This window comes from Nocardiopsis baichengensis YIM 90130 (genome assembly GCF_000341205.1).
GTDB classification, from domain to species: Bacteria; Actinomycetota; Actinomycetes; order Streptosporangiales; family Streptosporangiaceae; genus Nocardiopsis_A; species Nocardiopsis_A halophila.
In genome coordinates, this window is the sequence record NZ_ANAS01000038.1 from 57430 (window position 1) to 114506 (window position 57077).

46 protein-coding genes, 1 pseudogene and 1 CRISPR repeat array (1 of these 48 running past the window's edge) are annotated in these 57077 nt (G+C 74.2%); of the genes and pseudogenes, 25 read left to right on the plus strand and 22 right to left on the minus strand.

Annotation, left to right across the window (positions count from 1 at the left end):
• Nucleotides 1–410 carry the beginning of a LysR family transcriptional regulator gene (locus tag C892_RS0125555; protein WP_017559536.1) on the minus strand. The gene continues 505 nt to the left of window position 1, outside the view, so the window shows 410 of its 915 coding nt (coding positions 1–410); the start codon lies at nt 408–410; its stop codon lies beyond the left edge, outside the window.
• Between the two features lie 110 nt (nt 411–520).
• On the opposite strand from C892_RS0125555, the gene C892_RS0125560 reads away from it, so the two are divergent.
• Both C892_RS0125560 and C892_RS0125565 read left to right on the plus strand, forming a co-directional pair.
• Nucleotides 521–1591, plus strand: a complete 1071-nt coding sequence (locus C892_RS0125560; protein ID WP_017559537.1) for a tartrate dehydrogenase — start codon at nt 521–523, stop codon at nt 1589–1591.
• Nucleotides 1588–2517, plus strand: coding sequence for an alpha/beta fold hydrolase (locus C892_RS0125565; RefSeq protein ID WP_017559538.1), 930 nt, complete (start codon nt 1588–1590; stop codon nt 2515–2517). The genes C892_RS0125560 and C892_RS0125565 overlap by 4 nt, the downstream gene beginning before the upstream one ends.
• Here C892_RS0125565 and C892_RS0125570 read toward each other — a convergent pair.
• Complete coding sequence (locus C892_RS0125570; protein ID WP_017559539.1) at nt 2508–3641, minus strand: DUF418 domain-containing protein; 1134 nt, start codon at nt 3639–3641, stop codon at nt 2508–2510. The genes C892_RS0125565 and C892_RS0125570 overlap by 10 nt on opposite strands.
• A gap of 142 nt (nt 3642–3783) precedes the next feature.
• Here C892_RS0125570 and C892_RS0125575 point away from each other — a divergent pair, with 142 nt between their 5' ends.
• The 3 genes from C892_RS0125575 to C892_RS0125585 all read left to right on the plus strand — a co-directional run bounded on the left by C892_RS0125575 (nt 3784) and on the right by C892_RS0125585 (nt 6957).
• Nucleotides 3784–4068 carry an AbrB/MazE/SpoVT family DNA-binding domain-containing protein gene (locus C892_RS0125575; RefSeq protein WP_017559540.1) on the plus strand — a complete coding sequence of 95 codons (285 nt, stop codon included), beginning with the start codon at nt 3784–3786 and terminating at the stop codon, nt 4066–4068.
• Between the two features lie 43 nt (nt 4069–4111).
• The gene (locus C892_RS29590; RefSeq protein WP_193374810.1) at nt 4112–4621 is read left to right on the plus strand and encodes a suppressor of fused domain protein; all 510 of its coding nucleotides are present in this window, start codon (nt 4112–4114) and stop codon (nt 4619–4621) included.
• A 578-nt stretch (nt 4622–5199) separates the two neighbouring features.
• Nucleotides 5200–6957 carry a glycoside hydrolase family 6 protein gene (locus tag C892_RS0125585; protein WP_017559541.1) on the plus strand — a complete coding sequence of 586 codons (1758 nt, stop codon included), beginning with the start codon at nt 5200–5202 and terminating at the stop codon, nt 6955–6957.
• An 86-nt stretch (nt 6958–7043) separates the two neighbouring features.
• Here C892_RS0125585 and C892_RS0125590 read toward each other — a convergent pair whose 3' ends face one another.
• The 5 genes from C892_RS0125590 to C892_RS0125610 form a co-directional block, all read right to left on the minus strand.
• Entirely contained in the window at nt 7044–7964 is a 921-nt protein-coding gene (locus C892_RS0125590) for an aldose 1-epimerase family protein (protein ID WP_040685604.1), read from the minus strand.
• Between the two features lie 14 nt (nt 7965–7978).
• A complete protein-coding gene (locus C892_RS0125595) occupies nt 7979–10321 on the minus strand; it encodes a glycoside hydrolase family 3 protein (protein ID WP_017559543.1) in 2343 nt (780 codons plus the stop codon).
• A 65-nt stretch (nt 10322–10386) separates the two neighbouring features.
• Nucleotides 10387–11211, minus strand: coding sequence for a carbohydrate ABC transporter permease (locus C892_RS0125600; RefSeq protein WP_017559544.1), 825 nt, complete (start codon nt 11209–11211; stop codon nt 10387–10389).
• Nucleotides 11211–12122: a carbohydrate ABC transporter permease gene (locus C892_RS0125605; protein WP_017559545.1), complete on the minus strand. Its 912-nt coding sequence runs from the start codon at nt 12120–12122 to the stop codon at nt 11211–11213. The genes C892_RS0125600 and C892_RS0125605 overlap by 1 nt, the downstream gene beginning before the upstream one ends.
• Nucleotides 12119–13420, minus strand: coding sequence for an extracellular solute-binding protein (locus C892_RS0125610; RefSeq protein WP_017559546.1), 1302 nt, complete (start codon nt 13418–13420; stop codon nt 12119–12121). The genes C892_RS0125605 and C892_RS0125610 overlap by 4 nt, the downstream gene beginning before the upstream one ends.
• 215 nt (nt 13421–13635) lie before the next feature.
• Here C892_RS0125610 and C892_RS0125615 point away from each other — a divergent pair, with 215 nt between their 5' ends.
• From C892_RS0125615 to C892_RS0125625, 3 genes are read left to right on the plus strand one after another with little or no spacing between them, the layout of a single operon-like run.
• Nucleotides 13636–14673: a LacI family DNA-binding transcriptional regulator gene (locus C892_RS0125615; protein ID WP_017559547.1), complete on the plus strand. Its 1038-nt coding sequence runs from the start codon at nt 13636–13638 to the stop codon at nt 14671–14673.
• Between the two features lie 53 nt (nt 14674–14726).
• The gene (locus C892_RS0125620) at nt 14727–15050 is read left to right on the plus strand and encodes an ArsR/SmtB family transcription factor (protein WP_017559548.1); all 324 of its coding nucleotides are present in this window, start codon (nt 14727–14729) and stop codon (nt 15048–15050) included.
• Nucleotides 15047–15937 carry an SRPBCC family protein gene (locus tag C892_RS0125625; protein ID WP_017559549.1) on the plus strand — a complete coding sequence of 297 codons (891 nt, stop codon included), beginning with the start codon at nt 15047–15049 and terminating at the stop codon, nt 15935–15937. The genes C892_RS0125620 and C892_RS0125625 overlap by 4 nt, the downstream gene beginning before the upstream one ends.
• 40 nt (nt 15938–15977) lie before the next feature.
• Here the strand turns inward: C892_RS0125625 and C892_RS0125630 are convergent, their stop codons facing one another.
• Nucleotides 15978–17498 (minus strand): MFS transporter, encoded by a 1521-nt coding sequence (locus C892_RS0125630; protein ID WP_017559550.1) that lies wholly within the window; start codon nt 17496–17498, stop codon nt 15978–15980.
• A 451-nt stretch (nt 17499–17949) separates the two neighbouring features.
• Between C892_RS0125630 and C892_RS29595 the strand changes: the two genes are divergently transcribed.
• The 3 genes from C892_RS29595 to katG all read left to right on the plus strand — a co-directional run bounded on the left by C892_RS29595 (nt 17950) and on the right by katG (nt 23490).
• On the plus strand, nt 17950–20658 hold the full coding sequence (locus C892_RS29595) for an AfsR/SARP family transcriptional regulator (RefSeq protein WP_017559551.1): 2709 nt from the start codon (nt 17950–17952) through the stop codon (nt 20656–20658).
• A gap of 110 nt (nt 20659–20768) precedes the next feature.
• A complete protein-coding gene (locus tag C892_RS0125640; RefSeq protein ID WP_017538232.1) occupies nt 20769–21200 on the plus strand; it encodes a Fur family transcriptional regulator in 432 nt (143 codons plus the stop codon).
• An 82-nt stretch (nt 21201–21282) separates the two neighbouring features.
• Nucleotides 21283–23490, plus strand: coding sequence for a catalase/peroxidase HPI (katG, locus tag C892_RS0125645; RefSeq protein ID WP_017559552.1), 2208 nt, complete (start codon nt 21283–21285; stop codon nt 23488–23490).
• 74 nt (nt 23491–23564) lie between these two features.
• Here katG and C892_RS0125650 read toward each other — a convergent pair whose 3' ends face one another.
• Nucleotides 23565–24251 carry a molybdopterin-dependent oxidoreductase gene (locus tag C892_RS0125650; protein WP_017559553.1) on the minus strand — a complete coding sequence of 229 codons (687 nt, stop codon included), beginning with the start codon at nt 24249–24251 and terminating at the stop codon, nt 23565–23567.
• Between the two features lie 55 nt (nt 24252–24306).
• On the opposite strand from C892_RS0125650, the gene C892_RS0125655 reads away from it, so the two are divergent.
• Nucleotides 24307–24978 carry a TetR/AcrR family transcriptional regulator gene (locus C892_RS0125655; RefSeq protein WP_017559554.1) on the plus strand — a complete coding sequence of 224 codons (672 nt, stop codon included), beginning with the start codon at nt 24307–24309 and terminating at the stop codon, nt 24976–24978.
• Here C892_RS0125655 and arsB read toward each other — a convergent pair.
• Entirely contained in the window at nt 24906–26012 is a 1107-nt protein-coding gene (gene arsB, locus C892_RS0125660) for an ACR3 family arsenite efflux transporter (protein WP_017559555.1), read from the minus strand. The two genes, C892_RS0125655 and arsB, sit on opposite strands and share 73 nt — an antisense overlap.
• 178 nt (nt 26013–26190) lie before the next feature.
• On the opposite strand from arsB, the gene C892_RS0125665 reads away from it, so the two are divergent.
• Nucleotides 26191–26604, plus strand: a complete 414-nt coding sequence (locus tag C892_RS0125665; RefSeq protein WP_017538223.1) for an arsenate reductase ArsC — start codon at nt 26191–26193, stop codon at nt 26602–26604.
• 36 nt (nt 26605–26640) lie between these two features.
• On the opposite strand, the gene C892_RS0125670 is transcribed toward C892_RS0125665, so the two are convergent.
• Both C892_RS0125670 and C892_RS31930 read right to left on the minus strand, forming a co-directional pair.
• A complete protein-coding gene (locus C892_RS0125670) occupies nt 26641–26949 on the minus strand; it encodes an ArsR/SmtB family transcription factor (protein WP_017538222.1) in 309 nt (102 codons plus the stop codon).
• Nucleotides 26950–27019: 70 nt separating this feature from the next.
• Entirely contained in the window at nt 27020–27160 is a 141-nt protein-coding gene (locus C892_RS31930) for a hypothetical protein (protein ID WP_017559556.1), read from the minus strand.
• Nucleotides 27161–27349: 189 nt separating this feature from the next.
• Between C892_RS31930 and C892_RS0125680 the strand changes: the two genes are divergently transcribed.
• Nucleotides 27350–28543 (plus strand): hypothetical protein, encoded by a 1194-nt coding sequence (locus tag C892_RS0125680; RefSeq protein WP_239647532.1) that lies wholly within the window; start codon nt 27350–27352, stop codon nt 28541–28543.
• Nucleotides 28540–29484 (plus strand): carbohydrate kinase family protein, encoded by a 945-nt coding sequence (locus C892_RS0125685; protein ID WP_017559558.1) that lies wholly within the window; start codon nt 28540–28542, stop codon nt 29482–29484. The genes C892_RS0125680 and C892_RS0125685 overlap by 4 nt, the downstream gene beginning before the upstream one ends.
• A 42-nt stretch (nt 29485–29526) precedes the next feature.
• On the opposite strand, the gene C892_RS0125690 is transcribed toward C892_RS0125685, so the two are convergent.
• The 4 genes from C892_RS0125690 to C892_RS29600 form a co-directional block, all read right to left on the minus strand.
• Nucleotides 29527–31695, minus strand: coding sequence for a tetratricopeptide repeat protein (locus C892_RS0125690; RefSeq protein ID WP_017559559.1), 2169 nt, complete (start codon nt 31693–31695; stop codon nt 29527–29529).
• Nucleotides 31696–32207: 512 nt separating this feature from the next.
• Nucleotides 32208–35306: an AfsR/SARP family transcriptional regulator gene (locus C892_RS0125700; RefSeq protein WP_017559561.1), complete on the minus strand. Its 3099-nt coding sequence runs from the start codon at nt 35304–35306 to the stop codon at nt 32208–32210.
• Between the two features lie 257 nt (nt 35307–35563).
• On the minus strand, nt 35564–35827 hold the full coding sequence (locus tag C892_RS32435) for a helix-turn-helix domain-containing protein (protein WP_239647533.1): 264 nt from the start codon (nt 35825–35827) through the stop codon (nt 35564–35566).
• Nucleotides 35828–35846: 19 nt separating this feature from the next.
• Entirely contained in the window at nt 35847–38261 is a 2415-nt protein-coding gene (locus tag C892_RS29600; RefSeq protein WP_239647534.1) for an AAA family ATPase, read from the minus strand.
• Between the two features lie 184 nt (nt 38262–38445).
• On the opposite strand from C892_RS29600, the gene C892_RS0125710 reads away from it, so the two are divergent.
• The 3 genes from C892_RS0125710 to C892_RS0125720 all read left to right on the plus strand — a co-directional run bounded on the left by C892_RS0125710 (nt 38446) and on the right by C892_RS0125720 (nt 41480).
• Nucleotides 38446–39864, plus strand: coding sequence for an MFS transporter (locus C892_RS0125710; protein WP_026124642.1), 1419 nt, complete (start codon nt 38446–38448; stop codon nt 39862–39864).
• A gap of 88 nt (nt 39865–39952) precedes the next feature.
• Nucleotides 39953–40807: an NmrA family NAD(P)-binding protein gene (locus tag C892_RS0125715; RefSeq protein ID WP_017559563.1), complete on the plus strand. Its 855-nt coding sequence runs from the start codon at nt 39953–39955 to the stop codon at nt 40805–40807.
• Between the two features lie 349 nt (nt 40808–41156).
• Nucleotides 41157–41480 (plus strand): MerR family transcriptional regulator, encoded by a 324-nt coding sequence (locus C892_RS0125720; RefSeq protein WP_017538214.1) that lies wholly within the window; start codon nt 41157–41159, stop codon nt 41478–41480.
• Here the strand turns inward: C892_RS0125720 and C892_RS0125725 are convergent.
• The 3 genes and pseudogenes from C892_RS0125725 to C892_RS29605 form a co-directional block, all read right to left on the minus strand.
• Nucleotides 41446–42864 carry a DEAD/DEAH box helicase gene (locus tag C892_RS0125725; RefSeq protein ID WP_017559564.1) on the minus strand — a complete coding sequence of 473 codons (1419 nt, stop codon included), beginning with the start codon at nt 42862–42864 and terminating at the stop codon, nt 41446–41448. The two genes, C892_RS0125720 and C892_RS0125725, sit on opposite strands and share 35 nt — an antisense overlap.
• Nucleotides 42865–43067: 203 nt before the next feature.
• The gene (locus C892_RS0125730; RefSeq protein ID WP_017559565.1) at nt 43068–43271 is read right to left on the minus strand and encodes a cold-shock protein; all 204 of its coding nucleotides are present in this window, start codon (nt 43269–43271) and stop codon (nt 43068–43070) included.
• A gap of 391 nt (nt 43272–43662) precedes the next feature.
• Nucleotides 43663–44867: pseudogene (locus tag C892_RS29605) on the minus strand (DUF5685 family protein).
• Between the two features lie 211 nt (nt 44868–45078).
• On the opposite strand from C892_RS29605, the gene C892_RS0125740 reads away from it, so the two are divergent.
• The 4 genes from C892_RS0125740 (at nt 45079) to C892_RS32440 (ending at nt 49450) form a co-directional block, all read left to right on the plus strand.
• On the plus strand, nt 45079–45444 hold the full coding sequence (locus C892_RS0125740) for an ArsR/SmtB family transcription factor (protein ID WP_017559567.1): 366 nt from the start codon (nt 45079–45081) through the stop codon (nt 45442–45444).
• Between the two features lie 2 nt (nt 45445–45446).
• Nucleotides 45447–47630 (plus strand): heavy metal translocating P-type ATPase, encoded by a 2184-nt coding sequence (locus C892_RS0125745; protein WP_017559568.1) that lies wholly within the window; start codon nt 45447–45449, stop codon nt 47628–47630.
• A gap of 232 nt (nt 47631–47862) precedes the next feature.
• Nucleotides 47863–48954, plus strand: coding sequence for a hypothetical protein (locus tag C892_RS0125750; protein WP_017559569.1), 1092 nt, complete (start codon nt 47863–47865; stop codon nt 48952–48954).
• A 142-nt stretch (nt 48955–49096) separates the two neighbouring features.
• The gene (locus tag C892_RS32440; protein WP_239647535.1) at nt 49097–49450 is read left to right on the plus strand and encodes a DUF6342 family protein; all 354 of its coding nucleotides are present in this window, start codon (nt 49097–49099) and stop codon (nt 49448–49450) included.
• Nucleotides 49451–49551: 101 nt separating this feature from the next.
• Here the strand turns inward: C892_RS32440 and C892_RS0125760 are convergent, their stop codons facing one another.
• Nucleotides 49552–50367: an NAD(P)H-binding protein gene (locus C892_RS0125760; RefSeq protein WP_017559571.1), complete on the minus strand. Its 816-nt coding sequence runs from the start codon at nt 50365–50367 to the stop codon at nt 49552–49554.
• A 136-nt stretch (nt 50368–50503) separates the two neighbouring features.
• Here C892_RS0125760 and C892_RS0125765 point away from each other — a divergent pair, with 136 nt between their 5' ends.
• A complete protein-coding gene (locus C892_RS0125765) occupies nt 50504–50845 on the plus strand; it encodes a winged helix-turn-helix transcriptional regulator (RefSeq protein WP_239647536.1) in 342 nt (113 codons plus the stop codon).
• A 477-nt stretch (nt 50846–51322) separates the two neighbouring features.
• Nucleotides 51323–52438, plus strand: coding sequence for a serine hydrolase domain-containing protein (locus C892_RS0125770; protein WP_239647537.1), 1116 nt, complete (start codon nt 51323–51325; stop codon nt 52436–52438).
• Nucleotides 52439–52597: 159 nt separating this feature from the next.
• On the opposite strand, the gene C892_RS31490 is transcribed toward C892_RS0125770, so the two are convergent.
• Nucleotides 52598–52900, minus strand: coding sequence for a hypothetical protein (locus C892_RS31490; RefSeq protein ID WP_152513473.1), 303 nt, complete (start codon nt 52898–52900; stop codon nt 52598–52600).
• A 556-nt stretch (nt 52901–53456) separates the two neighbouring features.
• Here C892_RS31490 and C892_RS0125785 point away from each other — a divergent pair.
• On the plus strand, nt 53457–54200 hold the full coding sequence (locus tag C892_RS0125785) for a DUF2637 domain-containing protein (RefSeq protein ID WP_026124643.1): 744 nt from the start codon (nt 53457–53459) through the stop codon (nt 54198–54200).
• A 78-nt stretch (nt 54201–54278) separates the two neighbouring features.
• A CRISPR array of direct repeats spans nt 54279–54968; the repeat unit is 37 nt; unit sequence CCTGCAACGTGGACGGCCCGCTCGGGGCCGTGGACAC.
• Nucleotides 54969–55226: 258 nt separating this feature from the next.
• On the opposite strand, the gene C892_RS0125790 is transcribed toward C892_RS0125785, so the two are convergent.
• Entirely contained in the window at nt 55227–56408 is a 1182-nt protein-coding gene (locus C892_RS0125790) for a hypothetical protein (RefSeq protein WP_017559575.1), read from the minus strand.
• Between the last annotated feature and the right edge of the window lie 669 nt (nt 56409–57077).

A 57077-nucleotide genomic window follows, 5' to 3' on the forward strand; every position in this document is an offset into this window, starting at 1 on the left:
ATGTTGAAGGCGTGCTCGGAGAGCGTCAGCTCCACGGCGATGTCGGGGTGTGCGTCGGTGAACTCCCGCAGGAGCGGGGCGATGTGGTGCCGCCCCAGCCCCATGGTGGAGTGCAGGGCGATCGACCCGCGCAGGCGCCCCGAGGAGCGGCTGACGCGCTCTTCCAGGTCGGAGCGGTCCTGGAGCAGCCCGCGCGCGCCGGCGGCGTAGAGCTCGCCCGCCTCGGTGAGGGAGAGCCTGCGGGTGCTGCGCCGGACGAGCTGGGCGGCCAGGCGCTCCTCCAGGCGGGTCAGGCGCTTGCTGACCGCCGAGAGGGTGACGCCCCACTCGCGCGCGGCGGCGGTCAGGCTCGGCGAGCGCGCGACGGCGGCGAAGAACTCCAGGTCGTCGAGGTCGGAGAGGGCCGTCATCGCCTTCTTTCCGCACAGGCAAGGGAGCGTTGATCCGCGCGGCATTCTCTCACGGCTTGTTGCCCGATAGCTTCGATCCGCCAGGCACCGGAAACCGGAGAGGAGCCCGCATGAGCCGCAGGTACCGGATCGCCGTGATCCCCGGAGACGGCATCGGCACGGAGGTCGTCCCCGAGGGCGTGCGGGTGCTGCGCGCCGCCGCCGAGGCCTACGGCTTCGAGCTCGACCCGGTCGAGTACGGCTTCGCCTCGGCGCCCTACTACGAGCGGCACGGCGCCATGCTCCCCGAGGGCTGGTTCGAGGAGCTGGTGCGCCACGACGCGCTCTTCCTCGGCGCCGTGGGCTGGCCGGCGACCGTGCCCGACCACGTCTCGCTGTGGGGGAGCCTGCTGCAGTTCCGGCGGCGCTTCGACCTGTACGCCAACGTCCGACCGGTCCGCCTGATGCCGGGGGTGCGCAGCCCGCTGGCCGGGCTCGGCCCCGGCGACATCGACTTCCTGGTGGTCCGCGAGAACACCGAGGGCGAGTACAGCTCCATCGGCGGGCGGATGTTCGAGGGCACCGAGCGCGAGACGGTCGTCCAGGAGACGGTGATGACCCGCACCGGCGTCGACCGGATCCTGCGCTACGCCTTCGAGCTGGCGCGCGGCCGGGAGCGGCGGCTGACCTCGGCCACCAAGAGCAACGGCATCTCCCAGACCATGCCCTACTGGGACGAGCGGGTGGCCGCCGTGGCCGCCGCCTTCCCCGACGTGGCCGTGGAGAGCTACCACATCGACATCCTCACCGCGCACTTCGTGCGCGACCCGGGCCGGTTCGACGTGGTCGTGGCCAGCAACCTGTTCGGCGACATCCTCTCCGACCTGGGCCCGGCCTGCGCCGGCACCATCGGGATCGCGCCCAGCGCCAACATCGACCCCGAGCGCCGCTACCCGAGCCTGTTCGAGCCGGTGCACGGGTCGGCGCCGGACATCGCAGGAAAGGGGATCGCCGACCCGGTCGGCCAGATCTGGAGCGGCGCGATGATGCTCGAGCACCTGGGGGAGGCCGCGGCGGCCGCGGCGGTGCTGCGCGCGATCGAGGAGGTGCTCGCCGGGGACCCGGCCGTGCTCACCCCGGATCTGGGCGGAACCGGGACCACGGCCTCACTGGGCAAGGCGGTGGCCGAGGCGGTCGCATGAGCGCGCCCGCCACGATGCTGCCCGGGTTCGCCGCCGCCGACGTGGAGGTCGCCACCGACGCCGGCCCTCCGCTGCGGATCCGGGCGGCGACCGCCGGGAGCGGTCCGCCGCTCCTGCTGCTGCACGGCCACCCCCAGACCCACGCCACCTGGCGGGCGGCGGCCCCCCGGCTGGCCGAGCGCTTCACGGTGGTCGCCCCCGACCTGCGCGGGTACGGGGATTCGGGAAAGCCGCCCAGTGACGACGCGCACCTGGCCTACAGCAAGCGTGCGATGGCCCGGGACCAGGTGCGCCTGATGCGCGCGCTCGGGCACACCTCCTTCGCCGTGGCCGGGCACGACCGGGGCGGGCGCGTCGCCCACCGGATGGCCCTGGACCACCCGGCGGCGGTCGAGCGGCTCGCGGTCCTGGACATCGCGCCCACCGCCACCATGTACGCCCGCACCGACCGGGAGTTCGCCTCCCGCTACTACTGGTGGTTCTTCCTCATCCGCCCGGCGCCGCTGCCCGAGGAGATGATCGCCGGGGCGACCGAGACCTTCCTGCGCACCCACCTGCGCGAGCAGAGCGGCACCCCGGGGGTGCCCGAGGAGGACCTGGCCCGCGAGTACCTGCGGTGCTACCGCGACCCGGACACGGTGCGGGCCGTCTGCGAGGACTACCGCGCCGCCGCCACCGTCGACCTGGAGCACGACGACGCCGACGCCCGGGAGGGGCGCCTGCTCACGCGGCCCCTGCTGGCGCTGTGGGGGGCGCGCGGCACCGTGGGGCGGCTGTACGACGTCCCGGCCGCGTGGAGGGAGGTCTCCGGGGCGCCGGTGGACGGGGAGGCCCTGGACTGCGGGCACCTGGTCCAGGAGGAGCGCCCCGGGGAGACCGCCGCGCGCCTGGAGGCGTTCCTCGCCCTGGAGCCGGATCACCGGTAGGAGAGCCGCCGCAGCAGGACCTCGGCCGGGCCGCGGCGCCCCGCGCGGCGCATCGCCTCGGCCGCGGCGAGCGAGACCGCCCACACGGCGGCGGCGACGCCGAAGGCGCCGGCCAGGCCGAGGCGGTCCTGCAGCCCCAGGCCGTAGGAGCGGAAGACCAGGAGGAACGCGGCGCTCTGGAAGAGGTAGAAGGTCATCGACCGCTGCCCCAGCGCCTGGACCGCGGCGGTCGTGCGCCCGCCGGAGCGGGCGGCGGCGATCGCGGCCAGAGCGATGGCGGCGGCGAGCCCCATCCCGCCGAAGAAGCCGGTCAGCGGCTGGAGGAGGGCGGCGGTCCACAGCGCGCCCGCCGACGCGGGGGTCCACACGTCCAGGTGCACCAGGATCGCCGGGACCGCGCCGGCCACGGACAGGGCCTGGGTGGCGACGACGGCGCGGATCAGCAGGGTGCGGTGCCGTGCGGGCTCGTCCAGCACGCCCAGGCGTGCCGCCCACATCCCGAAGACGATGGGCGGTGCGACGGCCACACCGCCGAAGAGCAGGGAGAAGGCCCAGGCCGGGAGGCGCTCGGCGTACACCTGCGCCAGGTCTCCGGTGACGGGGGGAACCGCTCCGATCTCGAAGGTCCACACGCCCTGCGACATCGCCGTCCACGTCCCCATGCCCACCGAGGGGGTCGCGGGCACCAGGAGCGCGAAGCCGGTCCACAGCAGCGTCCGCCGCCGGACCCGCAGCAGGGCGATGAGCGGCACCGAAACGGCCCCGTAGACCGCCAGGATGTCGATCGGCACGACCAGCGTGTGCACGGCGCCGAAGACCACCAGCCACCCGCCGCGGCGGCGCAGCATGCGCCGGACGCCGGCGGCGTCGTCCCCGCCGCGGGTGCGCCGGTCGAGCATCTGCACCAGGGCGTAGCCGAACAGGAAGGCGAACATCGGCCGCGCGTGGTTGCCCACGGCGACCTCGTACAGGGCCAGGGCGGCGGCGTCGGCCGCGGCAGGACCGCGGTCGACGGCGGCGACGAACAGCGGGGCGTGGGCGCAGGCGATGGCCAGCAGCATGGCGCCGCGGGCCAGGTCGGGGGCGAGGGCGCGGGCGGGCGCCCGGGTCGCGGTGGTGGCCATGGCGCTCCTTGCGCGCAGGGGATCCGTACCTGCCTACATGTTATGACGTGTAAATCATGCATCCAGGGTTTCCGTCGGCCGGACCAGGACAGGGCCCGCTTGATACGCTTTGCGGACCGTTCACGGGAGAGGCGGTGGCGATATGGCGGCCGACGGCACGGCCTCCTACGGCCCGGGGGGCCGGGGCTTCTACGGCGCGGTGACGGTGAGCGAGCGCGGACAGATCGCCATCCCCGCGCAGGCCCGCCGCGACCTGGGCATCACGCCCGGCACCAAGCTGCTGGTCCTCGGCGACCCCGAGCAGGGGTTGGCGCTGATGACCCTGGACCGCCTCATGGCCAACCTCCAGGGCTCGAACGCCCTGATGTCCATGGTCGAGCGGCACATGGCCGGGGAGGACGGCCCGGACGAGGGCGCCCCGTCCTGACCCCGGCCGGAACCGGCCCGGTCCGGGCCGCGTGGGTTGCTGCATGGACGATCGCAACGCGCCCGGACGGGGCGCGATCGGCGGTGCTCTTCAGTGGATCCACGACCGGCCCGCCCCGCGGCACCTGGGGACGGAGCGGCCGTGGACGCTCGGCGGGCCCGACCCGCTGGACGGGACCGGTTTCGACCCGCGCACCGGCCCCGTGCCGCACTGGCACGTCGTCGGCTACGGGATGAGCGAGCTCTACGACAAGGAGTCCGACGACCCGGAGGTCTTCGGGTGGGGCTTCGGGCTCCTCCCCTTCCGCCCGGCGCGCACGCCCGGGCACACGATGGGCGTCGGCGGCGCGCTGGGCGCCGAGGACGGCGGTTCGCGGATCACGGCCGTCACCTTCACCGGGGCCCCGGAGCTGGGGGCGGTCGCGCCCCCGAACGGGCCGGGTGTCCTTCCTCCGAGCGGTGGGCCTGACCCGGGACGAGTACGAGGCCGCGAAGGGCGGCCGGGCGCAGGCGCTGCTGCATGCGCTGGGGCCCTGGATGCCGCTGGGGGGTGACCGACGTCGCCCGGGGGTCCTTCCTCGACCACCCGGAGGGCGCGCAGGCCCTCCAGGAGGCCTTCCGGCGCCTGTGACCTGCTGCTTCGATCGCGGATAGCGCACGGCGACGGGTCCGGCCACCCCGGTTCGGGTGGCCGGATCCGGACAGGGGCGGGGTGTGCTCCCGGGATCGGCGCGTGAACTCGGGCGGAGGGGGCCGCGGCGCGGCGCGTTCGGGATGCGCTTTCCCGGGGTCGGGGTTGCGGGGGTTCCGTCGTCGGGGCGGTGCGCTTACGGTGGCCGCGAGTCCTCCCGACCGCAGTGTGGGAGCGCTCCCACCGGCAGTGCCGCCGTCCCTGTCCCGACGCCCGCCCGCCGACCGCCCTGCTCCCCGTGCGCCCGCACCGGTGCGTTCCCGCAGCGCCTGGCGCAGGGACGGAACCGCCCCCTCCGCACCCGATGACTTCCCGACCGGAGGCGCCGCCCCGGTCCGGAAGGGCCGGCCCCGGCTCGCTCCCGGGTACCGGCCGTTGCACCCCCATCCCCCGGCCCGCCGCACCGACACCGCGCGGCGGGCCACCCCCAGAGGAGGATCGATGAGATCACACACCCATCGCCGGGACCGGCGGTGGCCGGGACGGGCCGCGGCCGGCGTCTCGGCGCTCGCCCTGGGCGCGGCCGCGCTCGCCGTGGGCTCCCCGGCGCAGGCCGCCGAGGGCTGCACCGTGGACTACACGGTGGCCAACGACTGGGGTTCCGGCTTCACCGCGAACGTGGCGGTGACCAACCTCGGCGACCCGCTGGACTCCTGGAAGCTGGAGTGGGACTTCCCCGGGGACCAGCAGGTCACCAACGGGTGGAACGGCACCTTCGCCCAGGACGGCGCCCACGTGGAGGTGACCGGCTCCGGGCACAATGCGGCCCTGGGCACCGACGCCACCGCGCAGTTCGGGTTCAACGGGAACCACAGCGGCGACAACGCGGTTCCGGGGACCTTCACCCTGAACGGCGTGGAGTGCGACGGCACCACCGATCCCGGCCCGGACCCGGACCCGGACCCCGATCCGGACCCGGACCCCGAGCCGGGGGAGCGCGTCGACAACCCCTTCGCGGGCGCCGACACCTACGTCAACCCCGTGTGGTCCGAGAACGCCGCCTCCGAGCCCGGCGGCGAGGCCGTGGCCGACGAGTCCACCGCCGTGTGGATGGACCGGATCGGCGCCATCGAGGGCAACGACAGCCCCACCACCGGCGACATGGGCCTGCGCGACCACCTCGACGCCGCCCTGGAGCAGAGCTCCGGGGACCGGCCCATGGTGATCCAGACCGTGGTCTACAACCTGCCCGGCCGGGACTGCGCCGCGCTGGCCTCCAACGGAGAGCTCGGCCCGGAGGAGATCGGCCGCTACAAGGAGGAGTACATCGACCCCATCGCCGAGATCCTCGGCGACGAGGAGTACGCCGACCTGCGCATCGTCGCCACCATCGAGCCCGACTCGCTGCCGAACCTGGTCACCAACGTCGGCGGCAACCCCGGCGCGACCGAGGCGTGCGACACCATGCTCGCCAACGGCAACTACGAGGAAGGCGTGGCCTACGCCCTCGACACGCTGGGCGAGATCCCCAACGTCTACAACTACGTCGACGCCGGGCACCACGGTTGGATCGGCTGGGACACCAACCTCGGACCGGCGATGGAGCTGTTCTACGAGACCGCGAACTCCCACGGTGCCTCACCGGACGACGTGCACGGCTTCGTCACCAACACCGCCAACTACTCGGCGCTGACCGAGCCGCACTTCGACGTGGGCGACACGGTCGGCGGGCAGCAGATCCGCCAGTCGGACTGGATCGACTGGAACCAGTACGTCGACGAGCTGACCTTCGCCCAGGGGCTGCGCGAGGAGGCGGTCTCCGTCGGGTTCAGCGCCGACACCGGGATGCTGATCGACACCTCCCGCAACGGGTGGGGCGGCGCGGAGCGGCCGTCGGGCCCCAGCTCCTCGACCGACCCGAACACCTTCGTCGAGGACAGCCGAGTCGACCGCAGGATCCACGTCGGGAACTGGTGCAACCAGTCCGGCGCGGGGCTGGGCCACCGGCCCGCCGCCGAGCCCGAGCCGGGGATCGACGCCTACGTCTGGGTGAAGCCGCCCGGCGAGTCGGACGGCTCCAGCGAGGAGATCCCCAACGACGAGGGCAAGGGCTTCGACCGGATGTGCGCCCCCACCTATGAGGGGAACCCGCGCAACGGGAACAACCCGTCCGGCGCCCTGCCGGACGCCCCGCTGGCCGGCCACTGGTTCTCCGCGCAGTTCCAGGAGCTCCTGGCCAACGCCCACCCCTCCGTGTGACCGGATTCCGGTGACCGGCCGCGCCCCCGCCCCCTCCTTCCCCCCCCTCCGGCGGGGGCGCGGCCACGGGCGGGGCGCGGCCGGTCTCAGTCCCCGGCGGCCGCGACGGTCATCTCCATGGACAGGCTCTCGCCCGGCTCCAGGACGGCCAGGCCCTCGCCGCTGTTGAAGGCGTCGGGGGCGCAGGTCATGGGCTCCACGGCGACGGCGCGCCGGTGGTCCGGCTCGCCGGGCAGGTGCAGGGTGTACACCTGCACCCACCGGCACCGCGGTGACCAGCCGATGCGCACCCCGTCGCCGGGCCCGTCCAGCACCGCCTCGCCGGGTCCCTCGGGGGCCCCGGTGAAGGCGTGGTCGACCACCGCGCCGCCGACGGCGCGCGGTGCCGTGAAGTCGAGGCCCTGCTCGTGCGCCGGCACGCGGCCGGTGGGGATCAGGTTCCCGTCCACGGTGAGCACCTCCCGGCAGGGCAGGTGCAGGCTCCAGTCGTCGCAGGCGCCGTCCCCGGCCGTGAAGTAGGGGTGGGCGGACAGGCCCGCGGGGGCGGCCTCCCGCCCCAGGTTGGTGGCGGTCAGGGTGAGGGAGAGGCCGTCCTCGCCGAGCACGTAGTGGGCCCGCACCCCGAGGGTGAACGGGTACCCGGGGCGGGGCCAGACCACGTCGGACAGGGTCAGGGCCGCCTCGGAGGCCTCCTCGGCCTCCCAGCGGTCCCACACCGCCAGGCCGTGCAGCGCGGTGCCGCGCCCCGGCTCGTCCACGGCGAGCCGGTGCTCGCGGCCGGCGAACCGGTAGGCGGCGCCGGCGATCCGGTTCGGCCATGGGGCGAGCACCGCGCCCGAGAAGCGGGGGAAGGGGACGGCTCCGGACCGGTCGAACACCAGGTCGCGGCCGCGGTGGCGGAGCTCGCGCAGGGCGGCGCCCTGTTCGGTGACGACGGCTTCGTAGGGCCCGGCGGCCAGGCGGTGCCGGGGAACGTCGAGGGGGGCGGGGGGCGTGTCGAGGGGCATGGCGGGCAGGGTACTCACCCGGCCGGCACCACCTCCACGGGGGTCGTCAGGACGCGGCCCTCGCCGACCGTGCGCGGCGCCCCGGTGACGGTGAAGCGGGCGGACAGCGGCAGGTCCTCGCTGGAGTGGCCCGCCGCCAGGGTGAACGCGCCCGGCTCGACGATGCGCGCGCCCCCGCGCCCGGTGAAGGAGGTGCGGTCGGCGTGCAGCCGGAACCGCACCCGGCGCGCACCGCCGGCCGGGACCCCGATGCGGGCGTAGCCCACCAGCTCCCGCTCGGGGCGGGTGACCTGCGCGGTCTCGTCGGTCAGGTAGAGCTGGACGACCTCGTCGCCGTCCCGCCCGCCGGTGTTGCGCACCGTCACCTCGGCCGCGAGCTCCCCGTCGGCGGGGATCGAGGCGGTGCTCAGCCGCAGGTCGGACAGGGCGAAGGAGGTGTAGGACCGGCCGTGTCCGAAGGGGTAGAGCGGCGAGGGGTCGAGGTCGGAGATGCCCGCGCTCGCCCGCCCCAGCGGCGGCGCCAGGTAGGGGGCGGGCTGGCCGCCGGGGTGGCGGGGCACCCCGATCGGGAGCCGGCCGCCGGGGTTCACCCGGCCCGACAGCACCCCGGCGATCGCCGCCCCGCCCTCCTCGCCGGGCAGGAACGCCTGGACCAGTGCGGCGCACCCCTCGGCGTAGGCGCCCAGCGCATAGGGCCGGCCGGACACGCAGACCAGCACCACCGGGGTGCCGGTGGCCAGCACGGTCTCCACCAGCTCCCCCTGGGCGCCGGGCAGCGCGAGGTCGGGGGCGTCGCACCCCTCGCCGGAGGTGCCCCGGCCGAACAGCCCGGCCAGGTCGCCGACCGCGACCACGCACACGTCGGCGCGGGCGGCCGCCGCCGCGGCCGCGGGGATCTGCGAGCGGTCGGCCTCGCGCACCGGGACCCCGTCGGCCTGCTCCACCCGGGCGCGGGGGAACTCGGCGCGCAGCGCCTCGGCCAGGGAGTCCACCCGCACCCCGGTGCCCCGGTCGGCGGAGCGGGACAGCACGTGGTTGGGGAAGGAGTAGCAGCCCAGGAAGGTGCGCGGCTCGGCCCCGCAGGGGCCGACGAGCGCGATCCGGGCGCCGGTGCCGGGGTCCAGCGGCAGGGCGCCGCGGTTCTCCAGCAGCACCACCGAGGCCTCGGCGGCCTCCCGGGCCAGCGCGCGGTTGGCGGGGGAGTCCAGGTCCACGTCGCCGCCGCCGTCCCCGCCGCCGTCCTCGGGGACCGCCCGCCACCCGGGGTCGAGCAGCCCCAGCCCGGCCTTCTGCCGGAGCACCCGGCGGACCGCGCGGTCCACCAGGTGCAGGGGCAGGGCGCCGGAGGCGACCGCCGCGGCCAGCCGCGGGTAGGCGTCGCCCTCGGGCAGCTCGACGTCGATGCCGGCGCGCAGGGCGAGCGCGCCGGATTCGGCGCGGTCGGCGGTGACGCGGTGGGTGAGGTCGAGGAAGGGGATCGACCAGTAGTCGGAGACGACCGTGCCGGCGAAGCCCCACCGGTCCCGCAGCACGCCGGTGAGCAGCTCCTCGTCGGCGGCGGCCGGCAGGCCGTCGACGTCGCTGTAGGAGTTCATCACCGAGCGGGCGCCGCCCTCGCGCACGGCCATCTCGAACGGGGGGAGCAGGACGTCGGCGAACTCGCGCGGGCCCACGGAGACCGGCGCGTGGTTGCGGCCCGCCCGCGAGGCGGAGTACCCGGCGAAGTGCTTGAGGGTGGCGACGATCCCGTTCTCCTCCAGCCCGCGGACGTAAGCGGTGCCGGTGGTGCCCACCAGGTAGGGGTCCTCGCCCATGGTCTCCTCCACGCGCCCCCAGCGCGGGTCGCGGGCGACGTCCATGAGGGGGGCCAGGCCCTGGTGCACGCCCACCGCGCGCATGTCGCGGGCGATGGCGCCGGCCATCCGGCGGACCAGCTCCGGGGAGAAGGCGGCGGCCCAGGCCAGGGGCGCCGGGTAGACGGTCGCGCCGTAGGCGGTGAAGCCGGTCAGGCACTCCTCGTGGGCGATGGCGGGGATGCCCGTGCGGGTGCCGTCGGTGAGCCGCTTCTGCAGTTCGGCGAGGCGGGCCCGGCCCTCGCGGGGGGAGACCGGCGCGCTGCCGAACACCCGGGTCAGGTGCCCCAGCCCGTGCTCGGAGGCCTCCTCGTAGTCGCGGTGGCCCTCCTGGAAGGCGTCCTCCATGGGGGCGACGCCGCCCTCGCCCGCGTCCTGCCCGGGCTCCGGTTCCGGCCGGGGCCAGGAGGAGGACAGCTGGGCCAGCTTCTCCTCCACGGTCATGGAGGCGATCAGGGCCTCGACCCGTTCGTCGTCGGCGGGCGGCGGGGTGTGCTCGGGCATGCTTCTCCTTGTCGGGCGGTGCAGGGCGGTGCAGTGCGGTGCGGGCGGGGGTGCGGCGGGGAGCGTCAGCGGCCGAACCCGGCGGTCAGCCCGGCGACGAGCTGGCGGCGGGCGACGGCGTACACGGCGGCCACGGGCAGCACGGACAGCACGACCGCGGCCAGCAGTCCGGGCACGTCGACGCCGAAGGAGCCCTCGAAGGCCCACAGCGTCATCGGCAGCACGCGGGTGCTCTGGCTCTGCGTGAGGACCAGGGGGAACAGGAAGCCGTTCCACACCTGGAGCGCGTCGTAGACGCCCACGGTCACCAGGGCGGGCCGGGTCAGCGGCAGGACCAGGCTCCACAGGATCCGCCAGTCGCCGGCCCCGTCGACGCGCATCGAGGCGAACAGGTCCTCCGGCACGTCGCGCAGGAAGTTGACCAGGATGAGCACGGTCAGCGGGATGGCGAAGGCGATGGAGGGCAGGACGAGCGCGGCCAGGGTGTCGTAGAGGCCGAGCTGCACGATGAGGTAGTAGACGGGCACGACGGTGGCCTGGATGGGGATGGCGATCCCCAGCAGCACGGCCTGGAACACCCGCCGGGCGAACCGGGTGCGCCCGCGCACCACCACGTAGGCGGCCATCAGCGAGACGGCCAGGGTTCCGGCGACGGCGGCGGCCGTGACCACCACGCTGTTGGCGAGGTAGCCGGGGAAGCCGGCGTCCAGGACGCGGCCGTAGGCGGCCAGGGTCGGGTCCGACGGCAGGGACAGCGGGTTCTCGTCGTAGTAGTCGGCCTGGGTGCGCAGGCTGGTGACGATGATGTAGTAGACGGGCAGCACCGTGACGGCCAGCCAGAGCCAGCCGCCCAGGGCGCCGAGCGCGTTGGGTCGGGTCCGCGCGGCCATCACGCCCCCTCCTGCCGGCTCTCCATCCGGTGGGAGCCGGTGAGCCGGTTGAGTCCGAGGGCCAGGGCGAGGCCGACGGCGACCAGGACGACGCCGATCGCGCTCGCCTGGCCCATGTCGTAGGAGCGGAAACCGGTCAGGTACATGTCCAGCGGGAGGATGCGGGTGGCGCCCCCGGGGCCGCCCGCGGTCAGCACGAACACCAGGTCGAAGTAGGTCAGCGAGCCGACGAGCATCAGCGTCGAGGAGGTCACGATCGTGTACTTGAGCTGGGGAAGGGTGATGTGCAGGAACTGGGCGGGGGCGCTCGCGCCGTCGATCCGCGCCGCCTCGTACAGGGACGCGGGGATCTGCCGCACCCCGCCCTGGTAGAGCAGGGCGTGGAACGGTATGAAGGACCACCCGACGACGAACACGACCACGCCCAGCGCCAGGTCGGGGTCGCCCAGCCAGTCGCGGGCCAGCAGCGGCAGGTCCAGGGCGGCGCCCAGGCCGAAGTTCGGGTCGAGCAGGCCCTTGAACGTCAGGGCCACGGCCGCCGAGCTGAACAGCAGCGGCAGGAAGTACAGCACCGCCAGCACCTCGCGGTGGCGGGTGCGGGTGGCGGTGTAGACGCCCAGGAGCAGGCTGACCGGGGCCTGGAACAGGTAGCAGAGCACGGTGAGCTTGACGGTGAGCCAGACCGCCTCGCGGGTCACGGGGTCCCCGGCGGCGCGCGCCCAGTTGTCGGCGCCGGCCCACCGGGGGGCGCCGAGCCCGTCCCAGGAGGCGAAGGAGAGCACGGCCACCCCGGCGAGCGGGACCAGGGCGAACAGGCCGAACAGCACGAGCGCGGGCGCCGCCATCCACGGGGTGGGCCCGCCCCCGGAGGCGGGGGCGGGGCGGGCCCGGTGCGGTGGCGCGGCCCTCACAGCGTGCGGTCCATCGCCGCGGCGAACTCCTCGGGGGTCAGCTCGCCGAGGAAGAGCAGGTCGAGGTTGGACAGCAGCTCCTGGGCCTGGGCGGGCGGGAGCGCCTGGTCCCAGGAGAGCTGGAAGTGGTCGGCGTCGCGCACCATGCCGTAGGTGAACTCCAGGTGCTCGGGGTCGTCCTGGGCGGCGATCTCCTCCTCCAGGCCGGCGACCGGCGGCACGCTGCCCAGGTCCAGCAGGGACTGCACGTGCTCCTCGTTGTAGACCTGCTCGTTCAGGTAGTCGACGGCGGTCTGCCGCTCCTCCTCCGGGGCGTCGGAGGAGACCGACCAGAAGTTGGCGGGGTTGCCGACGATGTTGGAGGGGTCGCCGGCCCCGCCCTCGACCGCGGGGAAGGCGGTGTGGCCCAGGCCGTCCTCGACGAAGCCGGGCGCGTCGGAGGCCATGTTCGGGTAGACCCAGCTGCCCTGCAGCAGCATTCCGGCCTTGCCGGTGTGCAGCAGTGCGGTGTCGGCGCCGGAGTCGGCGTCCACCGAGCCGAAGCCGTCACCGAACGCGCCCGCCTCGACCAGGTCCTCGACGGCGGTGGCGGCCTCGACGACCGCCGGGTCGGACCAGGCGCCCTCCTCGCCGTCCAGGATGCGCTGGAAGACCTCCGGGCCGCCGATGCGGTCGGTGAGGTACTGGATCCACATGAGCTCGGGCCACACGCTCTGCCCGGCCAGAGCGATGGGCACCACGCCCTCGTCCTTGAGCGCCTCGACGGCCTCCATCATGTCCGCGAGGGTCTCGGGCGGCTCCACCCCGGCGTCGGCCAGGACGTCCTCGTTGTAGTAGAGGACGGCCGGCTGCGCCTGGTTGTTGGGCACGGCGTAGAGGCCGCCGTCGACCTCGCCGTTGGCGGCCACCGAGGGCAGCAGGTCCTCGGTGGCGCCGTCGACCTGCCCGGAAAGGTCCTGCACCTGGCCGCTCCGGGCGTAGTCGGCCAGCGTGCCGCCGGCCCAGGAGAAGACCAGGGTGGGGGCCTGGCCGGAGCCGACGGCGGTGCGGATCTTCTCCTTGTAGGCGTCGTTGGCGAACCATTCGACGGCGATCTCGCGGTCGGGGTTGGCCTCGTTCCAGGAGTCGAAGGAGGTCCGGAAGGCCTCCTCGGAGCCGCCGGTCAGGGCCCAGGCGGTGGCGCCGCCGCCACCGGGGGAGGAGCCGCCTCCGCCGAAGCCGCCGCATCCGGCGGCCGCGGCCAGGACGAGGACCGCGGAGGCGGCCGTCAGGGTGCGTCCCGCACTGCTCGGTGCCATGGGGTCAGTCCCTTCCGCCGGGCCCGAGGGGGCGCGGGCCGCGGCAGATAGTACGAAATTTTTTCGTTGAGTTTCCGGGCTATTTCGTGATCGGCTTCACAGTAAAAAGGGGGTATCTCCGTGTCAACGCCCCGGAGTGGTATCGATTTCGACGCGAATGAACGAAAAAGTTTCGGGATAGGGTGGGTGCGGTACGCGAACGGAGGAGGCGGACGGTGGACGGTGCACGGCCGACCCTGGAGGAGGTGGCCGCCGCGGCGGGGGTGTCCAAGGCGACGGTGTCCAAGGTGCTCAACGGGCGCCCCGGGGTGGGCGAGGGCACCCGGACGCGGGTGCGCGAGGCCGTGCGGGTGCTGGACTACGCGCCGAGCACCGGGCCGCGCGACCCCGCCCCCGCGCCCTCGGTGCACGTCGTCTTCGACAGCATGGTCAGCCTGTACGCGCTGCACGTGCTGGACGGGCTGCTGGCGGCGGGGCGGGAGCTGGACGCCGAGGTGGTGACGAGCGCGCTGGCCCCGTCGGGGGCGCCGGCGCCGGCGCCGCTGGGCACCGGCCTCATCGAGCGGCTGGCCGCGCGGCGCAGGTCCGGGCTGGTGGTGGTGACCTCCCGGCTGGCCCCGGAGGAGGTCGCCGCCTGCCGGCGCCGGGGGCTGGGGCTGGTCGTCGTCGACCCGATCAACCCGCTGGACGAGGACGTGGTCAGCGTGGGCGCCACCAACTGGGCCGGGGGCGTGCAGGCCACCGAGCACCTGCTGGCGCTGGGGCACCGGAGGATCGCGCACGCCGGCGGGCCCACCGGGTCGGTGCCCGCGCGCGAGCGTCTGCACGGGTTCCGCGAGGCGCTGGAGTCGGCGGGGGCCGCCCCGGGGCCGGTGCTCGCCGCCCCCGAGGACCCTCCGGCGTTCACCGTGGAGGCGGGCCGGGCGATGGCCGCCCGCCTCCTGGGCGCCGCCGATCCGCCCACGGCGGTCTTCGCGGCCAGTGACACGGTCGCCGTCGGCGTGCTGCAGGAGGCGCGCGCCCGGGGCCTGTCGGTCCCGGGCGACCTGAGCGTGGTGGGCTTCGACGACACCCACGGGGCGATGTGGACCGACCCGCCGCTGACCTCGGTGCGCCAGCCGCTGCACGACATGGGCCGGGTGGCCATGCGCACGGTCCTGCAGTTGTCCCGCGGCCAGAGCCCGGACTCCCACCACGTGCAGCTGGCGACCCGGCTGGTGGTCCGGGCCTCGACGGCTCCGCCGGGCCGGTGACGCGGCTCCTGTATTCCAGATGAGGCATATAACCGAGTTGGTATATTGGAGCCATGTCCCTGCCGTTCACCGCACTGGCCGACCCCACCCGGCGCCGCATCCTCGACCTGCTGCGGCGCCGGCCGCACCTGGTCGGGGAGGTCGCCGGGGAGCTGGGGCTCAGCCAGCCCGCCGCTTCCAAGCACCTGCGGGTGCTGCGCGAGGCCGGGCTGGTGCGGGTGCGGCGGGAGGCGCAGCGCCGGTGGTACGGGATCGACCCCGCGCCGCTCGTCGAACTCGACGCGTGGCTCTCCCCCTACCGGCGGATGTGGCAGGAGAGCCTGGACGCCCTGGAGCGCCACCTCGACGAGGGGCGCGGTACCGAGGAGGAGCCATGACCGCGGACGAACTCACGACCGTCGACGGCCGCCCCGCCCTGCGCATGGAGCGGCGGCTGGCCCACCCCGTGGAGCAGGTGTGGCGGGCGCTCACCGAGCCCGAGCGGCTGAACCGCTGGTACCCGTTCCCCGTCGCCTCCCTGGACTTGCGGGTGGGCGGGGCGATCCGCTTCGACGACGGGGAGGGGACCACCATGGACGGGGTGGTCGTCGAGCTCGACCCGCCGCACAGGTTCGCCTTCAGCGAGCACGCGCCCGAGGAGATGGGCCGGGAGGGCGACGACATCGCCCGCTTCGAGCTGGAGCCGGACGGGGACGGGTGCCTGCTGGTGTTCACCCACGTCTTCGACGACCGGCCGGGCGCGGCGAGCTACGCCGTGGGCTGGGACACCTGCCTGGGGGCGCTGCGGGCGGTCGCCGCCGGGCGCGAGCCCGAGTGGGCCGCGCCGCCGCCGTCGGCGCTGGAGGAGGCCGTCGACCGGTTCGGCCTGGGCGCGGGGCGGATCGAGGAGGCCTCCGGGGAGGCGGTGCTCACCGTGGAGCGCCAGCTCGCCCGGCCCGCCGACGAGGTGTGGTCGATGCTCGCGGGGGAGGGCGCGGTCGAGCCCGGTGCCCGGGTCCCCGAGGGGTTCCGCGCCGCCGGCGTGGAGGCCGGGCCCGTCACCGAGGTGAAGCACCCGGCCCTGCTGGAGTACGCGTGGACCGACGGCGGCGCCCGGGTGGGCCGTGTGCGCTGGGAGCTGTCCCCGGGAACCGGCCACGGTGCGCGGCTGGAGGTGGTCCAGACGGCGGAGGCGGCGGACCGCGGCCGGCTCGCCGAGGCGCTGCCGGCGTGGGAGGCCCGCGTCCGGGAGGTGGGCCGCCGGGCCGCCGGACTGGAGCCGTGAGCCCGGGGCCGTGCGTCGGGCCGCCTCCACCGGCGGGGACTCAGGGGCGCCCGCCGGCGTCCCCGCCCACGCCGCGGAGCGCCACCGCGGCTGTCGCGGCCAGGGCGAGGACGACGGCGGCGCCGGTCCAGCCGGCCGTGTTGAGCCCCGCCATGAACGCCTCTTCGGCCCGGTTCAGGACCCCGGCGGGGAGCTCGTCGGCGACCGAGAGCGCCCCCGGCAGGCCCTGCGCGGCCGCGTGCGCCGTCTCGGGCGGGAGCCCGGCGAGCGCGTCCGCGCCCATGCGGGAGCCGTAGACCGCGGCGGCGAGGCTGCCCACCAGGGCGATCCCCGCCGACAGGCCCAGCTCCTGGACGGTCTCCGACAGGGCCGAGGCCGACCCGGCCTTCTCCGGCGGCGCCGTGCCCACCACGAGGTCGGTGCCCAGCGCCGCCACCGCCCCCAGCCCCAGGTAGGCCAGGGAGAACGCGGCGACCACCGGAACCGGGCCGCCGTCGGCCCCGGCCGTGCCCAGCAGCACGTAGCCGCCCGAGGAGACGGCCAACGTCCCGGCGACCACGAACCCCGGGCGCACCCGGCGGGCCAGCAGCGGGGCCCCGACCGAGGAGAGCGCCATCGCCAGCGCGGGCGGGCCGAACCAGAGCCCGGCCGCCGTCGGCGACAGCTCCTCGACCAGTTGCAGGTACTGCGTGGTCAGCAGCATGGTGCCGCCGACGCCCGCCAGGCACACCAGCATCACCGCCAGGGCGACCGAGAAGGCGCGGTCGCCGAACAGCGCCACGTCCAGCAGCGGGTCGTCGAGGCGGCGCTGGCGGCGCACGAACACGGTCGCGACCACCGCGCCGGCCCCGACGGCGGCGATCACCTCCGGGACCGGCCCCGACTCGGCGGCCTTCTTGACCGCGTAGACGGCGGGCAGCAGGGCGCCCAGCGACAGGCCCACGCTGACCAGGTCGATCCGCCCGGCGTTCGGCGCGCGGTCCTCGGGCAGCAGCAGCGGTGCCAGGACGAGCATGGCGCAGATGACCGGCACGGCGAGCAGGAAGGCGGAGCCCCACCAGAAGCGCTCCAGGAGCACGCCGCCGACCAGCGGTCCGGCGGCCATGCCGCCGGCGAAGAACGTGGCCCACAGGCCGATCGCCAGCGCGCGCCGGTGCGGGTCGGGGAACAGGGTGCCGATGAGCGCGAGCGTGGAGGGCATGAGCGTGGCGCCGGCGATGCCCAGGGCGGCGCGGGCGGCGATCAGGGCCTCGGGGCTGGGCGCGTAGGCGGCGAGCAGCGAGGCCGCGACGAACGCGGTGCCGCCGACCGTCAGCAGCCGCCGGCGGCCGATCCGGTCCCCGAGCGTGCCCATCGTGACGAGGAAGCCGGCGATCAGGAAGCCGTAGGCGTCCACGATCCACAGCTGCTGGACGGCGCTGGGACGCAGGTCCTCGGCGAGGGAGGGCAGGGCCAGGTGCAGGACGGTCAGGTCCAGGCCCAGCAGCACCGTGGGCAGGGCCAGCACGGCCAGGCCCGCCCACTGCAGGGCGCCCGTCCGCGCGTCGCTCCGATGGGGCATGGGGATCCTTCGTGTCGGTGGTGTCGGCATCGTTCGCATGCGCCGGGTCCGTCCCCGGCGGGGCCCAGACTCGGCGGCCCCGCGCACGGCGCCCGCACACCCCGCGCACGCCCGCTGCCGGCCGGTCCCGCAGGATGACCGCTGCCCCGCGGCCCGGTCCGATCAGAGAGGCCCGGCCCAGGGCACAGGAGTCAGGCCGGGGGCACGTCCGCTGGAGTGGTGCCGTTTCCGCCTTCGGAATCCTGACCGTGGAGCCGGTCCCCCGGGCCGGGAGAAGGAGATTCCACCACTCCGACAGACATGACCATGAGTGGGCGGCGCTCCGGGCCGTGGTGCGACAGGAGCGGGCACCCGGTGCAAGGGCGAGCCGGTGATTCCCCGTCCCTGCCGGGCCGCCCGCCTTCCTCGCCTTGCACGCGGGGGGCGGAGGGGGCGGGGTTAGGTTGGGGGCATGCGATTCGGGGTACTCGGGCCGCTGGCCGTGTGGGGGGACGACGGCGGTCCGGTCGCCCTCCCCGACGGCAGGGTGCGGGCGCTGCTGGCCGTCCTGCTCGTGCACGGCGGGCGCCCCGTCCCTGTCGACCGACTGGTCGAGGACCTGTGGCCCCAGGACCCGCCGGGCCGGCCGCGGAACACCCTGCAGACCAAGGTCTCCTGGCTCCGGAAGGTCATCGGCGCCGACCGAGTGCCGCTCTCGCCCGCCGGGTACCGCCTCCGCGTGGAGGACGGCGAGGTGGACGCCGACCGCTTCGAGCGCGCCGCCGCCGAGGCCGGTCGGGGCGGAGCCCCCGGAGGCCGGGAACAGGACCTCGCCCAGGCCCTGGGGCTGTGGCGGGGGACGGCCTACGCCGAGTTCGCCGACGCCCCCTTCGCCCGCGCCGAGGCCGCCCGCCTTGCCGGACTGCGGCTGGCGGCGGTCGAAGCGCTGGCCGAGGCGCGGGCGGCGGCCGGCCGAGCGGCGCCCATGGCGGACGAACTGGCCGCCCTGGCACAGGAGAACCCGCTGCGGGAACGGCTGCACGGGCTGCACATGCTGGCCCTGTACCAGGCGGGCCGGCAGGCGGACGCCCAGGCGGCCTACCACGGACTGCGGCGCAGGCTCCGCGACGAGCTCGGCGTCGATCCGGGTCCCGAGGTCGCCGGGCTGCACGCGCGCCTGCTGCGCGGGGAGGCGGCCGTGCCCGAAGCCCCTGGGGCAGGGACGTCCGGGGTGTCCGGCGGCGGGAGCGGCCGTGCGCACGGCAACATCCCCGCCCCGCCCGCCTCCCTCATCGGGCGGGAGGAGGACGCCGCACGGGTGTGCGCGGCGCTGCGCGCCGGGGACGGCGGGGGCCTGGTGACGGTCACCGGACCGGGCGGTGTCGGCAAGACCCGCCTGGCGCTCGCCGCGGCGCGGGCGGCGGCCGGGGAGTTCCCGGACGGCGTATGGGTCGTCGAGCTCGCCGGGACGGACTGCGGCGCATCCGCCTCCGACATCGCCGAGCGGGTCATCAGCGTGCTGGGCCTGTGCGACGGGGCGGCCGACGCGGACGCGTTCGACCTGGTGGACTGGGTCCGCTGCGCCCTGGACGGCCGCCGCCTGCTGCTGGTGCTGGACAACTGCGAGCACGTGGTGGACCCGGTGGCCGAGGCGGCCGGTGCGCTGCTGGCCGCCGACGGGGTGAGCACGGTGGTGACCGGCCAGGAGGCGCTGGGCATCCCGGGGGAGGCGGTGGTCCCGCTGGCTCCGCTGCCCGTCTGCGACGCGGTGCGGCTGTTCACCGAACGGGCCCGGGCCGCCTCCCCCGGGTTCGCCCTGACGGACGCGAACGCGGCCGGCGTCGCCGCGATCTGCCGCCGGCTGGACGGGATCCCGCTGGCCGTCGAGCTGGTCGCGGCCCGGATGCGGGCTCTGACCGTCTCCGAGGCCCTCGCCGGCCTGGACGACCGGTTCGCGCTGCCGACGGGGCCGGGGCGCGGGCGCCCCACCCGGCAGCAGACCCTGCGGTCGATGGTCGCCTGGAGCTGGGACCTGCTGACCGGGGGCGAGCGCGCGGTGCTGCGCCGCCTGTCGGTGCACCGCGACGGTTGGACGGTGGAGGCGGCCCGCGCCGTGTGCCCCGGCGGCCCGGGTGCCGCGGGCGGTCCCGGGGCCGGGGGCGTGCTGGGCGCGCTGTCCCGGCTGGTCGACCGGTCGCTGGTGGTGCGGGAGGGGGAGCGGTACCGGCTGCTGGAGTCGGTGGCGGCCTACTGCGCGGAGCGGTTGGAGGAGGCCGGGGAGACGGGGGAGGTGCGCCGCCGGTTCGTCGCCTTCCACGTGGAGCACGCCGAGCGGGCCGACCCGGAGCTGTGCGGGCGGGGACAGGACGCGGCGCTGGCCGCGCTCGACGCCGAGACGGTGAACAAGCGCCGCGCGCTGGAGCTGGCGGTGCGCGGCCGTGATGCCGGGGCGGCGCTGCGGCTGGCCGGGGCGCTGGCGTGGTTCTGGCGGCTGCGCAACCGGACGGGCGAGGCGCGGCGCTCGCTCTCGGCGGCGCTGGTCCTGCCCGGGGGGCCGCCGCAGGCGCGGAGCCGCGCCGAGGCGTGGCGGGCGGCCTTCGAGGGGCGTGCCCCGTCGGACGGGGGCTTCGATCCGCGGACGCGGCTGCGCCTGCTCTGGTGCGCCCGGGCCGCGGGCGGACGCCTTGAGCGGGTGCCGGACCCGGCCGAGGCGGGGGACGACCGCTGGGCCGAGGCGCTGGCCCTGGTGCTCCGGGCCGGGTGGCGCCTCGGCGGCGGCGCCGGGGAGGCGTCGGCCGCGCGGGCGGACGCCGAGCGCGGTGCCGGGCTCTTCGACGCCCTCGGGGACCGGTGGGGACGGCTCCGGGCCCGCACGGCCCTGGCGCGGGCCCTGGCCGACGCCGGCCCGTCCGGCGGGGGCGTACACGGGGACCAGGACGGGGATCTGGGCGAGGACCTCAAGGCCGCCGAGCGGCTGGGCCTGTGGGGGGACGCGGTCGAGGGCCTGCTGGGCCTGGGCCGCCTGGCCGAGGCGCGCGGGGAGTGCTCCCGGTCGCGCGGGCTCTATGAGCGGGCGCTCGGGCTCGCCGTGGAGCGGTCCTACGCGAGCGGGGCGGCCGAGGCCCGGGGGCGCCTGGAGCGGTCGGCGCTGACCAGGGGCTCTTTGGACTCGCTCGGATAGACCAATTTTGGCTCGGGCGACGAAAACGCCTGCTGTGCAGGGGGTTCACCGCCTGATGAGGGTGGTTCCGTTTTTTGACTTATTCCAGAAAAGAGGTGAGACTCCGGGGCATGTCGACGCCCACGGACTTCGAGCGCCTGCTCCGCCGGTCCGCGCTCCGGGTCACGGGTCCCCGGGTCGCGGTGCTGGCCGCCGTGCACGACAACCCGCACGCCGACACCGAGACCATCATCGGTGCCGTCCGCGCGAGACTCGGTGCCGTCTCCCACCAGGCCGTCTACGACGTGCTCAAGGCGCTGACCGGGGCGGGCCTGCTCCGGCGGATCCAGCCGCGCGGCTCGGTGGCCCGCTACGAGACACGGGTCGGGGACAACCACCACCACGTCGTGTGCCGCGCCTGCGGCGCCATCGCGGACGTCGACTGCGCCGTCGGGCACGCCCCGTGCCTGGCCGCGTCGGACAACGGAGGCTTCACGATCGACGAAGCCGAGGTCGTCTACTGGGGGCTCTGCTCCGAATGCTCGAGTGAGGGCGTCTCCTGAGCGGCGCCGCCCTCGGAGCACCGTGCTCACCGAGCCCGACCCGACCGATCCACCGCTTCCTCCCCGCCTCGGAAGGATGACCATGACCGAAAGCAACGACGCCGCCGCCGGCGGCTGTCCGGTCGCGCACGGCGGCGCCCCGCACCCCACGCAGGGCGACGCCAACCGCGGCTGGTGGCCCAACCGCCTCAACCTGAAGATCTTGGCCAAGAACACGGCCGTGTCCGACCCCATGGGCGAGGACTTCGACTACGCCGAAGAGTTCAAGTCGCTCGACCTCGGCGCCGTCAAGCAGGACATCGCCGAGGTGCTGACCACCTCCCAGGACTGGTGGCCCGCCGACTTCGGCCACTACGGCCCGCTGATCATCCGCATGGCCTGGCACTCGGCCGGGACCTACCGGACCTTCGACGGCCGCGGCGGGGGCGGCACCGGCCAGCAGCGGTTCGCCCCGCTCAACAGCTGGCCGGACAACGGGAACCTGGACAAGGCCCGCCGCCTGCTCTGGCCCGTCAAGAAGAAGTACGGCCGCAAGATCTCCTGGGCCGACCTGATGATCCTGGCCGGCAACGTGGCCCTGGAGTCGATGGGCCTGAAGACCTTCGGCTTCGCCGGCGGCCGCGTGGACGCCTGGGAGCCCGACGACGACGTCTACTGGGGCCCGGAGACCGGCTGGCTCGACGACGAGCGCTACAGCGGCGACCGCGACCTGGAGCAGCCGCTGGCCGCGGTCCAGATGGGGCTGATCTACGTCAACCCCGAGGGCCCGAACGGCAACCCGGACCCGCTGGCCGCCGCCCGCGACATCCGCGACACCTTCGGGCGGATGGCGATGAACGACGAGGAGACCGTCGCCCTCATCGCCGGCGGCCACACCTTCGGCAAGACCCACGGCGCGGCCCCGGACAGCAACCTGGGCCCCGAGCCCGAGGCGGCCCCGCTGGAGGCCCAGGGCCTGGGCTGGCAGAACGCCCACGGCACCGGCAAGGGCGGCGACGCCATCACCAGCGGCCTCGAGGTCACCTGGACCAGCACGCCCACGAAGTGGAGCAACGGGTTCTGGGAGAACCTCTTCGGCTACGAGTGGGAGAAGTACAAGGGCCCGGGCGGCGCCTGGCAGTGGAAGCCGAAGGACGGCGCGGGCGAGGGCACCGTCCCCGACGCCCACGACCCGTCCAAGAAGCACGCCCCGACCATGCTCACCACCGACCTGGCGCTGCGCTTCGACCCGGTCTATGAGCCGATCTCCCGGCGGTTCATGGAGAACCCGGAGGAGTTCGCCGACGCCTTCGCCCGGGCGTGGTTCAAGCTGACCCACCGCGACATGGGCCCGGTCGTGCGCTACCTCGGACCGGAGGTCCCCTCCGAGGAGCTGATCTGGCAGGACCCGATCCCGGCCCCGGCCTTCGAGCAGATCGGCGCCGCCGAGATCGCCGACCTCAAGGAGCGGGTCCGCGCCTCCGGCCTGACCGTGGCCCAGCTCGTCTCCACCGCCTGGGCCGCGGCCTCCTCCTTCCGCGGCAGCGACAAGCGGGGCGGCGCCAACGGCGGCCGCATCCGCCTGGAGCCGCAGGCGAGCTGGGAGGTCAACGAGCCGGCGAAGCTGGCCCCGGTGCTGCGCACCCTGGAGGGGATCCAGGAGGCGTTCAACTCCGGCCGCACCGACGGCAAGGGCGTCTCCTTCGCCGACCTGGTGGTGCTGGGCGGCTGCGTCGGCGTCGAGGAGGCCGCCAAGGCGGCCGGGTTCGACACCGAGGTGCCGTTCACCCCGGGCCGCGGCGACGCCACCCAGGACAAGACGGACGTGGAGTCCTTCTCCCACCTGGAGCCCTCCGCCGACGGGTTCCGGAACTACCTGGGCAAGGGCCACCGCCTGCCGGCCGAGTACCAGCTCGTCGACCGGGCCAACCTGCTCACGCTGAGCGCCCCGGAGATGACCGTGCTCGTCGGCGGCCTGCGGGTGCTGGGGGCCAACTACCAGGACTCGGACATGGGCGTGTTCACCGACGCGCCCGGCTCCCTGACCAACGACTTCTTCGCGAACCTGCTCGACCTGGGCGTCACGTGGAAGCCGGTCGACGGGGCCCCCGAGACCTACGCGTGCTTCAGCGACGCCACCGGCGAGAAGCTGTGGACCGGCAGCCGGGTCGACCTGCTGTTCGGCTCCAACTCCGAGCTGCGGGCGATCGCCGAGGTCTACGCGGCCGACGACGCCAAGGCGAAGTTCGTCGAGGACTTCGTCGCCGCCTGGGACAAGGTCATGAACCTGGACCGGTTCGACCTGGTCTGATCCCGACGGGATGAGGGGCCGGCCCGGGCATGCGCCCGGGCCGGCCTTCGTCGTCGAGGCGTAGGGGCGCCGGCTCAGGGCCGGTGGCGGCGGTAGGCGCGGCGGGTCATGGGGACGAGGGAGCGCCACACGGGACGCCAGAACGGGCCGGGCAGGTACCGGCTGCGCTCCTCCAGGCGGGTCCGGCCGCGGGGGTGCACGGCCCATCCGGCCGGGCCGGCGGCGTAGGTGCGGCGGTACTCGATCGCGCGCACGTGCTTGACGCTCATGTAGCCGTAGTGGGCCGGGGCGACCAGGCGCAGCGGGGCCCCGTGGTCGGCGCCGAGCGGGGCGCCGACCAGCCGGTCGGCGAGCAGCACGTCCCCGGCCAGGGCGTCGTCCAGGTACAGGCAGGCCCGGTAGCCGTCCAGGCCGGTGACGGTGACCCAGCGGACGCGCGGGTCGACGCCGGCCTCGGCCGCCAGGACGGCGTGGACCCTGCGGAAGGGGACGCCCTCCCAGAGCAGGTCGAGGGCGCTCCAGGTGGTCACGCAGTGCAGGTCGGCGCGCAGGGCGCGCCGTTCCGTGCCGAGGAGCCCGTCGACGGGCAGGGCGAGGGGCCGGGAGACGGCGCCGGCCACCGCGATCTCGGGGCGCTCCGGCGGGCGGGGCCGGCGCGGGGCGTACCGGGGCAGCCCGAAGCGTTCGAGGCGGGCGGGCTGCTGCCCGGGAGGCAGCCGCCGCGCTCCCGGGACGGGGCCGCCGGAGGGGGTGGGGGCCATGCGGCACTCCTTTATTAGAGCGAACATTCTAGATCGTACGCTCTATATTGGGGGCATGGCCAGACGCCGGGTGCACAGTGACGACGCGATCCTCGACGCCGCCCGCGACCTGCTGGTGCACAGCGGTCCGGAGGCGGCGACGACGGGTGCGATCAGCGCGCGGAGCGGCGCCCCGGTCGGCTCGCTCTACCACCGCTTCGGCTCGCGGGGGCGCATCTTCGCGGAGGTGTGGCTGCGCACCGTCCGCCGCTTTCAGGAGGAGCTGCACGAAGAGCTGCAGGCGGGGCCGCCCGCGGACGGCACGCACCGGGGGGTCGAGCGGGCGCTGGCGGTGGCGGACCGGGTCGTGGACTTCGCCGTCCGGCACCCCGAGGACGCGCGCCTGCTGCTGGAGGGGCGCCGCGAGGAGCTGATGGCCGGCGCCGACCTGCCCGAGGAGACCCGGCAGGCCCTCGCCGGTCTCAACCGGCCCGTCGCCCGGCTCCTGGAGGACCTGGCGGCCGAGGTGTTCGGTGCGGCGACCCCGCAGGCCCTGGAGGCGGTGACGATCGCGGTCGTGGACGTGCCCTACGCGGTCGTCCGCCGCCACCTGCGCCGGGGCACCTCGCCCGGTGGGCACCGCGCTCTGGTCGTGCAGGCGGCGCGGTCCCTGCTTCAGGCGCCGGGGGCCGCGGTCGGGGACGGGGCGGAGCCGGGGAAGAACCGGCGGGCCCACAGGGACACGTAGACCAGGCCCACGAGCACGGGCACCTCGATCAGCGGGCCGACGACCCCGGCCAGGGCCTGGCCGGAGGTCACGCCGAAGACGCCGATCGCCACCGCGATCGCCAGCTCGAAGTTGTTGCCGGCGGCGGTGAAGGCGAGGGTGGTGGAGCGCTCGTAGGGCAGCCGGACCGCCCGGCCGAACAGCATCGACAGGCCCCACATGAGGACGAAGTAGACCAGCAGCGGCAGGGCGATGCGGGCCACGTCCAGGGGGCGGGAGGTGATGGCCTCGCCCTGCAGGGCGAAGAGCATGACGATGGTGAACAGCAGGCCGTACAGCGCCAGCGGGCCGATGCGGGGCAGGAACCGGTCCTCGTACCAGGCGCGGCCCTTGGCGCGCTCGCCGAAGGTGCGGGTGAGGTATCCGGCCAGCAGCGGGACGCCGAGGAAGACGAGCACCATGGCGGCGATCTCCCAGCCGGAGACGTCGATGCCGCTGGTCGGGAGCCCGAGCCAGCCGGGCAGGACCGACAGGTAGAACCAGCCGAGCAGCCCGAAGGCCAGCACCTGGAACACCGAGTTGAGCGCCACCAGGACCGCGGCGGCCTCGCGGTCGCCGCAGGCCAGGTCGTTCCAGATGATCACCATGGCGATGCAGCGGGCCAGGCCCACGATGATCAGGCCGGTGCGGAACTCGGGCAGGTCGGGCAGCAGGAGCCAGGCCAGGGCGAACATGAGCGCCGGGCCGATCACCCAGTTCAGCACGATCGAGGAGACGAGCAGGCGCCTGTCGCGAGTCACCGAGTCCAGCCGGTCGTAGCGGACCTTGGCCAGGACCGGGTACATCATGACGAGCAGGCCCAGGGCGATGGGCACCGAGATGCCCTGGACCTTGACCGCCTCCAGGGCGCCCTGGAGGCCGGGTACCCAGCGGCCGAGGAGGAGGCCTGCGGCCATGGCCAGGCCGATCCACAGCGGGAGGAGGCGGTCGAGCGTGGACAGCCGTCCGGCCTGCGGCGGTGCCGCCGCCGGTACGCCGGCGCCGGGTCGGGCCATGGTGCGTCCTCCTGGGGTGCGTCCTGGGGTTGCGTCGGGGGCTGCGCCCAGGCCACCATACATCGACGTAGGCTGATATCAACATGGGTCGATGCGGGAGTGGAGGCCGGACCCCGGGGGCCGCCCCCGCCGTGCGCACGGCACCGAACAGAGCAGACCGCACAGAGAGGGCACCACCGTGTCGGAGATCCCCAGCGTCCTTTTCGTCTGCGTGCACAACGCCGGGCGCTCCCAGATGGCGGCCGGGCTGCTGGCCCGCCTCGCGGGCGGCCGCATCGAGGTGCGGTCCGCGGGCTCGGAACCCGCCGAATCGGTCAATCCCGCCGCGGTGGAGGCCATGGCCGAACTCGGCATCGACATCACCGCCGAGCGCCCCAAGGTCCTCACCCCCGACGCGGTCGAGGCCAGCGACGTGGTCGTCACCATGGGGTGCGGCGACGCCTGCCCCGTCTTCCCCGGCAAGCGCTACCTCGACTGGAGGCTCGACGACCCGGCCGGGCAGCCGCTGGAGAAGGTGCGCGAGGTGCGCGAGGACATCCGGGCCCGCGTCGAGGTCCTGATGGGCGAGCTCGGGGTGCCCGTCCAGGGGTGAGGACCCGCCCCCGCGGCCCGGCTCACGGCGCCGGGCTCAGCAGGGGCGGTAGCTCTCGCGCGCCCGCTCGGCCCGGGCGGCCAGGTCGCTCAGCGCCCCGGCGAGGCCGGCGACGGCCTCGGGGCGCAGCCGGTAGTAGGTGTAGCGCCCGCGCGGCTCGGTCTCCACGAGTCCGGCCTCGCGCAGGATCTTCAGGTGGTGGCTGACGGTGGGCTGTCGGGCGCCGGTCTCCTCGATCAGGTGGCAGGTGCACATCTGCTCGTCGGCCAGCAGGCCCACGATCCGCGCCCGCAGGGGGTCCCCGAAGAGCGCCACGGCCGCCTGGTCGGCGGGAGAGATCAGCATGCCCTGATGCCACCACGCGGCCGGGGGAGCGTCAACCGGGGCGGCCCTCTCCGGCCCGGGTCGTTCCGCGTCAGTACGCGTCCCGGTACTCGTAGGCGTTGCCCTCCTCGGACATGATCAGGGTGAGGGCGGCGGTCAGCGCACGCGCCGAGGCCAGGCGCGCGGCGTACTCCTCGACACGTCCCTCTAGGTCCTCGGCCTCCTCCGGCACTCCTCACATCGGGTCCTCATCGGGTTCTCAGGAACAGATCGGACGCGGCCCCGGGGGCCGGGGTTCCGCGCCGCACCCGCACGGAGTCACCGCGCGTCAAGGACCGTGCAATCGGGACGTCGATCCCCGCACCGGACCGTGGTCCCACGACGCCCCAGATCGGCGGCGCCGAACGACCGAGGAGGCGGTTTGAGCGAATGGCAGGACGTCCCTGTGGGGGCGGTGGGCGCGCCCGCGCTGGTGACGCGGGAACAGTGCCGCACGGTCATGCTCCCGGTGGACACCGTGGCCTGCGGGCAGCGACTGCTGCGGGTCGTCGCCCCCCTGGCCGCGGACTGGCGCGTGCAGACGGTGGCGACCGTCCCGCCGAGCCCCTTCAACCGGGGGGTGCGCGGGTGGCTGGAGCGGACCGGACTACCGGAACTGCCCTGGGAACAGGCGAAGCGGACGCCCACCGACCTCGTCGTCACCGCGGGGACGGCGGGAATGGCGGAGATGCCGGGCCCGGTGGTGCTCGTCCCGCACGGCGCGGGCTTCGTCAAGACCCCGGACCGCCGGCGGGGGCGGCGCGCGCGCAGGACGGCCTTCGGCCTGGGCGGGCAGTGGCTCGTCAGCGACGGGCGGGTCGTCCCCGCCGCCGTGGTCCTGGCCCACGAGGAGGAGCGGGCGCGGCTCCGGCGGGCGTGCCCCGAAGCGGCGGCCTGCGCCGTCGTCGCAGGCGACCCCTGCGCCGACGCCGTCCTGCAGGGCCGCGCCCGGCGGAATGCGGAACGGGACCGGTCGGCGGGCCCGCCGGGCCGTCCGCTCCTCGTCCTCTCCTCGACCTGGGGCGGGCACTCCCTGTTCGCGTCCCGGGCGGAGCTCCTGCCCGGGCTCGCGGGCGAGGCCGCGGCGGCCGGCTGGGACGTGGTGCTGCTCCTGCACCCGAACATCCGGGCGGCGCACGGGGACTGGCAGCTGCAGCGGTGGCTGGAGCCGTTCACCCGGGCGGGAGGCCGCGTGCCGGGGGCGGAGGAGGACTGGTGCGCCTACGTGGCGGCGGCGGACGCCGTCGTCGGCGACCACGGGTCGGTGTCCCTGTACGCCACCCTGACCGGGGCCCCCGTGCTCCGCTGGTGCGGGACGCCGCTCGTGGATCCGGCTTCGCCGATGGCCGCGCTCCTGCGCCGCGCCCCCGCCCTGCCGGACGGCGGCCCCTACGTTCCGGCGGTCGAGGCGGCCCTCGGGGCGGGGGCCGGAGCCCGGGCGGCGGACGTGGCCGCCCGCATCACCTCCCACCCCGGGCGCTTCACCGAACGCGTCCTGCCCTGCCTCTACCGCCTGCTCGCCCTCGCTCCGCCTCCGGCGGCCGGTGCCGCCGCCCGGGGAGGTGCGGCGGCATGAGCCCCAAGATCGTGGTCGCCGGTACCGCCAACCTCGGTGTGACGGTCCCCGTCGACGGCTTCCCCCTTCCGGACGGGCCGACCCGGCGGCCGCCGTGGATCCGGACCGGGGTGGCCGGTGTCGGGGCCAACGTCGCCGGAACGCTGGCCGGCCTCGGGGCGACGGTGGAGCTGTGCACCGTCATCGGCGCCGACCTCGCCGGAGACCTGGTCCGTACGGCCCTCAGGCGGCAGGGCCTGCTGGGGCGGGGCGCCGTGACCGGGCCCGCGTCGTCGGTCTCCGTCGACCTGGTGAGCGGGGACGGGCGCCGGGCCGGGCACACGCACCTGCAGGGGGTCGAGCGGGCCGCCTACCCGGCGGGGCTGTTCGCCGAGGCGCTGCAGGGCGCGGACCTGGCGGTGGTCACCACCGCGGACTTCGCCCGGCCGCTTCTGGAGACCGCCCGCCGGGAGGGCGTCCCCGTCGCCACCGACCTGCACCTGGTCTCCGACGCGGCCGAGGAGTCGCGCCGCCCCTGGTTGAACTCGGCCGACATCCTGTTCTGCTCCCACGAGCGCCTTCCGGGCGGCCCTCTGGAGTGGATCGCCGACGTCTTCGCCGCCTACCCCGGCTGCCTGATCGCCGCGGTCGGATGCGGCGCGGAAGGGGCGGCCCTCGGGCTCCGCGATGGAACGCTGGTCCGGGCGCGGACGGAGCCGCCGCGGCCCGTCCGGTCCGTGGTGGGCGCCGGGGACACCCTGTTCGCGTCGTTCCTGCACGCCTGGATGACCACTGGGCGGCCCGTGGAGGCGCTGCGCGGCGCGGTGCTGCACGCCGCCTGGACGACCGGTTCCGCATGGGCGGACACCGGACACCTGACCTCCGAGGGCCTGGAGGAGCTGTCGCGGACCCACCCGGTGCAGGTGGAGCTCGGCCGGTGGGACCGTGAGCGCACCGCCTGACGTCCAGGACGCGCCCCGGCCGCCTCACGCGCCGGGGCGTGCTCAGCCGTGGTCCTGGTCTGCGGCCGCTTGGGCGAGTGCGCTCCGGGCCTGCCCCGCGCTCTCGCGGTCGCCCATCCGCTCGAACAGCCCAAGGGCCTTCTGCAGTGGGGAACGCGCAGCATCGGCGTTCTCCGCGTGGAGCCGCAGTCGGCCCAGCGCGAGGAGCGCCTCGGCGTGGCCGGCGTCGGCGCCGTGGTCGCGCAGGACGCCGCAGGCCGCGACCAGGTGCTCCTCCGCCCGGCCGGGGTCGTCTGCGGATAAGAGGGGGGCGAGCTCCATGCGCGCCCGAGCGGCGTTCAGCGGGTCATCGACGCCGTCGGGGGACAGCTCCTGCAGTGCCGGTCCGAGTGCGGCCCGTGCGTTGTCGGACCGACCGAGCGCCTTGTGCACGCGGCCGAGGGTCAGCAGCGTGATCGCACGGTTGTGCCGGTGGCCCAGTTCCTCGTCGATGCGGAGCGATTTCCCGAGGTGTTCGGCAGCACTGTGGTGGTGCCCGGCATCGAAGGCGGCGATCCCCCGGCGTTGCAGGACCTGGGCGATCCTCTCCCGGTCGCCGAGTTCACGCCAGATGCGCTCGGCCGCGTCCAGGGCCTCCTGCGCCCCGTCGTGGTCGCCCGAGTAGCTGTGGACCAGGCCCTTCTTGGCGAGGACGCGCGCCGCGTAGCGGTCGTCGCCGACGGCGCGGGCCGATCCCAGGGCCGCGTCGGCGGCTCTGAGCCACGAGCGGACGTCTCTGAAGTTCAGGAAGATCGGCCACATCCCCTCGGCGATGCCCATCGCCTGCCGGTGGAGCCCGTTCCGCCCGGCCAGGACCGCCAGTTCGGTGAGCGCCGTCCGCTCGGTGCCGAGCCAGGCCAGGGCGTCCCGCTTGCCGTCGAACCCGACGGGGGCGGTCCCGGGGCGTTCGCCGCCGGAGGCCGCGTAGGGACGGACCGACCGGTCGGCCTCCCGGCTGCACGCGGAGTAGAGGTCGCACAGCCGAGTGATGACCGCGACCTCGGACTCGGGCTCTGCGGCGACCGCGCGTTCGCGGGCGTGGAGCCGGAGGAGGTCGTGCATCCTGTAGCGCCCCTCGGCCACCTCCTGGACCAGGCTGCCGGTCGCCAGGGCTCGCAGGGCGTCGCGGGCCTCCTCGGGGGAGGAGTCGAGGAGCGCGGCGGCGGCGAGCCGGGTGACCTCGCTCATGGGAGCCCAGCCCAGGCGCCGGTAGAGACGCGCCGCGGCCTCGGGGAGGGCGTCGTAGGAGGCGTCGAACACCGAGCGCACGGACATCTCCTGTTCCTCCTCCGGACTCAGCGCCTCGATGCGCCGGCCGTGCTGCTCCAGGTCGCGGACCACTCCGCCGATGGCCCCCGTTCCCCGGAGCCGGACGCTCACCGCGGCGGCGATCAGGGCGATCGGTAGGCCCCCGCAGAAGCGCGCGGCCCGGTCCACCAGGGACATGTCGCCGGTAGGGACGTCGGCGAGGCGGGCCAGGAGCCGCGAGGCGTCGGTGTCCTCCAGCGGCCCCACGGCCAGGGGCCGGGCGCCGTCGAGGGCCAGTCCCGCCAGCCGGTTCCGGCTGGTGACGATGGTGACGCTGCGGGGGTCCGGGCCGGGGAGGAGCGCGCGGACCTGGGCGGCGGAGGCCGCGTCGTCGAGAAGGAGGGTGACGCCCTTTCCGGTGGTCAGCGACCGGAACCAGGAGGCGCGGCCGGACAGGTCGGGGGGCATCGCGTCGGCGGACACCCCGAGGGCGGCCAGGAAGGAGGCGAGGACGTCGCCGGGGTCGGCAGGGCCTCCGCCGGCGTGGGCGCCCAGGTCGTAGTAGAGCTGGCCGTGGGGTGTGCGGTGGGCGTTCTTCCAGGCGAAACGGAGGGCGAGGGAGGACTTGCCGACCCCGCCGGAGCCGGTGAGCAGGACGAGTGCGCCGGGGCCGGGCGGGCCCGGCCCGGTCCCGGGCGGGGAGCCGGTGAGGGCGTCGAGTTCGGCGAGTTCCGGCTCTCTGTTGACGAAGACCGGGGCGGGGCGGGGCAGCTGGTGGAGGAGCCGGTCCGGTTCCGGCTGCGGGCCGGGGGCCTGGTGGACGTGGACGCCGCCGTGGAGCACCCCGGTCTGCAGCACCGTTCCCGATACGTCTCCGTGCAGCTCGGCGCCGGTCGAGGGGGGTCGGCGCTCCTCGTGTGCCACCCTGTGCACCCCTTCCGCTCGGGTTGCGGGCATGCCGTAATGGCCCGCTTAATTCCAATTCATCCCGTCGGCGATGTCCAGGGCCGGTCCGGCGCGAGGTAGGGGGGATCGGGTGTTATAGGGTGAGGATTCCCGGTTTCCGGGCATGAAAAAGTGCCGTCCCCGACAGAGGGGCGGCACCTGTGCGTTCACGCTCTTGGGGGAGCGGGGTCTCGCGATCAGCCGATCGGCGGGCCGGCGGGTCCGGCGGTCTCTGTCGCATAGATGACCAGCCATCCGAAGGCCGTCATCGCGATCACGAGAATGCGCTTCATTATTGCGCTCCATCCACAACGTTGAGGTATGGGCATGCGTCATCAGCGACCTTTGAGGGGTGCGTCAGCCGCAGTCTAGGCCCGAATCCTGATTTTTCCAAAAAGCATTGGCTGTAGGGGGCCTAGCCGCTCCGAACCATACCTTACCGGAAGGAGAGCGGGCGAGGGGGAGTTCAATCGGACGAAAAGGGTATGCGCTTATATAGCGTCGTAAAGCGCGTCGATGGTGGACTCTTCTGGTGTCCGCAACTCGGCGAATGTCTGCTTCGCCTCCGCCAGGCGGGCGCGGGCCGCCTCGCTGCGCTCGCGGTCGTCTTCGACGTTCGCGAGCCGGGCCGAAGAGTGGGCGTACCAGCGGGAGAGTCCGGACGCCTTGGCGTGTGCCCGTGCTTGTTCGAGAAGTCGGGCGGCCTCGGTGCTCTGTCCCTGGAGCTCGGCGACGTCCGCGCGCCCGACCAGGATCTCCACCTGTGTGGCGGGGGTGCCGAACATGGGCGCGAGGCGCCCGCTCGCTTCGAGGGCGGCGAGGGCTTCCCGGACGTCTCCAAGCGCGATGTGCTGGCGGGCGATGTTGGTCAGCGTGGAGCACTGGGCCCACCGCTCTCCGACCTTCTTCTGGTGAGCCAAAGCCCTGGTGAGCAGCACTAACGCCCGTCCGTGGTCGAGTCGGTGTGCCGCGATCTCACCGAGGTTCGCGAGTACATGTGCGACGTGTCGCTGATTGTCCTGTTCCTGAAGTTCGTCCAGGGCCCGGTCGCACAATTCTTGGGCTTCTCGGTGATAGCCCAACTGGAGGAGGGTGCCCGCGTAATTTGCGCGGGTGGTCGCGGCGGAACGGTAATTGAGGCGATCGAGGATTTTCAGTGCTCGCCGGTATTCCTGCGCGGAGAGGTCGAGTCTCCCCTGGATCTGTAGATCGCTCGCGAGGTTGCTCAGGGCGATCGCCATTCCACCTTGGTCCCCGACTCCGTCGTAGCGCTTTGCCGACGCCCGGTGATACTGCTCAGCCGAAACCAGGTCGCCCGCGATCGCATGGATCATGCCGCATAGATCCTCGGCACGAGCCGTCCCCCGTGCGTCGCCGAGGGACGCCCACAACTCGCGCGCCTGTCCGGCGGTCTCCAGCGCCGGATCGAGCTCGCCGACGCGCATGCGGGCGCGTGCCAGGTCGGTCAGGGCGCTCGCGTGCTCCCGGCCCGCTTCGGATCCCCCGGTCAGCCGGACGGCGGTCTCGTGCAGCTCCACGGCCCGGTCCCAGGGTCCGTGAATGTCCAGGTATTCGGCGAGGAGCCGGGCCAGGCGTACCGCGTGCCCGGGGTACCCGTTCCGCGCCGCGAAGCCCGCCAGGTCCAGGACAGGGTGCCGCCGCAGCCAGGAGACCGCCGCCTTCGGGTCCTTGGCCCCGCCCGCCGGATCGGAACCCGGGTGCGGCGCGAACTGGCGGGCCGCCCAGGCGCAGCGTTCCACGATCGCGTCGAGCAGGCGCAGCAGGGCGGCGCGCACCTCGTCGGGCGGCAGGGCGGTCCGCGTCCGATTGCGGACGAAGTCGGCGATCAGGCTGTGCTGACTGAGGGCGTCCGGACCGATCTCCGTCACCAGGTGGCTGTCGATCAGTTCGTCCAACGCGCTGTCGGCCTGGTGGTCATCGCCCCCGAGCATCTTCTTCGCGCATCGGCGGTCCAGGACCCGCGCCGGATAGGCCCCGAGGACCATCAGCGCCCTATGCGCGTCTTCCGGGAGCGAGCGGAGGGCGAGTTCGAACGCCGTCCGTACGCTCCTCTTCCCCAACCGCAGGTGTTCGGTCGGCGCGTTGGCCCGAAGCGTCGAAAGGAGGTCCTGGGCCGTCCAGGAAGGGGACCCGTGCAGGCGCGCTCCCGCGAGCCTCAGCGCCAGGGGCAGGCCCCCGCAGGCGTCGGCGATCTCGGACGCGCACTCGGCGAAGCCGGGGTCGTCCTCCTTGCCGCTCACGATGCCGAGCAGCTCGACGGCCCTGCCGTTGTCCAGCGGTTCCAGGACCAGGTGCTGCGCACCGTCGAGGTCGCTCATCCTGCGCTGCCCGGTGACGATGACCATGCACTCGGAGCCGGAGGGCAGGAGTGGGGCGACCTGGCGTGCGCTCTCCGCGTTGTCGAGGACGAGCAGGAGGCGGATGTCGGAGGTCCGGTCCCGCCACAGGGCGCTGCGCCGCTCCGCGGACGAGGGGACGCGTTCGACCGGGACGTCGAGCAGGGTGAGCAGCTCGGAGAGCGCGCGCCCGGCGGTGAGCGGCCGGTGCCTCTCGTCGCGCCCCCGCAGGTCCAGGTACAGCCGGTGGGAGTAGCCGCCCTTGAGCATGTGCGCGGCGTGGACGCCCAGCACGCTCTTGCCGGTGCCGGCGATCCCGCTGATCACGCAGAGGCCGGTCGCGCCCCGCCGTGCGGCGGTGTCGGCGGCCTCGCGGATCAGACCGGTCTCCTCCTCCCGGACGCTGAAGTCGACGATGTCCCGGGGCAGGTTGTCGCGGATCGGGCCGCGGGGCTCCGCCGACGAACGCGGCTCCGGCGACCCCGCCGCGGCCTCGTGCCGCCCCTGCAGGATCGTCGTGTGGAGCTTCTGCAGTGCGGGCGAGGGGTCGGCCCCCAGCTCGTCGGCGAGCCTCTGCCGCAGGCTCTCGTAGCACGCGAGGGCGTCGGCCGGCCGCCGCAGCGCGAGGAGGAACCGCATCTTCGCGTCGGCCAGGTCCTCATTGAGCGGGTAGCGGGTGGTCGCGTCGAGGAGCAGGGTGAGGCCGTTCTGGGGCCGGCCGAGGCGCAGGAGTGTGCGGGCCCAGTCGGCGAGGGCCGACTGGTGCATGTGGAGCATGGAGTCGCGAAGGGACGACGCCCAGGGGCCGACCGCGTCGGGGAGCGGGTCCTGCTCCCAGAGGGTGAGCGCCTCCTCCAGCGCGGTGAGTGCGGCCTCGTCGTCGCCGGCGGTGTTCAACGCCCTCGCCCGGTGCTGGAGCCCGGTGAACCGGTTCCAGTCGACGGACTCGGGGGCGATGCGCAGGCGGTACGCCCCGGCGCGGAACTCCAGGAGCGCCCGGTCGAGTCCGGCCCGCTCCAGGGCCTGGCGGGTGCGGGTGACATAGCTCGCGAGGCTCTGGCGGCTCCGCGCGGGGAGGCGGTCGCCCCACAGGCCCTCCGCGATCCTCTCCGAGGTGACGGGGTGCGGCGCGGAGAAGGCCAGCATGGCCAGCAGGGTCGACTCGGTTCCGGGACGCGGGTGGACGACCTGTTCGGCGCTGATGCGTGCCGGTCCGAAGAACCGGAACTCCATGGCTCTCCTCGGTCAGGGTGACCCCCGGATCCGTTATTCCACTTGCGCGGAATGGGAAAACGGTCGTCCGGAACAAGGGGAGGGGAGAAGGCGACGCCATTTGGCATCGGTCAAGGTCGCGCGGCCGACGGGAAACGATCATGGCCGGATCTGTCCACTCCGCCGGGAAACTGATCGCCATTCCCGTGCATGTGCACCCGTGGTCCGACATTTCTTTTGCACGTGAATGCCGGGCGCCAATCCGCGGGGCCGGGCGTTCACGCCAGATCCGGGACGTCCTTGAGCTGGCGGCGGGAGGTGATGCCCAGTTTACGGAAGATGCTGCGCAAGTGGGCGTCCACGGTTCTCGGGCTCAGATAGAGGCGGGAGGCCACCTCTTTCGACGTGGCGCCCCCGGCCACCTCGCGGGCGATGTGCGTCTCCTGGGCCGTCAGGCGGTCGTAGGCGGGCGCCGAGCGGCTGCGGGCCGTGGCGCCGGTCGCCCGCAGTTCGCGGGCCGCGCGCCGGGCGAACGCCTCCATGCCGATCTCCGAGAGCCGCTCATGGGCGGTGCGCAGCCGCTCGCGCGCCTCGCGGCGGCGGCCCGCGCGGCGGAGCCACTCGCCGTAGCGCAGCTGCGCCCGGGCCAGGTACGGCGCGGCCGTCCGCCAGCAGGGACAGGGCCTGCCGGTGGTCCTCCTCCGCGCCGTCGACCAGGGCCCGCATGGCCGCCGCCGTGCCGAGGGCGAAGCCGGTCCCGGCCGCCTCCGCGCGCTCGGCCAGGTCCTTCAGGGCCGAGCGGGCGGCGGCGTCCTCGCCGCACCGGACCGCCGCCTCCACCAGCTCGGGCAGGCTGGCCCCGGCGATGTAGAGGTCGCCGCCCCGCACGGCCCGCGCGGCCGCCTCCAGCGCGGCCGGATACTCCGCCAGGCCGTTGTGCAGCACGGCCTTGGCGCCGTCGAGGTTGCCGATCAACTGCCCGGCCCCGCGCTCGGCCACGTCGGTGAACAGGTCGAGCGCCTCGCCGCGGCGGCCGCGTACGACCGCCAGGTGCACCCGCGGGTACAGCTGTGGCACATCGCCGAGGGCGTCGGCGATCGCCTCCTCCTCGGCGATGGCGGCCACCGCCCGCCCGAAGTCGCCGCGGACCACCGCGGACAGCGCCGCCTGGGCCAGGCCGAGCCGGGCGGTGATCGGCGACCGCGTCTCGCGTCCCGTGCGCACGAGCCAGGCCACGACCCGCGTGTGCAGGTCGAGGTCCCACAGCTCGCCGGCGAGGATCGTGGCCAGAGCCGGGTTCCGGGTCCAGCCCTCGCCGCCCGCGCCGTCCCCTTCGCCGCCGGTCAGCGCCTGCCGCAGGGCCGGAAGGCCGCGGCCCGGCCCCTCGCGTTCCAGGACCAGCAGCGCGTCCAGCACGTCCGGCCGCGGAACCGGCGGCGCCGTCCGGGCCGCCTCCAGCACCCGGTCCATCACCCCGGCGGCCCGGCCGACGGCCAGCCCCATCTCCAACGCCTCGACCAGGCACGCCCGCGAGCGCTCCGGGTCGGTCCCGGCGAAGCGCCGCGCCGCCCGCACGATGAGCTCGGGCCCCCGGGTGACCCCCTCCGCCCCCGCGACGAATGCGATCTGTCCGCGCAGAAGGTCGGCGCGGGCCCGCTGCCCCTCGTCCAGCACCTCGGTGTGGATCCCGGAGACCAGCTCCGCCGCGTCCTGGGCCCGGCCCGCGTCCAGGGTGGCCCGCGCGGCGGCCAGGGTGCGCCCGTTCCGCCGGACGGGGTCGGTCGACAGCGCCGCCGCGCGTTCGAGGAACGCGGCGGCGGCCGCCACGCCGCCGCGGGCCTGGGCGCGCGAGGCCGAGGCCTCCAGCTCCCGGGCGACCTCCTCGTCGGGGCCGCCCGCGGCCTGGGCCCGGTGCCAGGCCCGCCGGTCCGGGGCGGTGGCCGGGTCGGTCGCCCCGGCCAGCGCCCGGTGCGCCGCCCGGCGCCGATCGGGGGAGGCCGCGCGGTAGACGGCCGAGCGCGCGAGCGGGTGGCAGAACCGCACCCGTGTGTCGATCTCCACCAGCCCGGACTCCCGGGCGGTGTCGCCCGCCGCGGCCGCGTCGATCCCCTGGTCCCGGGCGGCCGACCAGAGCAGCCCCGGGTCGCCGGTGGGGTCGGCGCCGGCCAGGAGCAGCAGCGCCCGCGCGTCCGGGGGCAGCCGCTCCGACCGGGCCTGGAAGCTCCCCTCGATCCGCCCGGCGACGGGCGAGGGCGCCGGCGGTGCGAAGCCGCCCGCCTTGGGGAGTTCGATCAGGGCCAACGGGTTGCCGCGCGCCTCGGCGAGGAGGCGCTCGCGCACCCGGTCGTCGAGCGGGGCCGCCTTCTCCAGCGCCAGCAGTTCGCGCGCCTGGGCGTCGCCCAGCCTGCCGAGCGCCAGACCGGGCAGCTCGTCCAGCCCCCGGGCGACGCCGTCGCCGCGGGCGGCGACCACCATCGCGACCGGCTCCGCCGCCAGGCGCCGGGCCAGGAACGTCAGCGCCTTGGCCGAGGCGGCGTCCACCCAGTGCGCGTCGTCGACCAGGCACAGCAGCGGCCGGTCGGCGGCGGCGCCGGAGAGCAGGTCCAGCGCGGCGAGCCCGACGCGGAACGGGTCCGGGGCGCCGTCGGCCAGCCCGAACGCGACCCGCAGGGCGTCCCGGTAGGGGGCGGGGAGCCCGTCGAGGTGCTCCAGCACCGGCACGCACAGCTGGTGCAGAGCGGCGAAGGGCATCTCGCCCTCGAACTCCGTCCCCGAGGCGCGGATCACCCGGACCCGCGCCGCCGCCTGCCGTTCGAGGCGGTCCAGGAGCGCGCTCTTGCCGATGCCGGGTTCGCCGCGCAGGACGAGCACCCCGCCCTCGCCCTGCTCCGCCGCGCCGACGAGGGCGGCGAGGCGCTCCATCTCGCCGTCCCGGCCGACCAGGGGGAGGGGAGGGCGAGGCGATGTCGGGGCCATGCCGGCCACCTTATAGAGCCGCCCGCCCGCCGATCACGGCCGCAGGCGTCGCCGCCGGCCCTGCCGATGCCTCCGGTCCCTCCGACGACTTAGGCGATGTTCACCGACGCGAAGGGAGGGCGGCGGGCGCGATCGTCGTACGCGGCGACACCCCCTGGACGACGACGGGACGAGGACGAGAGCGATGAGCGACGAATCGGCGCCGAGCACGGCGCCTCCCCGAACGCACGTGCCGCGCGGCGTGGCCATGGTCGGCCTGGCCGGCTCCATGTTCCTGGTGGTGCTGGACACCTCGATGGTGAACCTCGCGGGGCGGACGATCCGGGAAGGCCTGGGGCTCACCGCCGCCGAACTCACGGTCGTGGTGGACGCCTACCTGGTGGCGCTGGCCGGCCTGCTGCTGCTCGGCGGCCGGCTGGCGGACGTCCTCGGGGGCAAGAGGGTGTTCCTGGCGGGGACGGCCGTCTACGTCGCCGCGTCGGCCCTGTGCGCGTCGGCCGCCGACGGGGCGGTGCTGACCGCCGGGCGCGTCGGCCAGGGGATCGGGGCGGCGCTGCTCATGCCGGCCGCGCTCTCCCTGGTGCTGGCCCTCTACGCCTCGCCGGCCGAGCGCACCCGCGCGATGGGCGTGTGGGGCGTGCTCGCGGGCGCCGGGAGCCTGGTCGGCGTCGTCCTCGGCGGAACCCTGACGGACCTGGCGGGCTGGCCGTCGGTGTTCTGGACCCCGGTGCCCTTCGGGATCGCCGGGGCGGCCCTGGTGTGGTGGTCGGCGCCCGAGGTCCCCGGGCGGCGCGGCGTGTTCGACGCGCCCGGCGCGATCGCCATCACCCTCGGCGTCTCCGCCCTCGCCCTGGGCCTGGTCTTCGCCGGCGGGTCCGGGTGGGACCGGCCCCTCGCCCTGGGCGGCCTCGCCGTCGGCGCCGCCTGCCTGGCCGCCTTCGTGGCGATCGAGCGGCGCTCGGCGCACCCCCTGGTGCCGCTCGGCGTCTTCACCCGGACGGCGGTGGTCAAGGCGAACGCGGTGATGCTGCTGACCGGGGCCACGCTGACGAGCCTGTTCTACCTCCTGCCCCTGTACCAGCAGGAGGGGCTCGGGATGAGCCCCACGGAGGCCGGCCTGGCCCAGCTGCCCATCGCCGGAACGATCATCGCGGGCAGCGGCGCCGCCCCGCTGCTGGCCAAGGCGCTGGGCCTGGACCGCGCCCTGTCGGTCGGCCTCGCCGGGCTCCTGCTCGGCTTCGTGTGGCTGGTCCTCGACCCCACCGAGAGCGGGTTCTCCGCGAGCCTGCTGGGCGCGTTCCTGCTGATCGGCACCGGGCTGGGCCTCGGGTTCGTCAACGCCGTCTCCATGGCCGTGCGCGACAGCGCGGAGGGCGAGTCGGGCCTGCTCAGCGGGTTGGTCAACGCCGCCCAGCAGTTGGGCGGCGCGGTGGGGGTGGCGGCCATCGCCGGGATCGCCCTCGGCGCCGCCGGGGCGCACGGGGACCTCTCCTACACGGCCGCGTTCCTCGGTCAGACCGCGTTCATCGCCTTCGCCCTCGCCCTGTCCTTCATCCCCAAGGCCCGGGAGCGCTCGGGCCCCGCGGTGCCGTCCGCGCGCTGAACCCGATCTCCCGAACCCGGCCTCCCGGCCGGGCACCGACCCCGCCGGGGCAGCGCCCCCGGCGCTCCACACGAAGGGACCCCCGACGATGGACAGCCCCACCGTTCTCGTGACCGGCGCGACCGGAAGCGTCGGCTCCGCACTGGTCTCCGCCCTGAAGGCGCGCGGCGCGACCGTCCGCGCGATGATCCGCGACCCGCACCGCCCCGTCGCCGCGGCCGACGCCAACGTCGTCGCCGACCTGCGGGACCCCGATTCGGTCGCCGCCGCGCTGAAGGGCGCTGACGCGGCCTTCCTCAACAGCCCCTCGGCGCCGGACGCCGCCGCCCTGCAGACCCGCTTCGCGGACCTGGTGCGCGAAGCGGGGACGGACCGGCTCGTGGTCCTGTCGCAGTACGCGGCGCGCGCCGACTCCCCGGTGCGGTTCCTGCGCTGGCACGCCGAGGTCGAGGAGCATGTGCGGGGGCTGGGCCTCGACCACACCGTGCTCCGCCCCAACCTCTACATGCAGGGGCTGCTCGCCTTCGCCGGGTCCATCGCCCACGGGGCGTTCGCCGCGCCGATCGGCGGCGCCGCGGTCAGCGCCGTCGACGTCCGGGACATCGCCGGATCCGCGGCGGCCGTGCTGACCGGGGCCGGACACACCGGCTGCACGTACACGCTGACCGGCCCGCGCGCGGTGACCCACCCGGAGATCGCCCAGGCGATCTCCGCCGCCACCGGCCGCGCGGTCGCCTTCCACGACGCCCACGCCGACGACTTCGCCGCGGCCCTGGCCGGCGTCCTGCCCCCGTGGCAGGTGGAGGGCCTGGTCGAGGACTACGCGCACTACGCCCGGGGCGAGGCCGCCGAGGTGCACACGGCCGTGGCCGATCTCACGGGGCGGCCCCCGCGCGACATCACCGACTTCGCCCGCGACTCCGCCGCGTTCGGCCGGGGGTAGGGTCCGGGGACCGGTCACAGCGGCCCGGCCCCGGCGCGCTCCCTCGGAAGGGAGGCGCCGGGGCCGGGCCGTGTCGTGCAGGGCGGGGTCTCGCCCGGCCGGCAGGGGCGCGCCGCGGCACCCCCGCGACCGGGCGTGCGGCCCCCGGCGCGGTGTCGGCGGAGGGACGCGAGGGTGAGCAGAGGCGTCCCGCTGCCGCCGTTTAGTAGTCTGAGGAGTCGGCAGACAGGCACGGGAGGGGGCGAGTCCGGCGCGGGCGCGGGGCGGGCACCGCGTCGAAGGCGCCGTAGGTCCGCCCTGAGAATTCTCGACGCCTGAGCGTCGTGGGCTTCGGTATGCAGAGGATGCAGTGAGTCCAGAAGAACGAGACATCGACAGCAAGTTCGACGATGAGGACTACCCCGCCTACAGCATGGGGCGGGCCGCCGAGATGCTGGGCACGACCCCCGGCTTCCTCCGCAGCCTGGACAGGACCAAGGTGATCACGCCCCTGCGCTCCTCCGGCGGCCACCGCCGCTACTCCCGCTACCAGCTGCGCATCGCGGCCCGCGTGCGCGAGCTGGTCGACGAGGGGACCCCGTTGGAGGCGGCCTGCCGGATCGTCGTGCTGGAGGACCAGCTCGAAGAGGCCCAGCGGATCAACGCCGAGATGAGCGCGGAGCGCGGCGAGTAGACGAGGAGCGTCCGCGGCGCGCGCCGCCGGAGCGGGCAGGCGCCTCCTTGGGCGCGGCGACCACGACGGGGACCCCGGAGGGCTCCTGTGCCCCGGTGATGCTGCTCACGGCCTGGTGCCCGGTGCGGGCGTCGCTGATCCGCGGGGTGATCCCCGCGGTCCTCATCAGGCGGTCCATCTCCCGGCGCTGGTCGGGCAGGAGCAGGGTGACGACGCTGCCGGCCGCTCCGGCCCGGGCGGTGCGGCCGCCCCGGTGGAGGTAGTCCTTGTGGTCGGCCGGCGGGTCGACGTTGACCACCAGGTCGAGGTCGGCGATGTCGATGCCGCGCGCGGCCACGTTGGTCGCCACCAGGGCGGTGACCTCCCCGGTCTTGAACTGCCCGAGGGTGCGGGTGCGCTGTGGCTGGGACTTGCCGCCGTGCAGGCCGGCCGCGCGGACGCCGCTGGCGAGCAGGTGCTTGACCAGCCGGTCGACGGCGCGCTTGGTGTCGAGGAACATGATGACCCGGCCGTCGCGCGCGGCGATCCGGGTGGCCGTGGCGCGCTTGTCGCCCTCGTCCACGTGGAAGACGTGGTGCTCCATCCGCGTCACGGTCCCGGCCGAGGGGTCCACGGAGTGCACCACCGGGTCGTCGAGGTAGCGGCGGACCAGGCGGTCGACGTTGCGGTCCAGCGTCGCGGAGAAGAGCATCCGCTGGCCGCCCGGGCGCGTCTGGTCGATCAACCGGGTGACCTGCGGCAGGAAGCCCATGTCGGTCATCTGGTCCGCCTCGTCCAGCACGGAGATCTCCACCCCGTCCAGCCGGCAGTCGCCGCGCTCGACGAGGTCGGCGAGGCGGCCGGGGGTCGCGACGACGACCTCGGTGCCGCGGCGCATCGCGTTGGCCTGGCGGCCGATCGACATCCCGCCCACGACGGTGGAGACCCGAAGGCGCACCGAGCGGGCGTAGGGGTCCAGCGCGTCGGTCACCTGCTGGGCCAGCTCGCGCGTGGGCACCAGGACCACGGCCAGCGGCTGCCGCGCGTCGGCGCGCCGGCCGGCCAGGCGGGAGAGCATCGCCAGCCCGAAGGCGAGCGTCTTGCCCGAGCCGGTGCGGCCGCGGCCCAGGACGTCGCGGCCGGCGAGGGAGTTGGGGAGCGTCGCGGCCTGGATCGGGAACGGCGCGGTGACGCCGAGGTCGGCGAGCGTGCCCGTGAGCGGACCGACCAGGTCCATCTCGGAGAACGAGTCGACCGCGGGGAGCGCGGGGCTGGTGCCGGTGGGGACGGCGAATTCGTTGCCCCGCACGGCGGGACCGGAACCGCCGCGGCGGCGGCCCCCCGAGCGCGATCCGGGCGGCCGGGTACGGGCGCGGTGGTCGCGGTCACGGGTGGTTCGGTTCATGTACGGCCTTTCGGCGAGAACGGAGAACACCGCATCGCGCGGCCGCGCGGCCGGAAATGAGGGGTTCGGGAAAAGCGGGGCGCGCAGGGGCGGAGGGCGGGTCGCCGCGTCCGCCGCGCGCGGGGAGGTCGAGGATGGAAAGCGGCGGGCCGCGGTCCCGCACCCGGGGTGCGGGGACCGCGGCCCGCCGGCCGTCACGTAACTCAGACGAGAGAGATGTTCTCCGCCTGCAGGCCCTTCTGGCCCTGGGTGACCTCGAAGGACACCTTCTGGCCTTCAAGCAGCTCGCGGAAGCCCGTGCCGTTGATGTTCGAGTAGTGGGCGAAGACGTCGGAGCCGCCGTCCTCCTGCTCGATGAAGCCGAAGCCCTTTTCCGCGTTGAACCACTTGACGGTGCCAGTAGCCAAAATACTTCTCCTTCAGGGTGGTGTCCGGCGCCCGCACTTCGCGGGACCGGAGCTGCCGTAATGATTACCCGTCCGGAAAACCGAATCGCGCACAGCACCCCGGAGCGTGTCCAGGGGGCCGAAGTCTTTGGGAACCACAACCGCAACCGTTGGCAACAGTAACACGGTGAAGGCCCATGTCAAAGGGGGTCTCGTTTCAATTTTTCCGTGCGATAAATAATGGTCGCGGCCGGTCGGGATTTCTCATACGGCCACAAGAGGTTTTATGGGCCCGCCGGTGCGGCGACGGCCCGGCGGCGGGCGGCGGATCCGCTGTGGGGGCGGGTCCTGGCCGGTCGGCGGGGTGCAACGGTGCGGGTCGGCCGTTCCGCCGCGCTCCGGCGGGAGGGTGCTAGAGGTCACAGCACTCGCAGCACTTGCAGCACTCGCAGGCATTGCACCAGGCGTCGCGGGGCCTGCCGGTCCACGGGCCGGGGTGGGGGTCCCGGCAGCAGAACTGGCACGAGCAGCACATGAAGAGCGCGACCGCGCATCCGCCGAACACGCCCCGCTTCACGGGCGGGTGCAGGCGGGGGTGTCCCCGCAGGAGAAGCAGCCCTCACAGCAGGAGCAGCAGCTGTCGCAGCGGTGCTTCCCGTTCCCGTCGCCGTGGCCGCGGGCGCCGCCGTGCCCGTGGCGGTGCTGGGGCGGATGCCCGTGCGGGGGGTTCGCGTGGTGGTGCGGGTGGCCGTGCCCGTAGGGGCCCTGCGGGCACCCGGCTTGGGCGAAGGCGCGGTCGACCGCGCGTCCCAGCTCGTGCACCAGCAGCGTGTGGACCAGGCGGTCATTGGTGAACTCGGCCTCCTCCAAGGCCAGTCGGACCCCCAGGACGGCGTCGTCGCACAGCTCGCGGGCCCGGGCCGGCCCGGTGCCGGTCGCGGTCAGCGGGTTCCACGCGCCCCGCTCCCGGTCGTGCTCTTGGTCCTCGACCGCGTCCAGGAGGTGGGCGACCCGACCGAACAGGCGGCCGGCCTCGCGCAGCGGTTCGACGTTCCCCGGCCGGCCCGCCAGTACCGCGGTATGGGCGAACGCCTCGCCGGTCGCCTCCTCGGTCGGCCGGGTCACCGCCGGGACGTCCGCTCCCGGGCCCGCCGCCGCCTCGGCCTCCCTCTGGCCGTCGATGACGGCGAGCAGCCGTCCCCCGTCGAACCCGAGGTCCTCGCCCGACTCCCGGGCGCCGCGCCGCCACCGCTCGGCGACGGTGCGCACCCCGCGCCTGGCGTACACCCCGTCACCGTCGGCGACGTGGTCGGAGATCTTCGCCGACGCCAGCATGAGCGACACCGAGGCGGCCAGCCGCGCCCCGGCCCCGTCGGCCACCTCGGCCCCGCGCATCCCCCGCAGCGGGCACGCCCCGGCCCGCCGCGTGCCGGCGCACTCCTCCGCCTGGGCGGCGGCCAGGACCGACACGACCAGGCCGTCGTAGTTGGTCGCGATCCGCGAGGCCTGGCCGTGGCCGTCCCGCAGGGCCAGGCGCAGCCCGCACATGTGGGACATCCATTCCCGGGCCAGTCCGCCGGGGAGGGAGTGCCGGCACGGGCGCAGGATTCCGAACACGCGACCACGACCCCATCCGTCGTTCGTCGACACGGCGGCCTCGGGCCGCGCACTGGGCAACGGTGTTGGACGCCGTGCCCCCGCCGGGGGTTCCCGGGTGAGCGGGGCCGGGGCCGTCGACGGGGGCGCCGTCCGGACGCCCGGGGCGAATCGGGTGGATCCGGCCACACCCCCCTTGAATCAACGATTCAACGGTCATTAGTTTGTTGTCATGACTTCGGATGCCTGCGACCTGCTCTGCCTCGACCTCCCCCAGGCCGAGGAGGTGCGTGCGCGCGTGCCCGCCGACGACGGGGTGCGCACGGCCGCCGAGCGCGCCAAGGCCCTGGCCGACCCCACCCGGCTGCGCATTGCCCAGGCGCTCCACACCGGCGGGGAGCTCTGCGTGTGCGACCTGGCCTGGGTGTGCTCGGCCGCCAAGAACCTCGTCTCCCACCACGTCCGGCAGCTGCGCGCCGCTGGCCTGGCCGACTCCCGGCGCGACGGGAAGCTGGTGATGTACCGGCTCACCGGCGCCGGGCACGCGCTGCTGTCCGTCCTCATGCCCGTCCCCGAGCCCAGCGCCGAGAGGGGCTGACCATGTCCGACCTGTGCTGCGGCGGCGAAGGGCCGGACCCCCGGGACGGGCACCGGGACGGGCACCGGGACCCCGCCTCCGGCCCCGGAGGCCGCCCGCTCCTCGGCCTCGCCCCCGCCGCCGGGGCCGCGCCCGACGCCCTCACCTGCTCCTGCTGCGCCCCGGTCGGCGCCGGGCCGGGGAAGGCGCGCATCCGCACCCCGCAGGACGCCCCCGGGCAGGAGGCCGCCGACGGTGACGGGTGCGGCGACCCCACCTGCGGCTCCCCCGCCCCGGCGGAAGAGGGGGAGAGGCCGGGCGCGTGGTGGCGTTCGGCCCCCGTCCGCTGGGCGGCCCTGGCCGGGGTGCTCTGGGCGGCCGGCCTGGCCGTCGGCGGGCTCACCGACGCCGCGAACGCCGCGACCGCGCTGTTCGCCGGCGCCGTCGCGGCGGGCGGGTGGACCTTCGTGCCCGGGACGCTGCGCGCCCTGCTCCGGGGGCGCCTGGGCGTGGGGACCCTCATGACCGTGGCCATGGCCGGCGCCGTCGCCCTCGGGGAGGTCGGCGAGGCGGCCATGCTCGCCTTCCTGTTCTCCATGGCCGAGGCCCTGGAGGACCACGCCGTGGCGCGCACCCGCCACGGCCTCCGGGCCCTGCTGGACCTGGTGCCCGCCCGTGCCACCGTGCTGCGCGGCGGACGCGAGGCCGCCGTCGCCCCCTCCGAGCTGGAGGCCGGCGACCTGCTGCTGGTGCGGCCCGGCGAGCGCATCGCCACCGACGGCACCGTCCGCTCGGGCCGCTCGGCCCTGGACGCCTCGGCCGTCACCGGCGAGTCCCTGCCCGTCGAGGCGGTGGAGGGGACCGAGGTCTTCGCCGGGACCGTCAACGGCGGCGGGGTGCTGGAGGTCGAGGCGACCGCCCGGGTGGCCGACAACTCCCTGTCGCGGGTGGTGCACATCGTCGAGCGCGAGCAGGCGCGCAAGGGCGCCGCCCAGCGCCTCGCCGCCCGGGTCGCCCGCCCCCTGGTGCCCGGCGTGCTGGCCGCGGCGGCGCTGATCGCCCTCGCCGGGTCCCTGCTCGGCGACCCCGCCCTGTGGATCGAACGCGCCCTCGTGGTGCTGGTGGCCGCCTCCCCGTGCGCCTTCGCCATCTCCGTGCCCGTCACCGTGGTGGCGGCCATCGGCGCGGCGAGCCGCTCGGGGGTCCTGGTCAAGGGCGGCGCCGCGCTGGAGGCCTTCGGGAGCGTGCGGGTGGTCGCCCTGGACAAGACCGGCACCCTCACCCGCAACGAGCCGGCCGTGGTGGCGGTCGAGCCCGCCGGCGGGCACACCCGCGCAGAGGTCCTGGAGGCGGCCGCCGCCCTGGAGGCCCGCAGCGAGCACCCCCTGGCCGCCGCGATCCTGGCCGCCCGCCCCGGCCCGGAGCCCGCCCGCGACGTGGAGGCGGTGCCCGGCAGCGGCCTGACCGGCACCCGGGACGGCCGCCCGCTGAGGCTCGGCCGGCCGGGCTACATCGATCCGGGGCCGTTCGGCCCGGCGGTGGCCGGGCTGCAGGAGCAGGGTGCCACCGCGGTGCTGGTCGAAGTCGACGGGCGGGTGATCGGTGCGATCGCGATCCGCGACGAGCTGCGTCCCGAGGCCGGTGAGGCCGTGGCCGCGCTCCACCGCGCGGGGGTGCGCACCGTGATGCTCACCGGCGACGACGAGCGCACCGCCCGCGCGCTGGCGGCCCGGGCCGGCATCGAGGAGGTGCACGCCGACCTGCGCCCGGAGGACAAGGCCGAGCTGGTCGTCGGCCTGCGCCGCGGCGGCCCGGTGGCGATGGTCGGCGACGGGGTCAACGACGCGCCCGCCCTGGCCACCGCGGACGCGGGCGTGGCCATGGGGGCCATGGGCACCGACGTGGCGGTGGAGACCGCGGACATCGCCCTGATGGGCGAGGACCTGCGGGTGCTGCCCCGGGCCCTGGCGCACGCGCGCCGCGCCCGCCGGATCATGCTGCAGAGCCTGCTGCTGTCCGGGGGGATCCTGCTGGTCCTGGTCCCGCTCTCGGCCTTCGGGGTGCTGGGGCTGGCCGCGGTGATCCTCACCCACGAGCTGGCCGAGGTGCTGGTCATCGCCAACGGGATCCGGGCCGGCCGGCGCCGGGCCGCGCCCGTCGGGCCCGCCGCGACCGCGGCCCACGAGCGCGGAACGGCCCCGGCGTGACTCCTTTCCGCCGGTAAAGCCCCTCGCCGACCCGGCTCCGACGGCCGCCGACCACGGCCGCCGGAGCCGGGCCGGCGTTCCGGAATGGTGAGGAACCGGCCTTTTCGCTACGCTGACCGCCGACCTCCCGGACACGACCCCCTTCCGGTCGAGGAGTGTTCGTCACACTGCGTCATCGACGACTCCGCGTGAGGACCTCATCCGTGCATGGGAAGAAAGGATCGATGGCGGCATGTTCAGAACTCCGAAGGATCATCTGCGGAACATCGATAATTCGACCGCAAAGAGCGCGGAGCACCTGAAGAGCATCGACCAGTCGGCGGCGAGCACCGCGCGGTCCACCGCGCAGAACACCGAGCTGTTGAAGGGCATCGCGTTCACCAGCACCGCCAGCATGGTCTTCAACGGCATCACCGCCGCGAACACCGCGCGCATGGCGCGCACGCAGGACCAGCAGTTCGCGCTCCAGCAGGAGCAGCATGCGCTTCAGCAGGCCATAGCCGAACAGACCGCCCGGCACGAGTTCTCGATGTGGCGGCAGACGCCCGAGGGGGAGGCGTTCGTCGACTGGCAGCGGCGCGCCGCCATCCTCATCCCGTTCCTGCGCAACCGTGAGCGGGTCTGGGACGCCGCGTGGGCGGGGGCGATCGGGCGGGCACTGCAGGAGGTCCCCGCCGACGAGAGGCGGCGCTTCGCGGGCCGGCCGGCGCGGTTGAGGCAGACCGGGCTCAAGGTCGCCTCCATCGTCTGTTTCGCCCTCGCCGGGCTGTTCGCGCTCATGCTGCTCTTCCAGCTCGCCATGGGGGCGCTGGCGGGGTCGGCGTCGCAGTCCGCGGGGAGCGACCGGCTCACCTACGAGGAGTGCCTCGAAATCCTCGAGGACCCGGACAACGTCATCATGCGCGAGGCCGACTGCGAGGCCATCAAGCCCGAAGCCTCCGGACCGACCGCCGGGAGCGTCGTGCCGCCGGCGCTGTTCGCCGGACTCGGGATCGCGCTCCTCGTGGTGCGCAAGGTGCGGCAGCGGTCGGCCCTCGCCGACCCGACGGTGGAGAACGAGAGCGCGGCGAGGATCGCCACGTGGGGGTTCGACCCGCTGACGACGCGGGGCGCCTGGTACCCGTGGCACGAATCGCAGGGGTTCATCGGCTACCCCGACCGCATCGAGCATATGGTGCGCAGTGGGCCCTCCCAGCGCCCGCAGCCGGACCAGCTCGTCCCGCTCCAGGTGCCGACCCCCAGGTCGCCTTCCAGTGGTCTGCCCGCCGAGGTCAACGGCGTCCTGAGCACGTTCCAGCAGGAGAACGAGACCTTTTCCCCCTGACCGGCCCCCTCTTGACGGCAGAGACGGGGCGTGGCCCTCAGCGCCTTCCAGTAGCAGAACTCCGTGGCGCGGTCCGGCCCTCATCGTTCGTGCATGAGCGCCTTAACGGCTTCTGAGGGAAAGCCGGTGGGCCGGGGGACCCTTGGTCGTTTCCTCGGATCGGGGAAAGGCGACACCTCTGCATCGGGGGTCTTCCACCGCGAAAGGCGGACGCCTTTCCGGGGGGCATGCGCGGAACACGGCCGCAGATCTCCGGGAGGCGCCTCTGGAGCGGAACCGGGCCCCGCACTCGCTCAAGAAGGACGCCGTCATCGGCGCGCCGCTGAGCATCGAGCTGTCGGTGAACACGAACCTCTCCACCTCCCAAGAGGCGGACGAGGTCCCCTTCACGACCAAGCACGGCAGTACGAAGAGGACCAGCGGGATCCTCGGCTCCAGCGGCGCCCCGTACATCGCCGGACACCTGATCACGGAGCAGAATGACCTGTCGTACTGACCCCCGGCCCCGACCGGCCGGCCGCCGACCCCCACCGGCGGCCGGCCTGTGCGCGCTGCCGGGGCCGCCCCGGCCGCGGCCGGGAGAGCCGGGCGCGCGGTCTACCGGAAGGCGTCGGCGTTGCGGGCGGCCCAGTCGGTGAAGGAGAGCGGGGCGCGGCCCAGGGCGAGTTCGGTGTCAGGCGCCGGAGTGCGCTCCTCCCGAGTCGGTGTGCCGATCGCGTCGAGGGTCTTGTCGACGACCGCGGAGGGCCAGATCCGCGACAGCTCCTCGAAGGCCTGGTCGCGGGTCTGCTCGACGAACGCGACCTCGTCGCCGATGGCGTCCGCGATCGCGGCGGTCTGCTCGCGCGGTGTGACCGCCTGGGGGCCGTTGAGCGTGTAGTACCGGCCGAGGTGGGTGTTCTCGAGCAGGGCCGCGGCCGCCGCGGCGGCGATGTCGGCCGGGTCGATGGGCGGGAGCGCGACATCGCCGAACGGCGCCCGGACCGTCCTGGTGGAGCGGATCGACTCGGCCCACAGCAGCGCGTTGGAGGCGAAGCCGCCGGGGCGCAGGACGGTCCATTCGGGGACCGCTTCGGTCACGGTCCGCTCCATGCCGGTCAGGAAGGGGTCGCGCCTGGACTGCGCCCGCTGGGAGGACAGGAGCACGATCCGTCCGACGCCGGCGTCGCGGGCGGTCGCGACGATCTCGGAGACCGGAAGCGCCGGATCGGGGACCATGAGGAACAACCGGTCCGCCCCCTTGAACGCGGGCTCCAGGCCGCGCGGGTCGGCGAGGTCGCCGGCGAAGTGCCGGGCGCGCGCCGGCAGTCCGATGGGGGCGCGGGAGACGGCCGTGACCGACTCTCCGGCGGAGGTGAGCGCCTCCACCAGCGGGCGGCCGATATTGCCGGTGGATCCGGTGACCACGATCATGACGGTTCCTTTCTCGGGGTACGCGCCAGACCTTAGGTAGGCGGCTCACTTCTGGAAAGGACGTACCTTTGCGTAAGGTCCTTCCATGGACAACGGAATCCCGGCAGATGGATCGGCCCCTCGCGGTGGCCGTGACGTGTTTCACACGGAGTGCTCGGCGCGGCGGATGCTCGACCATGTCACCAGCCGCTGGGGCATCTGGGTCCTGCTCCGCCTGCACGAACAGCGGCCGCTGCGCTTCTACGAGCTGCGCGACCGTATCGGGGGCATCAGCGAGAAGATGCTTTCGCAGACGCTGCGGAACCTCGTCCAGGACGGCCTGGTCTGGCGCGAGGTCGAACCGGACACCCCGCCCAAGGTCGCCTACGGCCTCACCCCGCTCGGCGGCGGCCTCTGCGGGCATCTGGCCGCGATGCTCGACTGGATCGAGGCCAACGCCGAGAACACCGGGGACGGGGCGCAGCCGGCCGGTACCTGAGCAGTGATCCGTTCGCCGGTGAAGCGCGTCGCGTACAGGTCGTTGGATTCCGACCGCCGTCCCGCGAAGGCGAGGCGTGCTGGTGGATCCGGACGGGCCGGACCGGTCCGTTCATAGGGCCGGCCGTACCGCCCGGTGGGCCGTGCCGACCTCCGCGGGCGTCGCTCGCCGAGGCCGTCCGCCTCATCTCGCGGGGCGCGCTGCACATCCCGGTCGACATGCCCCACACCCTCGCAGAGGGAGCGCAGGCCCACAGCGACAGCCGTTCCGGCCACACCCGCGGGCACGGGGTCATCGTCGTCCGACCCCGATCGTCGGCATCGGCCCTGCCATGCCGTCCGGCAGTCCTGCGAACCCCGGAGGGGCAGCGGGTGGATCCCCGAGGAGCGGACCCGGGCGCTCCCGGATGGTCCTGCTTCCTCTGCTTCGTCACGCTGGCCGCGGCGGATCGTCGACGGAGATCGGAAGAAGGTCGGGATGAAGCGGGTTTCTCGGGTGCTGGTGACCGCGACGACGGCGTTGGCCGTGGCAGCGGCGCCGGCCGTCGCCTCGGCCGAGTCGGAGGAGAAGGATCCTCCGGGGCTGCAGGGGCGGCTGGACGACGTCGTGGCCGCCGGGGCGGTGGGCGCGCTGGCGGAGGTGCGCGGCGAGCACGGCGTGTGGCGCGGAACCAGCGGCGTCGCCGAGCGGGGCACCGCACGGGAGGTTCCGGTCGAAGGCCGTTTCCGGGCGGGCAGCGTGACGAAGACGTTCCTCGCCACCGCCGTCCTGCAGCTCGCCGACGAGGCTCGGCTGCGGCTGGACGACACCGTCGAGGAGTGGCTGCCCGGAGCCGTGCCGGATGGGGACGGCATCACCGTGCGCCGGCTTCTCGACCACACCAGCGGGTTGTACGACTACCGGAAGACCCTCACGCTGCCGCCGGATCCGGGGTTCCTGAACTACCGGTGGCGAACCTGGACCGCGGACGAACTGGTCGGGCGCGCCGTGGCGAATCCGCCGGCGTTCGAACCGCCGGGGTCGGAGTACGCGTACTCCAACACCGGGTACGTCCTCCTCGGCCAGATCGTCGAGGAGGCCGCCGGTCGGCCGTACGGGGAGGAGATCGAGCGGCGGATCATCCGGCCGTTGCGGTTGAGCGGGACCGAGATGCCGGGGGAGTCGCCGTGGATCGGTGGGCCCCACCCGCGCGGCTACATCCCGGCGGAGTGGGGCGGCCGGACGCACCTCGTCGACTTCACCGAGATGAACCCGTCGCTGCTGGGCGCGGGGGGCGAACTGATCTCCACGACGGAGGACCTCAACCGGTTCGTCGCCGCACTGCTCGACGGTCGCCTGCTGCCGGAGGACCGGCTCGACGAGATGACGACGCCGGGTGTCGAAGGCGAGACCTACGGCCTCGGTCTGGCCTGGAGGGACACCTCCTGCGGGGTCCGGGTGTACGGCAACGACGGCGACGCGCTGTCGTACCAGTCCTGGTCGTACTCGACAGAGGACCTGCAGCACCAGGTGACGATCGCCCTCACCCCGAACTTCAACGGCAACCCTGACGAGGCCGTCGACGCGTTCTTGAACGAGGCCGTCTGCGGCTGACCGCTCGGCCGCTCAGCCGTGCCCCAGGACGCCTCCGCCCGGGGGCACGGCCGCCCTGCGCCGTGCCCCCGGTTCAGGTGTCCGCCCTCCCCGCCGATACCCGGCGACGCCGCTACCGGTGCACTCGGCCTGAACGGCACTCCCACATGGTCGTTCGGGTCATGAGTGCGTTCCGGGGCAGCGGCGCAGTGCCAGAGCGGCGACGGTGCACGGCCAGGACAGCACCATCGGGACCACCGCGCGCTCGTAGACGGGGCCGAACAGCACCAGCGCCGCCCAGGCCCAGGCCCCGATGGCGACGATCCACAGCACCCCCTTGAGCAGGGCCTCGACGTCTCCGGCGCTGGCCTTGTGGCTGGCATACCAGGCGATCGTGTGCTCCAGCCGCTCATTGGCCCTGCGCGCCTCATCGGCGCCATCGGGCTCATCGACTGCTCCCCTATTCCTCCTCAGTGCATTCATCGGTGCGGCTCTCGCCCCTCGTCGTCCACTTGTTCGGTGTGCCATGAGCGAGATCATCGCGATGTCCATCCTGCGGAGGCGCCACCGGCGGTCCGCGGCGCCGACGGACGGCTCCGGCAACGGCCGTCGGAGGGCTTGCCGGTGGAGTTGAAGGTCAGCGGGCAGGCGAGCACCGTGTCTACGGGTGGGAGGCTCTTTCCAGCGCCGGGCCTGCGGTACTGCACGCGGCCCTGTTCGCCGGTGAGCTCGGCCGGCCGGTGTGGAGAGCACCAGTACCCGGCAGCCGTCGTTGAGCAGGAGTTCGACCAGGCCGGTTGTGCCCTCTGGGGCCGGGGCACTGAAGACCACATGTGGGAAGTGGAGAGTCGGCCCCGGCGGGCTTTGTCCCTCGACCGGGACCGGTGCGGGTGAAGGATCCGCATGCCCCAAAACGAAACAAGGTGCGAGCCGTTCGGCTCGCACCTCGTCGTGGTGAGTGTCCGAGGGGGGAGTCGAACCTCTGGCACATGCCTTCGACCTGGCCACGGTCTTCGAGCTGGACAGGCGGTGACCGGCGATGGCGAGTGCCCCGGTCTCCCGCTGGATCACGATCGCCGCGGTGTTTCTCCTGGCCGGCATCGCGGCGGTGGTGTCCTACTCCCACATGTTCGAACTCGCTCAGCGCCACGGCGAACCGGAGTGGAGGGCGGCGCTGTTTCCACTGTCTGTGGACGGCATGATCATCGCGACCTCGATGACCTTGCTGGCCGACGCCCGAAGAGGGCGCCGCGGGGGAGTGCTTCCGTGGACGCTGCTCATCCTCGGCAGCCTGGCCTCCCTGGCGGCGAACGTGGCGGTCGCCGAGCCGACGGCATGGTCGGCCGTGATCCACGCCTGGCCGTCCTTCGCCCTGGCGGGTGCGTTCGAACTGCTGATGCGAGAACTACGGCGTGAGCAGGGCGCAAGCACCGAGAACGCAGCCGCTGAGCCCGACAGCTCCGCGGCCCCGATCACTCCGGTACCGGAAACCCACAAGCCGCCGACCACCGTCGTCCAGGACGACCGCGCAGAACAGGGCAACGACGACCGCCCCCGCCTGCACGTTGTCGAAGCCGTGGACCACGCCACCGAGCAGACCTGCGCCTCTGCCGTTCCCCATCTCCAGGTGGAGGCATGGCAGTGGGCTCAGGAGAACCGAAGGGAGGACGGTTCCTTCCCGACAGGCAGGGAGATCGCGTTCCACTTCAACCGCAAGGAACGCTGGGGCCGACTGATCAAGCAGTGGGGCCAGGAGGGGCGTTTCGAAGGCGCTGCTGCATGAGCAGGTCACGCAACATAGATGGCCCGCGTGAAGCCGTGGACACGAGACGTTGTACAGCAAGGGCATTGTCTCGAGGTGCCTTCAACGTGGACGGCCCGCTCGGGGCCGTGGACACGCGGCGGCTGAGGAGATGACGGTGTGGTGCATGGACCTGCAACGTGGACGGCCCGCTCGGGGCCGTGGACACCTCCCAGTCGCGGATGTCGGCCCCGTAGGCCTCAAGCCTGCAACGTGGACGGCCCGCTCGGGGCCGTGGACACCTCCCAGTCGCGGATGTCGGCCCCGTAGGCCTCAAGCCTGCAACGTGGACGGCCCGCTCGGGGCCGTGGACACGCCGAGCGCGCCCGCCAGGAGCGTCACCGCCGCGACCTGCAACGTGGACGGCCCGCTCGGGGCCGTGGACACACGTCCCGGGCAGCGTTGACCGTCGTGGTCAGCTCCCTGCAACGTGGACGGCCCGCTCGGGGCCGTGGACACCGCGCGGTCCACACCACCTCGCAGTCCCCCACCTCCCTGCAACGTGGACGGCCCGCTCGGGGCCGTGGACACACGGGATGGGGGCGGTGTTGGCGATCTCGTCCAACTCCCTGCAACGTGGACGGCCCGCTCGGGGCCGTGGACACGAGCGCGTAGTTGGGGGCGGCCTCCAGGCTGGCCAACCTGCAACGTGGACGGCCCGCTCGGGGCCGTGGACACACCCTAGACGATCTCGCGTCCGCCCAGAATCCGCACCTGCAACGTGGACGGCCCGCTCGGGGCCGTGGACACGGCAGTTGAACAGGGAAAATGCCGGTGTAGATGCTTTCGGACTTCCTTTCGAGGGATGCTTTGTTCCTCTATGGGGGTTTTCGTGCTTGGGAACCTCCCGGGGATGCCATGAGTGCTTGAGGTTCCCAACTCGCCCCTCTCGGTCCGGTGTGTTGCTCGGGCAGTGTGACTTCGCAGGCCCCAAGATTTTGAGGGGTGCTGTACTTGAGTGGCTACGTTCAAATGGACTCGCCGAGCCGTATTCGCTCGGTGCCGGCCTCATTCCAGTAGCTCATCCACGATTCGCCCCCAACTCGGCCGAGGGGCGGTGGCCTGGTGCACGACGGTGAGCAGTCGGCCCGTGAGGAACGCATCAAGCCCTTCGCTCATCCTCAATGCCCGGCGGCTAGATCGAGCGCGCTGGTCATTCGGAACGCGTTCTGCCAGGACACCGAGCAGAACCTCGTGGCGTGCCTGGCCAACCGCATCGCCACGGATCCACCGGCCGCGGACCGGAACGCCGGAGTACCTGCCGAGTGTCTGCTCTTCGCGCTCGAAGAACCGGTTCATCGCAGTCTCGACTACCGGCTCGGAGTCGCTGATCGCCGCCCTGACGTCGGCTCCGGTGAACGGGGCAGGACCCGTGGCCTCAGACCTCGCAGTGGCAGTAAGCAGAGCGGTGGGGTCGTTCGGTTCTGGCGCCGCGCGCTGAGGGAGGGCAGGCCGAGGTACACGGAATCGCCAGGGCGCCTTGCTTCCTTGTGCCTGGATCCAATCTGTCCTCAGTTTGGCTGCGGCCAGGGAGTCTTCGGGCAGGAAAATGTCGACGTAGACGCCGCCGGTGCCCAGCCAGACCCAACTCATGAAGTAGTCGTGATCATTGTGTTCGACCGACCATTGCGCGAGCTTCACCAAGCGCTCCCTCTGTTGCGCGGTGCCCGTGCCGACCGGAAACATCTGCTTTGCCTCCCGCCGGCGGCCCCGCGCCTCCCCGGCGATCGGACCGTCGGCCAGGTCATACAGCAAATCGGGCCGCACACCCTTCCTTGCGTACCTCCCCAGCAGTTTCGCCGGTAAGACGTCGAAGCTGCTGAGGCCATCGGCGCCGGGCTTCCAGTCGAAGAGGGCCTCGCTGGCGGCGGTCATTACCCCGAGCCCGGTGCACTCGCTGACGAAGCGACGGATGTGGCCGGAACTGGAGTCCAGCGCGGGGCAGTCGACCCCGAGCGGCCCTGTGCCCGAGCTGCCGGTGATGTAGCTGAGGAGGAGGCCCACCTCGTGGTCTCGCACACGCTGATCGACCGTCGCACGCAGCATGCAGGCAAGTGCGTTGAAATTGACCACCGCGGCCACGGACACCGGCAGCGTGCCCTGCCCGACCTCGACAGCCTGGACAGCCTCCGCCCCGGCGATTCCCCTCTCAACCGTGAAGCGCCATACCCGAGCGTGTACCGAACTCATGGCGGAAGCCTATGACGACTCTCCGACAGCACGAACGCCAGCAGACGTCTCCTGACATATGCCCCGGACGCGGAGGCGTTGATGCCGCCAACGATGTACACGCGCACCTGTCTGTCCGCTCCGAAGACGGCTCATTGCCCCCGGCAGGGAGATCGCGCTCCGTTTCAACCGCAAGGCACGTTGGGGACGCCTGATCAAGCAGTGGGGCCAGCAGGGCCGCTTCGGACGCGCTATTGCATGGGTGCCCCACACGAGTGGCCATGGCGGGCGGTCGCGGGTCTCCAATTGTGGGGATCTCCGGTGAAGGCGGTGTGCGCGGAGCCGTGGACAGACCCGCTGGACGATCCGCCCAGCCGTGTCAGTCGCCTGTCAACGTGGACGGCCCGCGGGGGCCGTGGACACCCCGCCCGCCGAGCCCGTCATCGTGCGGCGGTCCCTGGTCCTTCAACGTGGACGGCCCGCTCGGGGCCGTGGACACCCTTCGGCGACCGCCACCAGCCCCCCGGCGGCCGAGGCGAACTGCCTTCAACGTGGACGGCCCGCTCGGGGCCGTGGACACACGTGCAGCCGGCGGATGGTCATGTCGCCGCGCAGCCTTCAACGTGGACGGCCCGCTCGGGGCCGTGGACACAGGGGCCCGCCGGCTCGCTGATGCCGTCGGTGCCGGGC

Bases quoted from the DNA above. Each gene is read 5' to 3' on its own strand.
- C892_RS0125570 (WP_017559539.1), bottom strand. From the start codon at position 3,641: ATGGCCACCACCGCGACCCGGGCGCCCGCCCGCGCCCTCGCCCCCGAC.
- C892_RS0125585 (WP_017559541.1), top strand. From the start codon at position 5,200: ATGAGATCACACACCCATCGCCGGGACCGGCGGTGGCCGGGACGGGCC.
- C892_RS32435 (WP_239647533.1), bottom strand. From the start codon at position 35,827: ATGGAGGCGTTCGCCCGGCGCGCGGCCCGCGAACTGCGGGCGACCGGC.
- C892_RS0125590 (WP_040685604.1), bottom strand. From the start codon at position 7,964: ATGCCCCTCGACACGCCCCCCGCCCCCCTCGACGTTCCCCGGCACCGC.
- C892_RS29600 (WP_239647534.1), bottom strand. From the start codon at position 38,261: ATGGCCCCGACATCGCCTCGCCCTCCCCTCCCCCTGGTCGGCCGGGAC.
- katG (WP_017559552.1), top strand. From the start codon at position 21,283: ATGACCGAAAGCAACGACGCCGCCGCCGGCGGCTGTCCGGTCGCGCAC.
- C892_RS0125745 (WP_017559568.1), top strand. From the start codon at position 45,447: ATGTCCGACCTGTGCTGCGGCGGCGAAGGGCCGGACCCCCGGGACGGG.
- C892_RS0125630 (WP_017559550.1), bottom strand. From the start codon at position 17,498: ATGCCCCATCGGAGCGACGCGCGGACGGGCGCCCTGCAGTGGGCGGGC.
- C892_RS0125700 (WP_017559561.1), bottom strand. From the start codon at position 35,306: ATGGAGTTCCGGTTCTTCGGACCGGCACGCATCAGCGCCGAACAGGTC.
- C892_RS0125710 (WP_026124642.1), top strand. From the start codon at position 38,446: ATGAGCGACGAATCGGCGCCGAGCACGGCGCCTCCCCGAACGCACGTG.
- C892_RS0125655 (WP_017559554.1), top strand. From the start codon at position 24,307: ATGGCCAGACGCCGGGTGCACAGTGACGACGCGATCCTCGACGCCGCC.
- C892_RS0125610 (WP_017559546.1), bottom strand. From the start codon at position 13,420: ATGGCACCGAGCAGTGCGGGACGCACCCTGACGGCCGCCTCCGCGGTC.
- C892_RS0125575 (WP_017559540.1), top strand. From the start codon at position 3,784: ATGGCGGCCGACGGCACGGCCTCCTACGGCCCGGGGGGCCGGGGCTTC.
- C892_RS0125595 (WP_017559543.1), bottom strand. From the start codon at position 10,321: ATGCCCGAGCACACCCCGCCGCCCGCCGACGACGAACGGGTCGAGGCC.
- C892_RS0125770 (WP_239647537.1), top strand. From the start codon at position 51,323: ATGAAGCGGGTTTCTCGGGTGCTGGTGACCGCGACGACGGCGTTGGCC.
- C892_RS0125565 (WP_017559538.1), top strand. From the start codon at position 1,588: ATGAGCGCGCCCGCCACGATGCTGCCCGGGTTCGCCGCCGCCGACGTG.
- C892_RS0125790 (WP_017559575.1), bottom strand. From the start codon at position 56,408: ATGAGTTCGGTACACGCTCGGGTATGGCGCTTCACGGTTGAGAGGGGA.
- C892_RS0125740 (WP_017559567.1), top strand. From the start codon at position 45,079: ATGACTTCGGATGCCTGCGACCTGCTCTGCCTCGACCTCCCCCAGGCC.
- C892_RS0125715 (WP_017559563.1), top strand. From the start codon at position 39,953: ATGGACAGCCCCACCGTTCTCGTGACCGGCGCGACCGGAAGCGTCGGC.
- C892_RS0125785 (WP_026124643.1), top strand. From the start codon at position 53,457: ATGGCGAGTGCCCCGGTCTCCCGCTGGATCACGATCGCCGCGGTGTTT.
- C892_RS0125640 (WP_017538232.1), top strand. From the start codon at position 20,769: ATGTCGACGCCCACGGACTTCGAGCGCCTGCTCCGCCGGTCCGCGCTC.
- C892_RS0125560 (WP_017559537.1), top strand. From the start codon at position 521: ATGAGCCGCAGGTACCGGATCGCCGTGATCCCCGGAGACGGCATCGGC.
- C892_RS0125760 (WP_017559571.1), bottom strand. From the start codon at position 50,367: ATGATCGTGGTCACCGGATCCACCGGCAATATCGGCCGCCCGCTGGTG.
- C892_RS0125725 (WP_017559564.1), bottom strand. From the start codon at position 42,864: ATGAACCGAACCACCCGTGACCGCGACCACCGCGCCCGTACCCGGCCG.
- C892_RS0125625 (WP_017559549.1), top strand. From the start codon at position 15,047: ATGACCGCGGACGAACTCACGACCGTCGACGGCCGCCCCGCCCTGCGC.
- C892_RS31490 (WP_152513473.1), bottom strand. From the start codon at position 52,900: ATGAATGCACTGAGGAGGAATAGGGGAGCAGTCGATGAGCCCGATGGC.
- C892_RS0125670 (WP_017538222.1), bottom strand. From the start codon at position 26,949: ATGCTGATCTCTCCCGCCGACCAGGCGGCCGTGGCGCTCTTCGGGGAC.
- C892_RS0125685 (WP_017559558.1), top strand. From the start codon at position 28,540: ATGAGCCCCAAGATCGTGGTCGCCGGTACCGCCAACCTCGGTGTGACG.
- C892_RS0125650 (WP_017559553.1), bottom strand. From the start codon at position 24,251: ATGGCCCCCACCCCCTCCGGCGGCCCCGTCCCGGGAGCGCGGCGGCTG.
- arsB (WP_017559555.1), bottom strand. From the start codon at position 26,012: ATGGCCCGACCCGGCGCCGGCGTACCGGCGGCGGCACCGCCGCAGGCC.
- C892_RS29595 (WP_017559551.1), top strand. From the start codon at position 17,950: ATGCGATTCGGGGTACTCGGGCCGCTGGCCGTGTGGGGGGACGACGGC.
- C892_RS0125620 (WP_017559548.1), top strand. From the start codon at position 14,727: ATGTCCCTGCCGTTCACCGCACTGGCCGACCCCACCCGGCGCCGCATC.
- C892_RS29590 (WP_193374810.1), top strand. From the start codon at position 4,112: ATGGACGATCGCAACGCGCCCGGACGGGGCGCGATCGGCGGTGCTCTT.
- C892_RS0125750 (WP_017559569.1), top strand. From the start codon at position 47,863: ATGTTCAGAACTCCGAAGGATCATCTGCGGAACATCGATAATTCGACC.
- C892_RS0125600 (WP_017559544.1), bottom strand. From the start codon at position 11,211: ATGGCCGCGCGGACCCGACCCAACGCGCTCGGCGCCCTGGGCGGCTGG.